This is a genomic window from Butyrivibrio hungatei NK4A153 (assembly GCF_000424465.1).
Lineage (GTDB): Bacteria > Bacillota > Clostridia > Lachnospirales > Lachnospiraceae > Butyrivibrio > Butyrivibrio hungatei_A.
This window is the reverse complement of the sequence record NZ_AUJY01000020.1, coordinates 1-48628: the sequence shown is the minus strand read 5'-3', so window position 1 is coordinate 48628 and position 48628 is coordinate 1. Positions and strand designations below refer to the sequence as shown.

Genomic DNA, 48628 nt, shown 5'->3' with positions numbered 1-48628 from the left:
TCACGATGGACACCCTTGCCTTCGGCTATATCCTTCCCACTACCGGGTGGATTCGGGACTTTAACCCGTTAGAAACGTGCGCCGCTAGGCGCACTCCAAACGAAAACTCCCCGCCGGCATATACCAACGGGGAGTTTCCTCGATTATTTTTTATTTTGAAAGAGAGGTGTGTATGCAATTTATTCTTGTGTCTGCTGTTCAACTGCAGGCTCTTCTTCCTTCTTCTTTGCGAGATATGCCTTAACTGCACGATACTCAAGGAATCCGATACATGCGATAAGAAGAACGTCTACTCCGTAGAGAATCTTAACCCATGTAGGAAGTCCTGTATTAACTGCTTTATCATAAGCACGGCTGTTTACAACAGTGTACAAAATGTTCTTTGATGCAGTTCTCATAGCGTTAAGCGATGTTGCACTTGTCTGATCTGTAACGGTCGACTCAGGAGTTGAGTATGTTGCAAGCATCAGATCGCAGCCGTTTCTGATCATACGATCGGCATCCTGATATCCGTATCCACCGAAATAATCTGTTTCAGCAAATCCACGGAATCCCCACTCACCACGAAGAACTGTGTTAAGGAGTGCAGAGCAAGCCTCGGCAGGTTCAATACCGATGTTGTTGAAAGCTACCATTGTTGCACCGGGATTACCGTTCTTAAATGCGATCTCGAAAGACTTAAGGTAAATCTCACGGAGAGACTGCTCATTAAGCCATGTGCAGAGAAGTCCCGTACGGTTCGTCTCCTGATCGTTCGTAGCAAAGTGCTTAACGTATGAGTATACGCCCCACTCACGTGCGCCCTGTACTGCATTTGCGCACATCCAGCCTGCAAGCACTCCGTCCTCTGAGTAATACTCAAAGTTACGTCCTGCAAAAGCAGATCTGTGTGTATTTGTAGCAGGTGCATACCAACCTGATACATCCATATCGTTAGCCATACGTCCGATAGAAGCACCGAATCTGTGAGCTATATCTTTATTCCATGTGCAAGCGATCATTACCGCTGCAGGGAATCCGATAGATCCCTGATGCGTAAAGTTGTTGTTGATAGATGCAGGGCCGTCACAGTCATAAGTCATAACTTTTCCGATAGACTCAACTGCCGATGTCTCATATCCACCAAGCTCGATAAGTGTGTTCATCTCTGCAACACTCATCTCATCAAGGAGTGACTCCCACATAGGATCGTCATAATCAAGTCCTCTGAGCTGTTCAAGCTTGATGCCATTCTTTGCACCTGTTGCAGGCATAGCGTCTGCTTCGTTATTGTAATCAGCTTCATTATAATTTGTGTTGTTTACATAATCTTTTTTGTACTCTTCTGCAAGCTCAAATGACTTGGGCGCTGCAGTTGCTTCTGCATAGTTCTTAAATCCGTCTGCACGAGAAAGGTATGTTACACCGCCTTCTGCAAATCCAAACTGATTTGTTGCAGCAACCTGATCTGTTGAACGTTTGTTGTTCTGATCGTATACAACTTCTGCACCGATATTTACAGTCTTTGCTGCAATCTTGTTATGTGAATCGCTGTTGATTGAAATCTCATACTCTCCCGACTCAAGTACATAGCATCCGTGTCCGTATGTGTCATATGAAGCCATATCTTCCACAGGGAAAGAAATGGATACAGTTGCGGAAGCACCGGGCTCAAGAGTCTCAGTCTTTTCAAAAGCAACAAGGTTAGCTGCGGCCTTTTCGATTCCGCCGTTTGTATAAGGAGGATTGAAGTATACTTCAACAACATCCTTACCTGCTACATTTCCTGTATTTGTTACGGTAACATCGAATGAAATATTTGTACCGTCGTTGTTTATTTCACCCATCTCCTGAGTGAATGTTGTGTAAGAAAGTCCGTATCCAAACGGATAAACTACATTTGCATCATAATCAAATTCAAAGTTTCCGGCTGCTGCTTCAGCGGCTGCAGTCTCATAATATTTGTATCCTACGTAGATACCCTCTACATAATTTACGAATGTAGGGAAGGCTTTTCCTCCCTCAGCGAACATGTTATCAACTCCAAATTCGCTCATGTTTGTGTAATCGAAATCACCAAAGTTATTTGATGTAGGTGTATTCATAAGGTCTGCAAGGAAAATATCCGCAGTTTTTCCGGAAGGATTGATCTTACCTGCGATGATCTCCCCAAGACCATCGAAACCTGTCTGACCTGTTCCGGGGCAGTAAAGCACTGACTTAATCTGTGAATAATCTTTTACAAAGCCAAGTTCCATGGCATTTGCAGAATTTACAACAAGTATAACCTTATCAAAAGTTGATGTTACCTTATCAAGAAGAGTCTTTTCTCTGTTTGACAATTCAAGATAAGACTTTGAAGCATCAAGATCGTCCTTCTGATCTGAGAAACGAACACCAAGTGCACCAAAAGGTCCCTCTGTTGAGAATGTGTCCGGTCCGTCATAAGAAGTAGGAAGATCTGCACCTTCACCGCCTGAGCGAGCGATGAACAAGATAGCTGTATCTGAATAATTCTTTGCATCTGTTATAAGATTCTCATAATCTGAAACCATAGGCTCGGGAATTGTCCAGTCCTGTCCGATCATTCCAACTATAGGTCTTGCATCTCTCCAGCCCTTGTAGAAATCAACAAGGTCCTGATTGTACTCAATTCCTGCATCGGTAAGTCCTGTAAGGAAATCTACGGTGGGATAAGCATCTGAAAGAGCTCCCGACCCTGTACCACCGTAAATAGGATTTGTGGATGACCATCCAAATACGTTTACCTTACTACCTTCTGCAAGAGGAAGTGCCTGCGCATCGTTCTTAAGCATAACGATGCCTTCTTCTGCTATCTCTGTGCAGAGCGCCTTAGCCTCATCGATAGCTTCATCTGAAATAGTTCCTCCACCCATTGCCATATTCACCATGGAATACATGGGAACAAGCAAAATGTTGGAAATCACGATGACAACTGTAAGGAAGAATGCGAGCCATGCCTGCTTACGCACAAATTTGCGTACCGGCTCTTTCTTCTTTATAACTGTCAATGTTGCGATGATTGCTGCCAATAATACCACACCGAGAATCACGAGCTGAGGTATCATTGTTTTAAGGACGGCAATGACGTCCGCGGGGTTGATGTTTAACATTTCTCTCTTCTCCTCCTTTTACTTTAGATGAAAGAAAATATCTAAAGGACCTTTGTCCTTAGGATCGATGAAAAAATTATGCTTCCTTCGGAGTTTCCGGGAATATGATCTTATTTACAAAGAAAAATACGATCATTGAAACTCCTCCGTTAAGTACTGTGGTTCCTATGTTGTAAAGCCAGGGAGCAACAAACTTGCCCGCCACGGCTACCCAGATGCAGTTAATAGAATTTACAATGCATGTGATCAAAATAAACGCCATGACATACCATGCAATCTGCTTTCCGGGCTTATCGTGATTACGGAATACAAACACTTTCTGGATAGGAAAATTGATACATTCTCCTATGACCATCGCGATCATATATGCCGTAAAATAAGCCAATCCTCCATGCGCCTGATCGTAACCCAAGATGTTCCAGCTAAAAGTTTCACCTGCAACAGTAAGCGGTATACCCGGCCATCCAAAGGATTTATCTCCCATAAAAGCAAATGCCGCGGGGAGAAATGTCAGCAAAAGATACTTAAATACAGTGATCAGATTGCTGACGATCACGAATAATCCGCCTTCACGCACCCATTTGGCTACCTTCGGATTTTTTTCTTCAAATCGCTTCCAAAGATTCATTCCCATATCTCCTATTACATATTTTTAAGTTTCTTTTCGTATCTCTTGTTTGCACTTGAATTGCGGAAGAATCCGACGATCACGCCTCCAAGGCCTCTGAAGAAATGACCGTTTGCGATAGTTACAATGCTCTCAACCATATCTCGTGAGACCATTCCTCCGGACATCTTGCAGATAGCTCTGAACGGCATGTTGTAAACAAACAATGTATTCAGATCCGGAACGCCCTTTTCATAAGACTTTTCCAATTTCTTTTCCAAGATCTTATAAATAAGTCTGCACAAAAGACTCTTTGCTGTATCCATCTGGCAGAGCGCATCGTTTATTTCGAGCGGTCCGACCTTCTCTTCAGGAAGTGCCCTTCCATATATCTTTTCAAATTCATCATAATGAACGTTTCGTACCTGTCCGTTCCTGTATCTTGAAAGTGTCTTGATATCATATGGAAGTTCCTCTATGGTGCCTTCCCTTGAAATACTTCCTTCAAGAGCGATGTCTTTAACATTTCCGCCTACATATATCTGATAATCTCCGCCTTCTACTTCCCATTTTCCTGAAACTGTCGAGAAGTAACGGAATGTCTTATCGTCAAAAGAAATCGTAACTTCCTTTGATTCACCGGCTTTTACCCAAACTTTGGCAAAACCTTTAAGCTCTTTTCTGGGACGTATAAGTCCGCTATGCTTTTTTCCAATGTATAACTGTGCAATCTCGGCCCCGTCACGTTTTCCTGTATTGGTTACCGTAAATGATACGCCGTCTTCCGTAACCTTCAGATCACTGTACTTAAATGTTGTATAAGATAATCCGAAGCCAAACGGGAACTGCACTTCAACTTCAGCGGTATCATAGTAGCGATAACCGATAAAAGGACCTTCTCTGTACTGAAGATTTCTCGTATCATCCGCTGAGAAATTTACTATCGAACAATCTGTATAAGAAAACGGATATGACTCAGACAGCTTACCTGTCGGAACAGTTTTACCCGTTATAATATCAAGTAATGCGCTTGCGCCCGCCTGTCCTGTAAGGTATCCGTGAAGAAGTGCCTTCAGATTATCAAGCCAAGGCATCTTCACTGCAGATCCTGCGCTCATGACTCCGACGATATTCTTATTAAGAGCTGTCAGCTTCTTAAGCTCTTTTACCTGATATTCGGGAATATCCATCGTCATTCTGTCAGCGCCTTCACTCTCCGCAATCTCATCAAGTCCGAAGAAGAAAAGTACTACATCTGCATCTCTTGGATCTTCCACAACCTCAAGATTATAATTTCCGATAACTTCGGAAACCTTCTCAACCTTGGTCGAATTAACCTGAGAACTTCCCGATCCCTGATATCTGGGCTTATCAACAAATGGCCCTCTAAGTGCAACTTTTGTTCCTGCTTCAAGCGGAAGAATGTCTTCGTCATTTTTCAAAAGAACTGCTGAATTTGCTGCCGCTTTCCTTGCAAGTTCATGGTGTGCTTTAACATCAAATTTTTTGGTATGGTCGTTATCCTTTACATGTAAAGCTGCTTCGATAACGGGAAGAACTGCTGTGTCTATCTCTTCTTCAGTGATGAGTCCTTCCTTAACTGCCTTTATCAGCTCTCTTGCCGAATCAAGTCCCGGATTAGGCATCTCCACATTTGATCTGCACTTAACGCCTTCAACATGGTCGTTACTTGCGCCCCAATCCGTTACCACAAGTCCGTCGAAGCCCCATTCCTCTCTGAGAATTTCTACCAAAAGATGTTTATTCTCATTGGCATACTCACCGTTTACCTCGTTGTATGCCGACATGATTGCTTTGGCTCCGCCCTCTTTTACCGCTATCTCGAATGCAGTCAGATATATTTCACGTAAGGTTCTCTCATCCACCACCGCATTCATTGCCATTCGGCGATATTCTCTTGAGTTAACCGCAAAGTGCTTTGGGCAGGAATAAATATTTTTACTCTGTATTCCTCGCACATACGCAGCTGCCATCTTGCCTGCAAGTATCGGATCTTCTGAAAAGTATTCAAAGTTTCGTCCGCAAAGCGGTGAGCGCTTCATGTTAAGCCCCGGTCCTAAGAGAACGTCTACCTTCTGTGCTACGGCCTCTTCGCCGAGTGCCTGTCCGATTTCTTCACCAAGTTTTTCATCCCAGCTGTTTGCTACAGTTGCTGCTGTCGGAAAGCAAGTTGCAGGAAGTGATGCGTTTAATCCCAAGTGATCTCCTGCGCCTTCCTGTCTTCTAAGACCGTGAGGTCCATCCGCGAATGTAATGGACTGTATATCAAGGCGGGGAATATCTCTTGATTCCCACTCGTTCTTTCCGCCTAATAATGCTGCTTTCTCTAATAAAGAGAGCTTTGAAATAATATCTCTTGCGTTCAAAAAAGCTTACCTCCTTGTCTGTAATTTTGTTATAGCATGTATTTTTATTAATGGAGTTTGTGCAAGGATAACTTGTCATTTATTCGTGATAACTTGCAAAATGAAAAAGAAGAACAAACTGGAAGACCACGCAAAAAACCTTGTGAATTCCGCAGTTCACAAGGTTTTCCACTATTCTTTATATGAAAGAATGACTTTAACCTTAAACCATCCGTCCTCATACGAACAGTTCATGTTTCCGCCGTATTTTTCTGCCACCTGTGCTATGGATTTAAGTCCATAGCCGTGTTTAACGTTGTCTGCCTTGGTGGTCTTCGGCAGATTCGTATCCCGAAAGATCCTGCGACGCTGATTGTTTTTAAGGCGCACAAAAGATCCGTCGGAGCAATTCTCGCATTCAATAATAATAAACTGGTTGCGACTTCGCACAGACAAAGTGATAAGTCTTTTCTCCTTATCCGTAAGAACCTGCGTCGCCTCAATTGCATTGTCGATAATATTTCCAAAAAGAGAACAGATATCTTTTACATGGATCCCCGAAAGAACATCTCCGTCAACCATGGCATTTAAGGTAATATCCTTCTTCTGGCACTGAAGACTCTTTGTCGTAAGAATCACATCCAAAACACGGTTTCCGGTATTCATAAACGATTCCTGTATCGCTATTGCCTGCTCCATATCATCCAAAACTTCCGCACGCTTCTTGGGATCGTCCTCGTTTTTAAGCGCAAGGACGTAATGCTTCATGTCATGTATCTCTTTTCGTAGCGCCTCGGAATTATCTATGGCAAGTTTGTACTGCTCGTACTGTTTCTGAAAAAGCTGATTGATAGCATCGTTCTCGCTCTTTGCCGCCATCTCATTTCTTCGTCCCATCTCGGTCATAAGCATCAGCATGCCTCCGAAATCAACAAGCGTACGGACATAAAGCATGTTCTCTGTTGCGGAGAACGGAGTCTTTTTTGTGACAAAGCTTATGTTAGACATTATGAAAGCGCCGATACCCGTTGCGATAACACTCACAAGCTCGCGCTCACTTATATTTAGATTTCTGCTTTCGGGGAAATTATCGCGTTCAATGCGGTAGTAGATATTATAGGTCAGTGCAAAGACAACGAACATGATTGCAAACGACAGAATGAACCCTTCATGTCCGTTAAGATAAACAGCCCACACGTAGAGCTGCTTGTACAGGCTGGCCGAAAACTCCGCAAGTACAAACGCATGCGTAGTAATAACGCCACAGTCCCTTGGCTTGATATCAAGCACCATGTACAGAGTCAGATACATCAAAGCCACGGCACCGATCATACTGGGAATCCAGAATCCTATGGGCAAAAGACCTGCCACAAACTGAAATCCAACCTGCATTGCAAATGAAATTACGCATTGCAACACATACAACTTGCCATGACTGTCTCTTTTATAAATATTGAAATATATAAAAACCGCCAGCCATTCAGCTATAGCGGTAAAAAGTCGCGGGGTATCCTGTAAATTCTTCGGGTCTAAGAATGATGAAAAGTCCATAGATTCTTGTCTCCTCTTTTTTACAAAATATCTTCCGTAAGCGCCATCATGAATTCCTTCTTTCGTGCACGGCTTATAGGAAGAACTATTCCATTGGTCAAAAGAACTTCTTCCTTCCTGACGCCTTCCACATAAGACAGGTTCACGATATAAGCATTGTGACATTTACTAAATCCGTGACCGCCGAGCATTTCTTCAAACTTTTTTAGCGGCCCGGCAGTTACATAATCCTCATCAGCACAGTGAATACAGACATTGTTACGCTGACTCTCGATGTAATAAATATTGTCGCAATCAAGCTTAAGCTGTCGCTCGTCCATAGATACCCTGATATAGAGCTTTTGTTTTTTGGTCATAACACGAGAAATAGCCTTGTCGAACAGCTGCTCGAATTGCAGATACGGCACCGGTTTCAGCACATATCCAAGCGCATCGACAGCATATCCCTGCACGGCATATCTCACCGTTGACGTGATAAAAATAATTACCACGTCAGCGTCTACCTTTCGGATCTTCTCAGCCGCAACCATACCGTCAAGATGTTTCATCTGAATGTCGAGCAGGATAATATCGAACTGCGCCCGATATTCATCCACCAAATCGATGCCATCCGTAAAATGAGTTATGGCAAACTGCTGATTAGTTTTATTCCCATAGGTCTGTATGTATTTTCTGAGAAGGTCGGCCTGATCCGACTCATCTTCTACGATACATATATTTATCATATTTTAAGTATAACAAAAAAATGTACATTTATGCCATATATCCACGATTGGCACACACCATCGCAAGATCCTCGTTCATAAGGTGTCTTCCGTATGTAAGACCTGTGTATACCTTCTGGGTATTTCCCATCATAGGGCAGCTTGTATCGTATTTCTCAATTTCCTTATATGCTTCTTTTAAGCACTTAAAGTTCTGAACCACTCTCCAGATCTTATGGCTGCTGTAATTAACTCCCGCTACCATAAGCTCTTTTTTGGAAAAGATATAAATAACATGCAGATTCTTTGCAAGCTCGTATCTAAGGTCAAGAGATCTGATAAGTTCATCGATGCAGTTCTGCGCATATCCAAGATACTTATTCGCTTCATCTTTTTTCCCGATACCGATCTCATCTATCGCATCGTTAAGATATTCGATCACCATCTCATACAAAATTGTAATGAGCTGAGTCTTGTTTGCCTGTGATATCTTAAGGGTAAATTCCTGCTTTTTTTCCTGTGTCATATTCCACCTCGATTACTCTACAACCGTTAACTGATTACTGAAGAAGCTGAAGGATCTGCGCCGGTCTTTCATTTGCCTGCGCCATCATTGATGTTCCTGCCTGAGAAAGAACCTGCTGTGTGGAATATATTGTCATCTCCTCTGCCATATCAACATCCATGATTCTTGAGTAAGCCGCAGTCATATTCTCGACAGTAATATCAAGACCGCTTACTGTGTGCTCAAGTCTGTTCTGATAAGCACCGAGTCTGCTTCTCATGGCATTAACGCTTTCAATCGCATCCTTCAAACTGTCGATTGCCTGCTTAGCACCTGTAAGATTAGACATATCAAGGTTATTGAGTCTGAGCGCCGTAAGTGATACCTGCGGAATTCTGATATCAAGTGTCTGGCCCTCATTTGCTCCAACCTGCATGGTCATTGCGCCCTTACCCGTGATCTCAAGATTAAGTTCTCCCTTGTAGGATTCATCCATCTTAATGCTGATGCTCTTTCCCGTGCTGTCTGACAATGTAAGAACATCTTCCTCAATGCTTGCGATCATATGGTTTGTCATGTAAGGTACTTCTTTGGGTTCTCCGTTTCCGTCTGCCTCTACCTTATATATCTTTATTTTGCTGAGATCTTCCTCTTCACTGAAGATAGCTTTTTTATCAACACCTGTTCTGCCCGTAAGTCTGGCAAAATCAATATCAAGATCTTTTATCACATAATTACCGGCATCAAAGTTATCTGAATAACTTGCGACCTTGATGTTCGGATTTGTCCTGCCGCTCTCGTCCGTAGCATATCCTTTAAGGTCAAAAGAACCGTCAAGAATGCTCTGTCCGTTGAACTGAGTGGTATTGGCCATTCTGTCGATTTCCTGCTTGAGCTGTGTAACTTCCTCCTGAATTGTCTTTCTGTCATTTTCAGTGAGTGTTCCGTTACTTGCCTGGATTGCAAGCTGGCTCATTCTCTGAAGAACCGCATGGATCTCAGAGAGTGTTCCGTCTGCAACCTGTACGATTGAGATTCCGTCGTTTGCACTGTTATTTGCAACTCCCAATCCTTCTATCTGTGAATTCATTCTTCTGGACATTGCAAGACCTGAAGGGTTATCCTTGGCATTTGCAATCTTAAGACCACTTGAAAGTCTCTCAAGTGACTCAGAAAGAAGCTTGTCATTTTTCTGTAAAGCATTGTTTGCGATCATTGCGGACATGTTGTAGTTTACTTTCATGTTAACCTCTTTTCTGCACGTATAGAGCTTAAAGAGCCTCTATAAATGCTTTCGCCATTTTCAAAAGTGTGCCTGTATCTGCTGTCAAATTACTTTCGCCGTCCATGGCTTCTGCATTAACCGTGCCTACTTTAGTAGGTTGTGCCTGTGCGTTATAGAGGATTGCTATCCTGTTTCGGTCTACACCTGCATCCTCTATCTTCTCCGCTAATTTATCGCACATCTTAGTTTTTACGCTTTCAAGATATTCAGTCTCTTCGGGACTTCCTGCATACGTTGTTGTAAGCATTCCCGTTATACCGCCTTCCTCCCGGTAAAGATTTGCCGAGATAAGTCCGTAGTCGGTAGTCTGAACACTCGCTTCCATCCTTGAAATTCTGCTGTTGTCACTCTTTAGAGTGATGTGCATTGATACTTTAGTTCCATCTATTTCCACCGGCACCTCAAAGCTTCCTCGCTCTGAAGTATGTGCCATCACGGAAATCTGTTTTTGCATTAGAGTAATTGCCTTAACGTCAATGTACTCCGTTTCCGGATCTACCAGTACATCCGAAAGTTTGTCGGAAATATTTTCAAGGCTCTTTGTATAAGTCTCTTCATAGTTGTCACTATCAAGAGCCTCTGTGAGAGTTTCCATATCTTTCGATATATCTCTCTTTACAAGCTCCGCTGCCCTGTTCCATAAATTTCCGTTTCTTCGATCCCGCCTTATGCCAATCATCGCTTCAAAATTGTTGAAATTCATCTCAACTTCAAGTGTCTCCATCTCTGCGATTGCTAAAGGCGCTGCCTTCGAACCCGCTATACCGCGAATTTCCTGCACCTGGTCTTTAATATATGCTTTCTCAAGCTCAGGATCGATTTCTTCATTCTCAAGCGCTCTTGCAAAATCCTCTAACTTCGTGTTAGGCATGGGTTTTGCAGCCTTTAATTTTTCGGGCTCGAGATTCTCATATACTATATCGGCTTGTGACCTGTAAAATCTGAAGGCCGAATTTATCTGTTCGTCAATTTTTATTACATTTCCTTCTTTTAGGTCTACTCCGCCGAAGTTATCACTCACGGAATAATCTATTCCGCTCCTTGCTGTTCTTCCGCTCCTTGTCTCAGTCAAAAGATTTCCCAAAGTCATATCTTTTCCTGTCTTTAATACAGAACCGATTGCCTTGTAATCATTTGCCTTAAGCGTATGGAAAAGTCTGTATATTCCTATAAAGGAAGCCTTCTCTTCTTTTGTGATATCTTTTTTCTGCTCAAGCTTGCAGATAAACTTTGAGAACTTCTCGCGTGATCTGTCAGAATCTCTTTTTCCGTCGCCGCTTCCGTTAAACATTCCCTGATCGAGGCTGTCAGAAAGCTGCTCCAGCGTCATATTGAGAGGATTGTTTCCTTCTCTTATGAGATTCAATACGGCTCCGGGCTTAAGTCTTTCAAGCGTTGCGACAAACTTGCGATCCCAGGCTCTCACGTTTTCAAAATTCTCTTCCGTGATCTCCATGCTGTTATAGCCAAGAATCCTTACCGCTCTGCGGTTTTCCTCATTTGCTTCTTCGCCAAAATCACGAAGTATATCGTCAACATTTCTAAATGCCTTCTTTATGCTGTCTCCAAGATCTGCTCTCGGCGCGGTCATCATTGCTTCGTATCCTTCACCCGCTGCCTTGAACTTTCTTGTAAGGCTCGCTGAAACATCACTTATCTGCGAAAGAGTTGCTGTCTGCAATCTTCCGGCCATAAGTCCCGAAATGTCCGCCGGTCCCTTACTTATGATCTGAACTTTTTCAAGAGTAAGATCATACACTCTCGCCGGGTTTGACGCCTTAACACCTGTGATGTCGTCAATGATCTCGCCCGTCTGCGCACCCTCAATATCTTTAAGAATGTTTGAAAGCTCTTCTATAAGATTCTGCATAGGCGCAGTATCTATCTCAAAGCCTCTGTCCAAGAGGCTTTTGTTTGCTTCGACGCTCATGCGAAGTCTTACTTCCTCAAGCTGAAGTCTTGCTGCAACAATCTTAGGATCGTTATCGGATAAAAGAGCCGTCGGATTCTCAGGATTTACTCCTGCATCCTCTCTGCTTGCCATAACGAGATTCTTAATAGTAAAGTCTTTTTCTTCTTCAACAACGTTCTTTACCGCGTCATATGTAATATTCTTTGTATCTTCATAGATTCTTACAGCCTTCTCGATATTACTCTCTGAATCTGCAAGATTTCCCTGAACCGCATTTTTACCGTCAAGTATTGCTGATGCTGCCGCTTTAACGGCTGCCTGCTCCGTTATCGGAAATTCAACCTTTGCGATTTCCGCAAGTGTATTAAGATTCTCTGCAGTAAGCGGTATTCCCTGCTCAACCATCCACTTTGCATCATCTCGTATCCTTAAGTCGCTCATATCATAGCCTGCTTCATCGAGCACTTTATCTATCTGCGGAGCAAGGCTGTCCCAATTTATGCTGTCTGCTTTCTGCGCATAGTAGCCGCCTGCCTCCTGAGCATAGAATCCTCTTCCCGAAAGATTCTGTCCGTTTGTACTGTGAGCTGCAAGGTAAAAATTGCTTATGGTGGGCTTCATGTTATTTAAGACCATGTACTTGACCGCACCGTCAGAAGGCTCCTTTATCTGAGCAGCCTCCTCATAAGCGCCTTTTGCGGCTCTTACATTTTCAGTTGTCATAGGAATATCGTTCTGAGAAAACTCCTTTTGGATTGTCTCCGCAAGTGTCCTGCTTCCCGTTATCTTTGTAAGCTTTTCAACGCTCATGTCGTCATTGTAGCCTGTAACGCTGACTCCGGCCTCCAAAAGTACACCCTTGATCTTATCAAGGATGTTCACTGTCTCCGAACTATTTAGATTTTTAACATCAAAACCATCCTGAAGAGCCTTTGCATAGTCCTCCTCAGACATAGTATTTGACAAAAGTGCCATATAATTATGCTGCGTCAAAACATCCGTGTTCTTTGCCATCTCGCTGATGTCCTCAGCTCCTCTGGCACGACTTGCATATACATCATTACTGAATAAGCTTGTATCAAGGTTCACGGCAATCGCGCTCAATGAGCTTTGCTTTACCGCACTCTTGTTGATCCTGTCCTCAGCATCCATGCCGACGTACATAGAATCCTCAGTTGTCTTTTTCCCTGCCACAGTCTGAAAATTAATGTTCATATACGCCTCATTTTTATTAAAAAATGTTTTTTACGCAAAAAGGTGACGGGCTTACATTCCGTCACCTTCTATTTCGGCTCAAAATTTTTATTTCTTAATATTAAAGAATTTATAATTTTTCTTTTTTTGATTCTTTAGTTTTCGTGCTTTTCCTTGCCTTAGCCGCTCCCTTAAAACGAAATACCTCGGCTCCGTAAGCAGGAAGATCGAAGGTTATGCTGTAATCCTTGTAATCACACAAACCTTTCTTTGCTGTGATCTCATCGGGGATATTGCTTCCATTTCCTCCAAATTGCACTTCTGCGCTGTCAAGAATATGCCTATACTTACCTGAAAAAGGAACACCCACTTGGAAACCTTTTCTCTCAACAGGAGTCATGTTTATAACAAACAGCAAATTATCCTTACCGTCTATGGCGCGTCTGTAGAAGCTGTAAGTGCTGCGCTCCTTATCATCTGCGTTTATCCACTCAAATCCGCCCCAGTCATTGTCTACTTCGTACATAGCGGGATATTTTCTGTATATCTTCAAGAGCTGAGAAACATAGTCCTTCATTCCTCTGTTGAGGTCATTTGCCAAAAGGAACCAGTCAAGCTCGCGCTTCTCGCTCCACTCTCTTTCCTGGGCAAAGTCCTGTCCCATGAAAAGAAGTTTTTTGCCCGCATGCCCAAACATAAATGTATATCCGGCTCGAAGGTTTGCGTATTTATCAACCTTATAGCCCGGCATCTTCTCAAGCATCGAGCACTTAAGGTGCACCACCTCGTCATGTGAAAGAGGCAGGATATAATTCTCGGAATTGTTGTAGCTCATGGCAAAGGTCATCATATTGTGCGCGCCCTGCCTGAAATAAGGATCGAGCTTCATATACTCGCAAAAATCATGCATCCATCCCATATTCCACTTAAAAGCAAAGCCAAGTCCATCCTCTTCGGGTGGCGCAGTGACCTTAGGCCAAGCAGTAGATTCTTCCGCTATAGTAAGAAACTCCGGATAAGTTCCCCTGACAACACTGTTTAGATGTTTAAAAAACTCTATCGCTTCGAGATTCTCTTTTTCGCCATATTTATTAGGAACCCACTGTCCGTCTTTTTTGCCATAATCCAGATAGAGCATGGAAGCAACCGCATCCACTCGTATTCCGTCAATATGGAACTTCCTTATCCAGAAAAGAGCATTCGCTATAAGGAAATTTTTCACCTCGGGTTTCCCCAGATTAAATATCTTGGTTCCCCAGTCGGGATGCTCGCCCTTTCTCGGGTCGGGATCTTCGTAGATACACTTTCCGTCAAAACATGAAAGTCCGAATTCATCCGTCGCAAAATGCGCAGGAACCCAGTCAAGTATTACACCTATGTTGTTCTTGTGAAGCTTGTTGACAAGATACATAAAGTCCGAAGGCTCACCGTATCTTGATGTCGGGGCATAGTAGCCCGTAACCTGATAGCCCCATGACCCGTCAAAAGGATGCTCCGCTATTCCAATGAGCTCAATGTGGGTATAAGGCATTTCTTTGAGATACTCGACAATTCTGTCTGCGAACTGTCTGTAAGTATAAAAACCATCTTCCGTCCCATCCGGATGTTTCATCCATGAACCGATGTGGCACTCATAGATCGCAAGAGGCTGTCGGTTGGGGTCCTTGCCCTTGATCTTTTCATACCAACCGGAATCCGACCACTTAAAGCCGGATAAATCCGTAGTCCTGGATGCATTTCCGGGACGGAGTTCAGAATAATTTGCATAAGGATCGGCTTTATACAGCTTTTTTCCTTCCGGTGTTGTTATGAGGAACTTGTACAATTCGCCCACTCCAACTCCCGGAATGAAACCTGTCCATATATTACCGACTTTTGTACGCTTTAGAGGGTGCGTATCTTCCGCCCAGTTATTGAACGCGCCAATAACATGAACTTCTGCTGCATTTGGTGCCCACACAGCAAAAAAGTATCCTTTCTTTCCGTTTTCTTCTGCCGGATGCGCTCCGAGTTTTTCATAAATCTCATAGTGCGTCCCCTGTCCGAATAAGTATTCGTCTGCTTCAGATATAAATACTTCTTTGCCCATGCATCCCCCTCGTAAATGTATTTAAGCTGTTAATGCATAAAATCTTTTTCTCTGAGGATTATCATATCATTATCATCATATCGCTTGCGTACTATGATATCAACGAAGTGAGATACAGATCTCTTCTCCGCATAATATATAGCATCATCCACGATATCCCTGACTTCTGAGACCGTAACATCGTGGTCCAGTGTCTGTCTTTCGGATATCTTGGTATGAAGTGCGAGAATACCGAGATTGTCGATAGCATACTCGTTCTCAAGCGCATACTGCTTAGCGTATGCAACAAGCGACTCATCATCAAGAGCCTCAATATCAACTCTTACGCTGAAACTCTCTTTAAAATCAGGGTTATTATCAAGGAAGCTGTTCATATCTTCCTTGGTATCTTCCATTACTATTATTATACCCTTTTTCTGTTCCTTGAGAATCTTTATAAGTTCAGCTGCTGTTTCAGGCAAAATATCTGCAGCTCTCTGAACTATAAGCGCGCCGTTTGCAAGCTTATCAAAGATTGCCGATGGTCTCTTCTTATTAAGCGTATTCGCTGTTATCTTGGCAACTTTTCCATTGAAGTCAGAATTGGATGCCTGCACTGCGCGGATAAGTCCCTTGGCAAGGTTGATAGTTCCTGCGCCCTCTTCACCTGTAACAATTACATTTCCGCTAAACGCATCCATGCTCATGTTATCAATTGCCTTGATGATCTGTCTTCTTGATTTCTTATGATGAATATAAGGTCCGAACAACTCTTTCTCTTCGGGAGTCATCTTCCTTAATCTCTCTTCAATATCTCTGTTTCCGGCGCCATGTTTCTTAAGTTTCTTCTTTGCACCCTGCGCGCCGTCCTGATTCTCATTTCTCTGAGCATCGGCTCTTTCAGGCCTCTCGGGTCTTTGTCCCTGAGGTTTTCTGTCAGCATTTCTGTTTCTCTGTCTGTCTTCACCTCTTGCTTCCGCTCTGTTTCTTTCTCTGTCCTGAGGTCTTCTTGGCTCTTCCTCTTCATGCCCGTTTTCTTCAGAAGCTTTCTCCTCAGGTGATTCAGGCTTTATTTCATTCCTTGTAGAATTGAAGTCTTCACGTGCAAATCTGTTCTTTTTCTTTTCAGGATCTTTAGCCGGTTCCTCTTCGTCCTTATTTTCAATAGGACCGTCTGTGCCCTGCTCTGCTTTATTTATAACTTCATCGACAGCCTCGTCGATAATATCGGCATTATCTCTTGACCAGTCGCCTCTTCCGGATGCTCTGTTCTGCTTTTCTTTCTTAATGGCATCAGAAATTGCCTTCTCAATTTTCTCCTGAAGTCCGGCCTTTGCTATCTCATCGTAATCTGCGAAAAGATCTCCTGTCTGATCCGAAACCTTTTTCTTTACGCTTTCAAGCTGTCTCTCCTGCTGATCCTTCTTGAACTGTTCCCAGTTCTGAATGTACTCGGAGATACTGATCTGACCCGTGATCTGCTTCTCTACTACGGGATCGGGCTCAACAGCCAGCTTGATCTGACCGTCATGATCCTGAGAAAGCATATTATCAAGTCCGTTACCATTCGAAGCTGAATCTGCGTTATCCGCATTTGCACTTGCATTTGCATTTGCGCTCACATTGCTCATGCTGTAGCTTCCGTTCGGATGAATAACCGCACCGGGTACTTCGTCCTCCAACGGCCTGTTCTCATAGGTAGCACTGAAAGAAGGCTGTTCATCGGGAACATCTTCAAGATCAAAAAAACCTGAAGTCTCTTCCTGTGCTATTTCTGCTATATCTGAACTCTGTTCCTGTACGGGATTTTCTTTGCTAACTTCGGGAGCCGGATTAAAAACGGGCTCTTGCTCAGGCACATGGATCTCATGTGTATCAAAAAATACTTCTTCTATACCGCCGGATGCAGGCTCTCCGATAGTTCCGCCAACACGCGAAAAAGAGCCGTCATTTTCATCATCATCAAAAATTTCCGGTTCTGAAGATTCTGCCATTTCCTCTGCAAATGTTGTATTTCCAAATCCCTGCTGCGCACTGTATGAATTTGCAGGCGCTTCCTCAGGCTGCGGCTGTGCTGCTTCTTGCTGCTGCGCAAAGCTCTCCTGATACTGTGGAGCCTCTGCCTGCTGCTGTGCAAAACTTTCCTGATACTGTGAAGCTTCCTGCTGCTGAACAAATCCCTGCTGATATTGTGCAGCTTCCTGCTGGGCGAATCCCTGTTGATACTGTGCGGCTTCTGCCTGCTGGGCAAAGCTTGCCGGATACTGTGCTGCACCTGTCTGCTGGTCGTAACCGGTCTGATATGGTGCATATCCCTGCTGCGGCTGTGCATAACCGGGCTGACCGAATCCTGCCGGATACTGCGCTGCCTCTGCCTGCTGGGCGAATCCCTGTTGATACTGTGCAAGCTCCTGCTGTTGCGCAAAGCTTGCCTGTGGCTGTACAGGCGTCTGTGTCTGCTCATTTCCTATATATGGCTTCAACTCCTCTGCAAGTGCTGCCTGCAGATTCATTGTATTGTATGCGCTTACATCAACGGACGGAGCTTTAATCTCAACGTCATTTGAGACAGGTGGCATTTCTCTTGTGTCCTGTGCGTATACCTGTGATCCGGGCATATTCTGTGCCATCTGGCTCTGCGCGGGATCCTCTTTATTGTATGTTATGGATCTGTCTATATATCCACCATGTTTCTGCTTATATCTGATATATCTGTCCTGCTGTTCCGGCGACAACGGTTCGTGAAGCGCCTTAAGTTCAAGGGCCTTCATGACATAGTTACCGTCTCCGAGCCACAAGAACATCTCGTCACATGTTTCAATGCACTCAGTAGTAAGACCTATCCTATGATAAAGATAAGCCAACTCATATACCCATTTTTCCCTATAATCATGTTTTTTGAATTCTTCGAGAACAGCGATTCTCTCTTCAAGACTTACTTCCTGAGCTTCGTAGAGTTTATACTGTAAGATATATCGCCCTGTATCTCTGGGCGCTATTCTGACAAATTCCTTATAATATTCAACTGCTTGAACAAATTCTCCCATCTTTATGGCAAGTTCACATAGGGAGTATACAATCGCTCTACCCGTGGGGTGTCTGTCGTATGCCATGAGCAGGATATCTCTGCTCTCTTCAAAGCGTCTGTTTATCTTATATAGATCACTTATCGTGCAAAGCATTGCGACACTTTTCACTCGTTTCCAGTCAATTGTGTCGGCGATCTTCACAGCTTCGGCAAATCTGCCTTCCCCAATTAAAGCCTTGATCTCATCGGCTCGAATTTTGTATTCAACTTTATCCAAAATATCACCTCTTTGGTGCCCCAACTATATCCAGTGTTAGTTTATCATAAGCACCTTATCTTTGTAAAATGTCTGAAAGTCGCGCAAATTGCGTAAGCGAAAGTACTTCTCCCCTTGCTTTTTCGTCAATATTTATCTCAGTTAACGCATCTTGAACCTGCTGTCTTGTAACCTTAAGAGAAGGGTTGTTGGAAAGAGAGTTTGAAAGTGTCTTCCTCCTCTGGTTAAATGCTGTTCTGATTATCTCGAACATGTACTTTGCATCGCCGACTTCCACCGCCGGCTTCTCATATCTTTTAAGATGCACAACTGCCGACCCGACATTCGGCTGCGGGATAAAGCTTCCGGGCGGAACGTTCATTACTGCCGTTGCCTTTGCATAATATCCTACAGCAAGAGAAAGTGAACCATAGTCCTTATTTCCGGGTCCCATGACCATTCTGTCCGCAACTTCCTTCTGCACCATGACAGTAATGCTGTCAATCGGTGCGCCGCTCTCAAAGAGCTTCATTATAATCGGAGTAGTGATGTAGTAGGGAAGATTGGCAACAACCTTTATCTCTCTTCCTTCGTTGTATTCTTTTACTATGCTCTCTATATCAACCTTAAGGATGTCTTCATTGATTATTGTCACGTTGTCATACTCAGACAATGTATCATCCAAAACAGGAATAAGTGTCTTGTCTATTTCAACGGACACAACGCGTTTTGCAGCCTCAGCCAGATACTGGGTAAGGCTTCCTATGCCGGGACCTATCTCAAGGACACAATCTTCTTTTGTAACACCCGAAGCCTCAACAATACCGTCAAGTACTCCGCTGTCTATAAGAAAGTTCTGCCCGAATTTTTTCTTGGCGCTCATATTGTATTTGCTCAGCACTTCCTTTGTGCGTGCTGCATTTCCAAGATATGCCATTTATACCTCCGTCATTAGGCCGTACATACGCTTTGCATTTTCTTCCGTAATACGTATTACGTCTTCTTCGCTGATTCCTTTTATGTTTGCTATCTCTTTTACCACGTAAGGCAGGTTTAAAGAGCTGTTGCGTTCCCCTCTGTGGGGTTCGGGTGAAAGATACGGGCAATCCGTCTCAAGAAGTATCTTTTCCATAGGAATTTCTTCAACAACTTCTCTAAGCTTTCGGCCGTTCTTAAATGTCACCACTCCGCCGACCCCTATATAAAAGCCCATATCCACGCATTCTTTTGCAATTTCTTTTGAATATGAAAAACAGTGCACCACTCCGCCTATATCTTCCGCATGCTCGCTATGCATTATATCCATTGTATCCTTTGCGGCATCCCTTGAATGGATAACAACGGGGAGTTTTACTTCCTTTGCAAGCTCAAGCTGTCTCACAAACCATTTCTTCTGAATCTCGGGCGCAGGATCGGGCCAATGATAATCAAGGCCTATCTCACCGATTGCAACGCATCTTTCATCCGCGCTCCAAGCTCTCAGGCGATCCATGGCTTTATCATTAAGTTCTTCAACTTCACTTGGATGCACTCCGACTGCCGCATATATAAAATCATGTTTATGCGCCAGCTCAAGTGCCCTTTCACTTGATGCCATATCCGCACCTATATTTACGACTCCGCCAATCCCTTCTTCTCTCAAAGAAGCTATGAGCGTATCTCTGTCTTCATCATACTGTCTGTCATCGTAATGAGCATGCGTATCAAATATCATTTACACACCTTCCGCTTTTCCAAAATCGCAATTTTGAATTTTTTCATAACATCTAATTTACCACAAATATATCCTCACAGATATGCGAAATTGAAAAAAAATCAAATTTTTTTATTTTTTTTGAAAAAAACACTTGCAATTCTTTTTTAAGCGTAGTAACATATCACTTGTCGTTGAGATACGGCAAAGCCGCTAAATAACGAATGCGCTGCTAGCTCAGTTGGTAGAGCACCTGACTCTTAATCAGGTTGTCCAGGGTTCGAGACCCTGGCAGCGCACGCCGAGTACTGTTTTTGTAGGTATATCCTATGAGGATGGTACTTTTTTTTCTGCATTTTTTGAAAAGAAAAAGAAATGCCGCAGAGAAATAATCCGATTAAAGATTTTTCTTTGCGGCATATTTTTTATTCTTCAACTTTATCAACTGCTTTTTCCGGATGTTCCAACATCTCCTGCATGGTATGCCATCCCAGAACGGCACATTTAACTCTTGCAGGCATATGTCTCACATCCTGAAGCGAAGCAGCTTCATCAAGGGACTCTATGCTCTCCTCGTCCGTAATATCGCCCTTTATCATGCCCATAAAAGTCTCGGCAAGCTTAATGGCATCTTCTTTGCTCTTTCCGATTATCTGATCAACCATCATATCTACAGAAGCCTGTGAGATTGCACATCCGCTTCCGATATATTTTCCATCTGTAATAACGCCGTTTTCAACCTTAAGCTGCAATGTGATATCATCACCACAGCTTGGGTTTATTCCACGCATTACAAGATCCGGATTCTCTAATTTACCTTTGTGTACAGGGCGCAGATTATGCTCATTAACTATCTCGCGATATAACTGCTTAAGCTCCATATCCCATGACCTCCCTAACCTTTGCAAGTTTCTCCAAGAATATTTTAACCTCTTCTTCTGTATTATAGAAGTACAAACTTGCACGTGCGGTAGATCCTTCTCCGATAAACTGCATAAGCGGCTGTGCACAGTGATGTCCTGCTCTGATACATACATGATCGTCGTTAAGCACCGATGAAATATCATGCGGGTGTACACCGTCGATTGTAAATGTAACTATTCCGCAATGTTTCTTGGGATCTTTTGATCCATATATCTTGATATACGGAAGTTTTGACATGCCTTCCATAAGAAGTGCCGTAAGTTTCTGTTCCTGCGCCTCTATGGCCTCAAAACCGACGTTTTGAAGGTATCTGATTGCTTCGGCAAGTCCAACCGCTCCGGATGCATTTACAGTACCTGCCTCAAACTTATGAGGAAGCTCCGCATAAGTAGCATCTGTCCTTGTAACATACTCTATCATTTCCCCGCCTGTAAGGAAGGGAGACATATTTTCCAAAAGCTCTTTTCTTCCGTACAGAACACCGATTCCCATAGGTCCGAGCATCTTGTGTCCGGAAAATGCAAAGAAATCCGCACCAAGATCCTGTACATTGATCTTCATATGAGGTGTCGACTGAGCGCCGTCTACTACTACGATTGCTCCCTTAGACTTTGCATATGCCACAATTTCTTTTACAGGATTGGTAACACCCATGACATTGGAAACATGCCCGATAGCCACAACCTTTGTCCTGTCTGTTATCTTGCTCTCATACTCTTCCTTGGAGATAACGCCCTCTTCATCAGGCTCAAGATATACAAGTTTTGCATTTTTCTTCCTGCATACCATCTGCCAAGGCAATATATTGCTGTGATGTTCCATCACTGAGATAACAACTTCATCACCTTCCGAAACGTTATCAAGCCCATAGCTGTATGCCACGAGGTTAAGTGATTCGGAAGTATTTCTTGTAAAAATAATCTCTTCCGGAGAGTTCGCTCCTATGAAATCAGCAACAACACGTCTTGAATCCTCGTACATATCTGTTGCTGCAATACTCCAGTCATATAAGCCTCTGAGCGGATTGGCATTTGCCGTGCGATAAAAGTTTGATATTGCATCCAGAACCTGATTAGGTCTCTGTGAAGTAGCCGCATTATCAAAATATACATAGTCACCTGAATTTAATATATCGAAGTCTTTTCGATAATCTCCGATGTTAGCCATTTTCTTTTCCTACCTGTTAAATAATATTCTGAATGTAGAATATAACTCTCTGTTCCAGTTCCTTATCGGGAATCGTTCTTGCAACGCTGTCAAGTCTTGCCCTGATCATCATGCGTTTTGCATTTTCTTCATCGATTCCTCTTGTCTGCATATAGAACAACAAGTCCTCGCCAAGCTGTCCTATTGTTGCGCCGTGTCTTCCGTCAACATCTTCTTCCTGACAAAGTATCACGGGCATGCTGCGGTTTACAACATCAGGGCTCAGCATAAGTGTATCTTCCTGCTCATCACCTGCCGATCCCGAGCTTCCGTTTTTAAAATCAATTGTTCCTCTGAATACCTTTGTTGCGGAATCCATCAGAACTCCTTTTGCGTGCATGACTGAGTTTGTATTTTTTCCTCTCTGGTCTGCGATGTAATTCACATCAAGGAAATTATTGTATCTAACGAGATATCCCATGTTAGATATTAGCTCAGCATCTTTTTCAACAAGGTTCACAAGACAACCTGTCCAGGTCTTCTCTGCTCCAAGTTCCAACGTTGTAACGCCGATCGATCCGCCCTTAAAACAGGCACCGCCGATATCATCGAAATGAATGAACTTATCGCCAAGCATCTGAATCTTATATATATTTATCTTTGCACCCTCTTCAGCAAGAAGTCTTGTGCTGATCCCATGGAATCCGCCGAACTCTTTCTCCGACTCATACACAAGAATAACGCTTATCTCAGAATCTTTCTTGGCATGAATGACCTGTGATGATATACATCCTTCGCCGTCTTTCATCTTATACTCTATGATAACGGGTTCGGAAACTTTAACATTTTCCTCAACCGTATAAATATCACACTTAGCGCCTGCAGAGATCATGAGCTCGTCTACATCGATTCCCATTCCCGTTCTGATCGCCTGACCGTCGTTTCTTCCCGTCGTATCGGCGTTAGGACCTGCAAATTCGCCTGTGGTATACATTATCCTGTCTTTATTCTTGATAAATATCTCGCCCGCTTTTGCAAAATCAACTCCGCGCTTTACATCTACGCCCTGAGGCATCTTGCTTGCATCCGGAGTTTCAAAGCTATCTATTTTTATATCTGATTCGGAAACTGTGCTGTCATTGACCTTAAGAAAACCATATGTCAAAACAGGCAGCACATTAACCTTCATGTTCAAATCTTTGTTCATGTGAAGTCCCTTCTCAATGTCCGCTCATCTCAAGCTTAATAAGGTTATTCATCTCAACGGCATACTCAAGCGGAAGTTCCTTTGAAACAGGATTGGCAAATCCGCTTACGATCATCGCCTTAGCCTCTTCCTCACTTATTCCTCTGGACATAAGGTAGAAAATAGCATCATCGCTGATTCTTCCAATCTTAGCCTCGTGTCCTACATCAGCATCATCGGTTCTGATGTCCATTCCCGGAATTGTATCTGCTCTGGAAATGCTGTCTACCATAAGTGAATCACAAGAAACTGACGCTTTTGCCTTTTTAGCTGAACTCTGAATTACAACACTGCTTCTGTATGTTCCTATTCCGCCGTCCTTGGAAATGGACTTGGAATTGATAACCGAAGTTGTTCCCACTCCCTGATGCACCACCTTGGCACCTGTATCAAGATTCTGGCCTTTTCCGGCAAAAGTAATTCCGGTAAATTCCATCTTGGAGTGATCGCCCTTAAGAATTGTCATAGGATAAAGATATCCCGTATGAGATCCAAACGATCCCGATACCCACTCCATGATCCCGTTCTCTTCGATAAGAGCTCTCTTGGTATTGAGGTTATACATATTCTTGGACCAGTTCTCGATTGTGGAATAGCGAAGTCTCGCATTCTTTGCCACAAAGAGCTCAACAGCTCCCGCATGAAGATTGGCCACATTATACTTTGGTGCCGAGCATCCTTCTATGAAGTGAAGATCTGCACCTTCATCAACAATTATGAGAGTATGCTCAAACTGTCCTGCTCCTGCCGCATTAAGTCTGAAATAAGACTGAAGCGGAATATCTACCTTAACTCCCTTTGGCACATATACAAATGAACCTCCGGACCATACCGCTCCGTGAAGCGCTGCAAATTTGTGATCCGTAGGCGGTATAAGAGTCATAAAGTGACTCTTGATCATATCCGCGTATTCTGTTTTCATTGCGCTCTCAAGATCTGTATAAATAACACCCTGAGCTGCAACCTCATCTTTCACATTGTGATATACAAGTTCTGAATCGTACTGGGCTCCGACACCTGCGAGAGATTCTCTCTCTGCTTGAGGAATACCAAGTCTTTCAAAAGTGTTCTTGATATCTTCCGGAACATCTTCCCAGTTATTCTTCATCTCAGACTTATGTCTTACATAAGATGTGATCCTGTCCATATCAAGACCTTCTATACTGGGTCCCCACTTTGGCATTTCCATCTCGTTGTATATCTTTAAGCACTTAAGTCTGAAATCCCTCATCCATTCAGGATCGTTCTTTTCTGCAGAAACCTTTAATACGGTTTCCTCATCAAGACCTTCCTCCATCCTGTAGAAGTCTTTTTCTGTCTCTATATCCTTAAATTCATATGCGCTGCGGTCTATCTCAACCACTTTCTGTTTGTTATCGCTCATATCAATCCTCTGTTATCCGGCCAATTATTACGCTTCTGAGATAAACTTCTCAAATCCGTTAGCATTGATTTCATCAACCAAAGATCCGTCACCTGTGCATACAAGATTACCCTTAACAAGCACATGTGTATAATCAACATGTAGTGACTCAAGAATCTTGGTGCTGTGTGTGATTATAAGAAGTGCTCCGTCCTTTTTCTTCTGATACTCCTGAATGCCCTTAGATACTGTTCTTACAGCATCAACGTCAAGACCTGAGTCTGTCTCATCAAGAATAGCAAGTTTGGGATTTAACATAAGTAGCTGAAGAATCTCTGCCTTTTTCTTCTCACCGCCTGAGAAACCAACGTTAAGGTCTCTGTCAGCATAAGCCTCATCCATAGAAAGAACTTCCATAGCAGCCTTAAGTGATTTCTGGAAAGCCATAAGCTTTACAGGTGCACCTGTCTGGGCATGAAAAGAATTTCTTATAAAACTGCTGAGTGAGATTCCGGGAATCTCATAAGGATTCTGGAATGACAGGAACATTCCTGCCTTTGCTCTCTTGTCTGCAGAAATATCGGTAATATCCTGTCCGTCAAAAATAATATTTCCCTCTGTCACACAATAATGAGGATTTCCCATAAGAGAATATCCAAGTGTGGACTTTCCTGCTCCGTTTGGGCCCATGAGAACATGAGTCTCTCCGGGCTTTATATCTAAATTGATCTTGTGCAGAATCGGCAACTCGTTATCTATTGATACAGATAAGTTTTTTACCTGTAATAAAGACGCATCTGACATGATAAATTTCCTTTCCGTGTTTTCCTACCAAGTTGGTAGGAAATATGATAACACCGCAAATTTGTATTGTCAATTTAAAAACAATGTAAAGTTTATCATAAAACCCCTTGACATACCATACAAAAGTAATTAAAATACAATCTTGTCAGTACCGTGCGGGTGTAGTTCAATGGTAGAACACTAGCCTTCCAAGCTAGATACGTGGGTTCGATTCCCATCACCCGCTTTACTGATTTTTTTTTACCCTTTTTTCTTTCTTATACAGCAAGGAGTTAATTCATGGAACTTATCATCGATGTTGTCATGGACGCGCTTATCGATTCTCTTAAGATACTCCCCTTTCTTTTTATAACCTACCTTTTAATGGAATATCTGGAGCACAAGACTCAGGAATATACGTCTGCGATTGTCCAAAAAACAGAATACTTCGGACCTTTGTGGGGCGGACTGATCGGCGTTTTTCCGCAGTGCGGATTTTCAGCCGCAGCTTCCAATCTCTACGCAGGCAGAGTTATAACGCTCGGAACCCTTATTGCGATTTATCTTTCAACTTCGGATGAGATGATCCCGCTTTTTATATCAGAACAGGTTCCTGCCGGAATTATGATAAAGATACTGGTCATCAAAGCTGTCATCGGAATCATCGCAGGCTTTGTCATTGATGCAGTTGTTCACTGGCATCATCTTACTCACAATAAAAGGCTCGACGATCCGATTCAGATAAATGCCCTGTGTGAAAAAGAGCACTGTCACTGCGAAGAGGACGACCACAGCGGTTTTATCGGAATTGTAAAATCCGCATTTGTTCATACGATACACATTTTTGCTTTTGTTCTTGTTCTTACTTTGATATTGGGATTTGCAATCGAGCTTATCGGAGAAGATAAGTTATCTGAACTTCTTAAGACAAGTCCGGTGCTCAGCCACCTTCTTGCGGGAATTATAGGTCTTATCCCCAATTGTGCGGCATCAGTCATCATTACAACCTTGTATCTTGATAAGATGATCACTCTAGGAACAATGATGTCAGGCCTCTTAGTCGGAGCCGGAATCGGACTTTTGGTATTATTCAGAGTTAATGATGATAAAAAAGAAAATATCAGAATCGCAATTCTTCTGTTCCTTATCGGAACTGTCACAGGCGCTTTGCTTGATGTACTTGGAATCGCATTATAAAAGAATAAAAAAATACCCCGCTGCGTATGCACCGGGGCTTTTTTATGTACTGACTAAAGCAATTGATTAAACTAGTGTTACCTGTTGTTTAATAAATCTAATTGAATTAGCTATTATTATTTTGCTGATGAAGCCTCTGCTGAAGCGTCTGAAGATGCCTCAGATGAAGCGTCTGATGAAGCGTCTGAAGATGCATCAGATGAAGCGTCTGTAGCTTCTTCTGTTGTCTCTTCTGTAGCTGCCTCTTCTACTGAGAAAGCTTCTACAGATGCCTCTACAGATGTAGCCTCTGTAGCTGCCTCTTCTGCTGCCTCACCGCAACCAGCAAGAACTGCTGCTGAAAGTGTTAAAACTGAAAGTAATGTAACGATATTCTTCTTCATAATATATTCTCCTCTTTTCTGCATACTTTGCAATTACGAATTATTGCAAACAATTGCTTCAGTACAGTTATAGATTATATATTGTGAATAGAATAATGTCACCGACAAATCGACGCATAATATCTTAAGATTTCCTTAATATTTTGTGCAATTCTCACAAATTTTATTGATTTTGAATGTCCGCTACCCCTCCGCCGGCCGACTTATCATAGCTTAGTGTTATGAATATTCCATCTCTTGATGCCTGGTTAAAGTCTCCGCAGACAAACGTAAATGAGTTGCCTCCGTCATCTTTTATAACAATTTCCCACTGCGTACTGTCTATTTTGATATCAAGATCGACGCCCACAAGTGTATATCCGGAAGCAAGCGTAACTCCCTCATCAAGCAGATTTGCAGAGTACGCATCACTTGTAAGGTCATGAAGTGCCATCTCTGTTATCATAAATTCCGTGTTATTTATAATAGTTGCATTTATCATTGCTTCTTTTAGAGCTGCTTCTCTCTTTGCATTATCTTCAGCAAGTTTTGCATCAAGCGTTGCCTGAATACCCTGATATTCAGTAGTAAGTTCCGTCATCTTCGGTCCATAGTATTCAAGCATACTGTCACTCATTTTGCTAAAATCCTTATTCTCAATAACCGTTTCTTTTTGCGCAAGCTCATCAAGAGTTCCTCTAAGACTTGAGTCTGTTATATCAAGGTACGTATTCTCCGCATGATTTTTTGCCTCAACAAGTGCCGCTTTTAATGCCTCGGCCTCACTTAATTTCTCAGCCGAAGGTTTACACGCAACAAGCAGGAGCGCCATAATAAGCGTTCCTGCTCCGCTAATTAACTTGCCACTTTTCATATCTTGTCCCCCGATTCGTTTTCTGCGTACTCGGGCTCATTGTAATAGTAATCCATGATAAGTGCAACTACATGACAATAACTTACTTTTCCTGACAACACTCCGTTCACTTTAAGATTAGTATCTATGAAGGTTTCAGCCGCTTTTTTTACTGTAGCAGTCTTAACTACAGCCTTCTTCTCAACTTCGACCCACGCTTCCTTTGTAAGGAACTGGTTGTCATATTTTACCCTGTCAGAAATCTTCACGTGTGAATTGTATTCCTGTTTGCTGACAGCGTTATAAAAATCATTATTTATATAATTAAGAACTCCCAAATATCCGCTGTATCTAAATACAACGTCATCAGATTTTACACAGGCAAGAAATCCAAAGAAATTTGCTTCATCTTCATATATGTACCCGTGAGTATGTGCAAGTTCATGGCACATCGTAAATGGCTTATTCATTATAGACATCGTATCATTATAGTTTGCTTCCATTGAGAACGGAAAATAATACCCTTGCATGTACTGCTGGCTCATAAATCCCGAGAAATGAAGGGGCTTTGGTGTCACATAATATCCGCCGAGTCTCGGAAATTCTCCTTCAAGATTCTTCATTGCAAGGATGGCCTGCTCCTGCATGTTCCCGCTATATATAACGTTACCTCTCTCATCATGCGGAACCTGTTCTGCAAGTTCATTACATCTTCGAACCACGAAATCTCGCATCTCCGCAAGCTGAGCAAGATCATAATCCTTGGTAAATCCCGTCTCTGTCACTTTAAGCTTTGATGTGTGATACAGAACAAAGCAGTTAAGCGACATTATCGTACATACTATCGCCATCATAACGGGCGACACTCTGTGGAGGATCCCTGAAATTCTATTGAATACTTTTTCTGCGGAAAAGAATCTTTGACTCTTGTTTATCGCAACCTTTGAATATATCCAAAACACGGTGTGTACACCTATAAACAGAATTGCAAAAGCCGTAAACAAAACGATAAATACCAACATGATCTCGCCTACAGAAAAAGCAACCTTACTTGTAAGTGCTCCATATACCGATGTTATCTTCGGATATATGTTCGTGACGTAGAAGTCAGAAAAGGCCGCACTTTTCCATGCGGCCAAATTAAAGATAATACAAAATGCCATTATTAAGGTTATTTTTAAGGAGAATACTTTTTTTTCGTGCATTTTTCTGACTCCCTGTTTCCTAAAATTCATTTATGAATATTCTACATTAAAAATATGGACTGAAAATGACCAAACTATTGAAAAATCGTTCATATTTTATACATATATTTGTTTTTAAATTTCTTTAATCCTTCTCCCAATATGGTAAAATTATCTTGAAAAGGAAATCCCTTTGCGGAGGTTCACATATGCGACTGCTTCTTGCTGATGACGAAAAAGAATTATCCAACGCTCTCGTAGCTATATTAAAACACAGCAGCTACACGGTAGATGCTGTCTACAACGGGACGGATGCCTTAGACTACGCACTTACGGGAAACTACGACGGAATAATCCTGGACATTATGATGCCCGGACTTGATGGAACGGAGGTCCTTAAAAAGCTGCGAACCGTAGGAATATCTACTCCCGTTCTTTTTTTGACCGCAAAATCCGAAGTTGATGACCGTATAAAAGGCCTGGATCTTGGCGCCGATGACTACCTGACCAAACCCTTCGACATGGGGGAACTTCTTGCCAGAGTTCGCGCAATGCTTCGAAGGAAATCGGATTTTTCACCGGTCAACCTGACTTGCGGAAATTTGACCCTTGATAGAAACGTATATGAACTGTCCACTCCGAATCACAAGCGGATAAGACTTGCCGGACGCGAATTCCAGATGATGGAAATGCTCATGGATAATCCGGGAAGAATAGTCTCCGTTGATACCTTCATGTCACATATCTGGTCTGACGGTGAAGCCGACGTCAATGTGGTATGGGTTAACATCTCAAACCTTCGAAAAAAGATTCTTTCTCTTCATGCAAACTGCGAAATAAAGGCTTGCAGAGGTGTCGGATATTCAATAAATGAGAAAAAACCAGGTAAACCGGAGCTGTAAGATGGTAAATAAATTAAGAAAAAAATTTGTTATAACCGCAATTTTATCGCTGCTCCTGATTCTTGTTACGATGATCGGCATCATAAATGCCATCAACATGCATCAGGTCGTTTCTGATGCAGACAACATGCTGGCAATCCTCTCATCAAATAACGGATACTTTCCGGCAAAGATTCTTTATAACAAAGCACCGAAAGTCACTTTTTCCAAAAATAATACCGGTTCTTTCGATTGGGACGTGATCAACTCCAATCATTCGACTGAGTCGCCCTTTCAGACACGATATTTCTGGGTAAAAATGGACTCTTATGCCAATACGATCAGGATAAATACCGTGCACATTGCATCCGTCTCTCACGATATCGCAGAGGAATATGCAAAAGACCTGTACTTTTCAAACTCAAGAAAGCTCGGATTTTATCATTCCTACAGATATCTGATATCAGATGCCGAAGACGGCACGAAACTTCTGCTGTTTCTGGATCTTAGTACCGCGATAATAAACGCCAAGCACTTAATGATCCAATCGCTGGCAATCGGCGTACTTGCGCTTATTGCCATGTTTATTCTGGTATTTCTTTTTTCCGGACAGGCTGTTGCACCTGCCGTTGAATCCTTGGAGAAGCAAAAGAGATTTATCACGGATGCAGGCCACGAGCTCAAAACCCCTCTTGCCGTGATATCTGCAAACATCGATGTTCTTGAGCTTGAGCAGGGCAAAAACGAATGGACAACGAGCATACGAAATCAGCTAAAGCGCATGAACAGCCTTGTAAAGAACATGCTGACTCTTTCGAGAATGGACGAAGAGCGCATGCACGTTGTATTTACAGACTTCGACCTTAGCGAAACGCTCAAGGATGCTGCAGTTTCTTTTGAACCGATTGCTGAAGCACAGGAAAAAAACTACAAAATCGATATTCCGGACGGAATACATATTGTAGGTAACAAGAGCTCAATGAACCAGCTCGCCTGCCTGCTTATAGACAACGCTTTTAAATATTCGTCTTCATACGGAAGCATCCACGTGCTGTTGTCTGTGAATAAGCACATTGTCTTTGAAGTTTCCAATACCTGTGATACAATTCCTTACGGTAATCTGGACAGGCTCTTTGATCGTTTCTACAGAGCCGACTTATCAAGAAGCAGGGAAACGGGCGGATACGGCATAGGTCTTTCCGTTGCAAGGGCTATCGCCACTTCCCACAGCGGAACGATCGAAGCGCTTCGAGACGGCGACAAAATAATAAGATTTGTCGTAACGCTTCCGAAACAACAGACCAAAAATACACAAAAGAATAAATAAGGTGCTATGAATACTACACTTAAGATAATACATGAAGATAATGACATTATTGTTTGCCACAAGCCTGCCGGAATGGCGACAGAAGGCGCTACGGTCGGCAAGATGGACCTTGTGAGCAGCATTCGTAATTATCTTGCACGCAAAAACAGAGCGGCCGGCAATACCGGCAAGCCTCCATATGTCGGAACCCTCTACAGACTCGATCAGCCCGTAGAGGGTGTCGTTGTTGTTGCAAAAAATAAAGCGGCAGCCACTTTTATCGCCAAGCAGATAAAAGAACACACCACCGACAAATACTACTATGCCCTTTGCTACGGAAACGTGGCAGACGGCGCCGGACATCTTGAAGATCTTCTTGTAAGAAAACAGAACGATGGCCTGGCGCTCGTAGTGAGTAGAAAGGAGGCAAACTCACTAAAGAACCAGACCATCATCCTGGGTAAGGGCCAAGAACAGCGTATTTTTTCCGGAGAGATAAAGAAAGCTGTTCTCGACTATGAGGTTATGCAAAGAGATGAAAACTCATCGCTTTTGAAAATAAAGCTTCAGACCGGGCGTTTCCACCAGATCAGGGTACAACTTGCTCACATGGGACACCCCATCCTCGGCGATAGGAAATACGGAACAAAAGAGTCCCTTGAGTATTCCGAAAAAGTAGGAAAGACCAACGTGTGTCTTGCCTGCTACCGATTTGGTTTTGTGCATCCTTCGAGCAAGAAAAAAGTGTTTTTCGAGATTACAATTCCTCAGTCTTTGAAGCTATAGACCTTGAACAGATAATCTCCAGATTTCCGTTTCTTTCACGCATTTCGTCGAGCATGCTCTTTGTTGAAGCTTTTGCTCTCAATACTACTTTGTAGCTAAGTCTGTAAAGGCTTCCCATTGCTGTGGTCCTTACTTCCATCAGTTCAGCCTTGTTAGTGTATCTTTCAAATATGTCATCAAATATTCCTTCAAAATCAAGTCCCTCGGGAACTGTGATCTTAAGATATTTTTCACCGTTAGCACCATTAAACATATTAATGTTTGAAAAGATCAGGTTTGCAAGTGTGATAAAAACTACGAAAATCACTGCTATACCGATATATCCCATCCCGGTTGCCAAACCTGCCGCCATTGAAAGGAATATGCTAGTTATCTCTTTTCCCGAACCCGGTGCGGATCTGAAGCGGACAAGTGAGAATGCTCCCGCTACCGCAACTCCCGCTCCGATGTTTCCGTTTACCAACATGATGATAACCTGTACTATCGCCGGTATCAGCGCCAACGCCACTACAAAGCTACCGGTGTAATCATTTTTTATGGTGTACATAAAAGCAATATATACGCCAATTGCCAAAGAACATAGAATAGAGATAATAAATGTCAAACCTGTAATCGTGCCGTTAGGCATTATTGTGCCGAAAACTATGTCTGTCGTTGTCATGCTGTCAATACTCCCTTCAACTTGTCATTATGTCTTTGTCATACTGCTCTACGCAGTGCAACAATCTTAGATTTGTCTTCTTTCTTAGGTATGATACCTTTGTTGGCCATTTCAGTTGTCTGGCCATACATATACTCAAGATATCCTCTTCCGTACTTGGAAAAAGATGTCTTTCTGATATTAAGCTCGTCAAGGATATTAGCCAGTTCAGGAGACATAGCTCCGGCGATCTTAAGCTCCATAAGGTGTTGTCCCGGAAGCAAGATATCATGTCCGGCATTGCCCTCCTTGAGACTAAGCTTATCGGTTCTCCATCTGATATTTGTATCAAATGTGATCCTAAGTTCAGGGTCATTTATCCCCACCATCGCGATACGGTCATACGAAATAACCATCGCAGGTGCAAGCCCCTTGTAATACTTAAGGAAATAGTCTATCTCATTGGAAATCTGAGACTTTTCCTTTGGCTCCTTATGATTCATAAGGTAGTCAACCGCTTCTGAATATGGCATTGAAATTCTTCTTTTGTATACAACTCCCTTAAACTTTTTCTTGATCTCGATAAAAGATGTTGTGTCATCTTTGGCCGTTCCATAACTTCTAAGACGAAGTTTCTCCTTATAAACGGGCTTCTCCAAAGATCTTTCGATCAGTTTAAAGTCAGGTGTATCAAAATAAATGTTCTGGATGGAAGTCTTACCATAGCTGTCCACTTTGGCCATATTCTCAAGCTTTTTCATGAGCTTTGTATATTGCTCATCATCAAGCAGATATTTAACTTCAATTCTTTGAAACACATCTTTGAACCCTGCCATTCCTTCTCCTTTCCGAATGAATTTTTCACCTCCCTAAAAATTTTATTAGCCGAACCTAAAAATAACTTAAAAAAAGAAATAAATGGTTCGCAATCATGTTAATAACCATGTTATAATAAAAGGGAAACATCGGCTGTCTTTTACGGAAAAAGCGAGGTGCCTATGTACAAAAAGGGTGATAAAGTCATTTTACTTGATTACAGCGGAAAGCCCGTTGTTCCCAACATTGTTGCAGTCATAGAAGATGTTTACGGCGATGACAGAGTCAGACTCTTATTGCCTGATAACGGTTGCTGTTTGGAATTTGTCGACAGATTTAAAAAGATCGACGACAAGAAGTACGACCGGATCCTTCACACAGTTAAAGAAAATGAGAAAAATCTTCCGGTAGATCTGCAGTTAGACATTAGAAAATTTGCTGCAAAACATCCCCGCCGCAGAAAAGATGAGATACTGAATATGTTCGACCAGGATAAGCGATATATCTCTATTCTTCAAGCCTATTCAGGCCGTGTAATGATGTATGGAGAAGAGAATATAAATGAACATTTCCTCTATGAATATAATGACGCCGTCAGAGGCATCATTAAGACAAGAACTTTTTTCCATGAACTTGATGAATCAATCCCCATTCCCGACCTGTGATTCGCCGCTGTTTGCTATATACAGCCCCAGTCCCAGACAAATGAACGCATAAGGGGTTGATAATACCTGGGAAAAAGATACCATTCCGTTAAGATAATATGAAACTATAGGGAGCGCGCAGATAATAGCTGCGGGCCCCTTTTCTTTATCGCATTTCTTAAGGCTTGCAAGTACGTAAAAAGCAATAAACAGCATTCCTACAAGTCCCGCTAGTCCACCTTCAATAAGCTCAGTAAGGAAAATACTGTGCGCGTTGGTAAGTCTGTTTTCACCAAACTCATTTATAAGAAGCTCCGCGCGCACAGGCTTTGAATAAGCATATGCGCTAAAGCAGTCTCTTCCCACACCTACAACTTTCCTAAATGAAGGGAGCTCTTTGTACATATCAAGCGTAATGCGCCATATTGTGCCGCGTCCGTTACCCGCAAGATCATCAAATCTTACAATCACATACGCAAGTCCCAATGTTGCTATAATGCAGACGAAAGTCTTGTATATCTTTCTGTATTTTTCGCCACGAAGACTGCTTTCTTCGCTCTCTTTGGAAAGCGATACTATCATGTATAGCAAAAGTCCCACGGTCATGAAGAATATTCCGCCGTTCATATCGCAGATTTTGATTAAGATATTGTCCGAATATGTATATTTTCCGGGAAAAATTCCCAATAAGATCTTTACCTCAAACATGGCAAGGCCAAGGACAAAGAGCTGTATCATAAGCGCCTGCAGTCTCTCTTTTTCATAGAGGCAATACCAGATAAGAAGGCCGTATGTACCGATCAGGGTCAAAAGAGTACTGTCGCTTCCCTGAACAAACAGAGCCATTAAGACAACCACGCTGTAGAAACTCCAAAAGTAGAACTGCTTTCCAAAAAGCTCACGTGTCACGGCAAAGCCAATTCCAAGAGGCACAAATATAGAAAGATATCCCGCATACCAATTGATGTTTCCGACGCACGCCAAAAATGACGGATCTGTACCCGAAACGCTGAGGATATTCACGCCAAAGCGCTCCGCTATAACAAGAATAGCGATAACAAAGGGGGTAAGGAATATCGCAGCAAGAAGATATCCGTTGATAACGATTCCTTCCGAATAGACAAAGCAGAAGAACATCATCAGGATAAACGTGATAAATCCCGTTCGCCATCCTTCAAGTCCCCAGAAACTTACTTTGTGATCAATGGAAACAGCGAGATTGATAAGATTAAGGCAGAGAAATACTTTAAACAGGTTTCGTATCTCCGATTTCTCCACACCTTTTTCGATAAACTCAGAAATGTACGCAAAAATAATAAGCCCCGCAATGGCAGCGCTTATTATCATGTATATATTCCACTTTTCCTCTCCGAGCATATAATACCCGTCCTTCATATAGATAGGAAGGATCGTAGAAAGCATTATCAGATAAAATGTCAAAAGAATCTTTCTATACTGCATAGCACATAATCAAACCTTAAATCTGTAACCAACTCCCCAGATTGTCTCTATATACTGAGGATTTGATGTGTCGTATTCAATCTTCTCACGGATTTTTTTGATATGAACGGTTACCGTTGCGATATCACCGATAGAATCCATGTTCCAGATTTTTCTAAAAAGTTCTTCCTTGGTAAATACGTGGTTGGGGTTCTCAGCAAGGAATGTGAGAAGATCGAACTCTTTTGTGGTAAAGCTCTTTTCCTCATCATCCACATATACTCTTCTTGCAGTCTTGTCGATCTTAAGACCTCTGATCTCAACAAAGTCATTGCTCTCATGTCCCGATCCGACAAGTCTTGAGTATCTTGCCATATGTGCCTTAACACGCGCAACAAGTTCCGAAGGACTGAAAGGCTTTGTGATGTAATCATCTGCTCCAAGTCCCAGTCCTCTTATTTTATCGATGTCATCCTTCTTGGCGGAAACCATGAGGATAGGCACATCTTTCTTTTCCCTTATGTGCTTACAAACTTCGAATCCGTCCATACCCGGAAGCATAAGATCCAGGATAACAAGATCAAACTCCTCAGCAAGTGCCGTGCGAAGTCCCGCATCTCCGGTGTTCTCGATAGCTACCTCAAAGTCGCTAAGTTCCAAATAGTCTTTCTCAAGGTCAGCGATTGCCTCTTCATCCTCAACAATAAGTATTCTGCTCATACACTCTTCTGCCTTTCTTTAAGTATTATGGTCAACTGTAACTGTTTCGGAACCGCCTGCAAATTCAATGTACTTTCTGAGCACGAAATGCATACACGTTCCCTCTCCCTCATGGCTTGTTGCCCATATATATCCGCCATGATCTTCTATGATCTTCTTTACGATAGAAAGACCTATTCCGCTTCCTCCCTGCTTGGAATTTCTGGAAGCATCCGTTCTGTAGAATCTGTCGAAGATATTCGGAATGTCTTTCTGTGCTATACCCTTTCCGTTATCTTCAAGTTCAACGCGGATTGAATCGACTTCGTCCAATATCCTTATGTCGATCTGTCCCGTTCCGTCATCCCTGTCGAGATACTTAACACTGTTGCTCACTATGTTGTTCACAACTCTCTTAAGCTGCTCGGGATCTGCAACTATCTGCGTATCGGGCCCCGTTAAGTTCGAATAATTAAGCTTTATCGACTTGCTCTCAAGGTCTGCACCGATTTCTTCAATACAATCTCCGAAATACTCCGCAACACCCAGCTTTACAAAGTTATACGGAATTCTGTTGTTGTCGATACTGGAGTAAAGAGTCAGCTCATTGATAAGATTATTCATATCATTTGCCTTGTTATAAATAATCTTAACGTACTTGTGCTGCATCTCGGGATTGGCTGCAACGCCTTCCATAAGTCCCTGTGAATATCCTTTTATGGCAGTTATGGGAGTCTTAAGATCGTGAGAAATATTGCTGATAAGCTCCCTGTTCTGCCGTTCTCGTTCTATCTTCTCTTCCGCAGATTCCTTAAGCCTAAGGCGCATGTCCTCGTAGTTTCTGTAGATAGCGCCTATCTCGCCCTTTTCTTTGACATCCGTCGGAAGTATATAATCAAAGTTACCGTCCTTGATGTGCTGCATTGCAATATTAAGCTCATCAATTGGTTTGAAAAAGCTTCTTCCTATCCATGTCGTAAGCAAGATACTCGTAAGTAAAAGTATAATTACTATCGACACGGTCATGTATATAATAAGTGATTTGGGGAATTCTGCTTTTATTCCTGAAATGATATAAAGACTTCCGGGTTCCCCTGTTGAAAAAATAAAATTATACTGTCTTACAAATAATTTGGACTCCGGTAATACATATATGCTGTTAACACTGCTTCCATAACTGAGCTCATCTATTACGCTCTCAGCGGCTTCTGCATTTTCATCAGCAACATAAAAATTAGCATCTCCTCTTTTCACGATTATATATGAATACAAAGAGGCTACTTTCTCATTAATATTCTGAAGTACTTCCGGGTTTTCCAAAATAAAAGGGTGAACAAGTCTCTCCTCTTCTATATCATTTATTAATCTATCCGTTCCCATTGCAAATGCTTCGATTGGGTTTGAAACCATATTGTAATCGACAGACCCTGAATGTTCCTGGGCAGCCTGTTGTTTACGCACAATATACCTTCCACCCATTAAGAACATTCCAAATGCAAGGAAAAGAGGAAATATAACAATCACCACTGAAGTGATAATGAGTTTCGTACGGAATCGCATAATAACCCCCTACTCATTTTTAGTATACCATATTTTGTAAACAAGTGTGCATAAAGGAGGTAATTATAACTCTTAGTCTCGCTTATATATATCCCTTGTATATACCTTATTCATTACATCATCCAGACATGAATCATATCTGTTCGCAATTATCGCTTTGCTCATCTTTTTAAATTTATCAAGATTATTGACTACTTCATTTCCAAAAAAAGTCTCGCCATCTTTAAGTGAAGGCTCATAAATTATTATCTTCACATTTTTTGCCTTGATTCTCTTCATTACGCCCTGAATTGAACTGTGGCGGAAGTTATCGGAACCGGTTTTCATTGTAAGCCTGAATACCCCTACAATAATCTCTTTTTCTTTCTCCTTGTTCCACTCATCATTTGCACTGTATGCACCCGCCAAATCAAGTATCCTGTCAGCAATAAAATCCTTCCTTGTCCTATTACTCTCAACAATTGCTTCGATCATATTCTGCGGAACATCACCATAATTGGCAAGAAGCTGCTTTGTATCCTTCGGCAAACAATAACCGCCGTATCCAAAAGAAGGATTATTATAAAAATCTCCAACTCTCGGATCGGAGCACACGCCATGTATTATCGCTCCCGTATCAAGCCCCTTAAGTTCAGCATATGTATCAAGCTCATTAAAATATGACACCCTAAGAGCCAGATAAGTATTGGTAAATAATTTAACCGCTTCTGCCTCCGTATATTGCATTATAATAATCTCTACATCCTTACTTTCGGCACCATCCTTCAAAAGATTCGCAAATTCATGTGCCTTATCAACAAGCACCGAATCCTCTTTGTCTGTACCAACTATTATCCTGCTCGGATACAGATTGTCATAAAGAGCCTTAGACTCTCTAAGAAACTCAGGACTAAACAATATATTTGAAATATGTTTTCGTCTCTTTATTCTCAAAGTAAAACCGACAGGAACAGTAGACTTTATTACAATAACCGCATCGGGATTGATTTCCATCACTTCCCCTATTATCGACTCTACCGCAGAAGTATCAAAATAATCCCGCTTACTGTCATAATTGGTCGGCGCTGCGATAACCACATAATCAGCATCCTTATATGCATCTATTGCATTCGTTGTTGCGGTAAGATCAAGATTTCCCTTTGCAAGAAACTTTTCTATATACTCATCCCGAACCGGCGATATCCCTTCATTTATAGCTTTTACCTTCCCGGGAAGGACGTCCGTTATAATCACATGATTACTCTGTGAAAGAAGCGTTGCTATACTCATGCCCACATATCCTGCTCCGGCAACAGCAATATTTTTCTTCTCAGACATGAAACTTCCTCCTTGCAATGATTTCATCATTATAATCAGACAATCATTTTCTTACGGCAAGTAATTGCCAGTCCAAAAAAAACCAAAAACTCAGGCAAAGACGAACCCGAAAACGGATAAATGATTCCTTGGAAAATAAATAATAGCGCAAGTAAGATATACCCTTTATCCACCTCTGTACAAACCGGGCTTTTCCAATTGTTTATAAGCTCATTAACAGCAACTGCACCAAGTGCCAGAACGACTATAAGCCCAAATGCTCCATAAATCATCAATATATTCCACAACTCACCTGTTGCACTATTTGCAGAATTTATAATACTTGTAAAAAAGCCCGATATAGCCTTTCCGCCTGCGAGACTCGAAATACTTCCTACCCTTGTCCCATATGTAAATGCTATACATATCGCTATCAGAACCAAAAGGATTGACCTTCTGTACCATTTAGAGAATCTTACAAGTACCGTATGATCCTCATCGTATTCCTTCGGAATCTTGTCCCAGTAGCTTGTAACGGCAAGTCCCGCCACAGCAATCAATATATCAATATATATGCTATACTCAAGATCAAACGTCTTATTAATTCCCTTTGCCTCAAAATATGACAAAAGCGGTGCATTTGAAGCACAAAACGCATATACAAAAAGAATTATCATATTCCGCTTAATGAAACTCTGAATCGGGCGCCTGATAAACTGTAGAAATAATATAAACATCAACATTGTCATAAATGCCAGCATATCGCCATATAAAAACAAAAGAATAAATCCCAATACAGAATAAACAAGATATACTTTCTGTTTCTGCGCATCATCCTCAGAAACATACAAAAATGCACTTACCGCGCATATAAGCAATAACGCAGTGATATTTCCGGCACTATTATCCAGCAGAGCTTCAGCTCCGATTATCGTAGCCGCACCTGTGAAAACATACCTGTATATACTCAAAAAAATCAATGTATATGAAGCCAGTAAAATCTGCAGATAATACTTTCCGACAGGCTTAATATAATACATACAAAAAGGCACTAAAAACATAAGCATGTAGTAATATGTACGCGAAACTTCTCCCCCGTCCATTATGGGCTGTATGATAAAACAAATAAGAACAAGCGCAAAAGCCCCGATAATAATAAACCTTTTCTCGCCCTGTAAGCGATCCTTTAGACTTCCCTTTATAATAAACTTCCTGCCACACCACAGCGACATTATCGCTACCACAACTCCAAAAAGGATATCCTTCACAGATACCCCCATAAATTTGATAACATCAGCTTCATACATATATAACGGAAACAAGAATAACAGCACGCGAGCCATATAATCGACCAAATAATCCGAACCATCTATAGGCTCCGGATTTATCGCGATGCTCACCTTTTTTCTAAACTCTTTGTCTGATAACTTTTCTTTGACTTTTCTTAATTTTTCTGTCAGCGTCTTATCCATTCGCATTTGTCTCGCTTGCCTTTTCCTTAGATGCTTCTGCATTACGTCTTATTCCACTGAAAACAACATAAGATGTTACCGAAACAATCAAGAGAATAATGATCATCCTCCAAATTCTGGCATTCCTTACAGCCTTCATCTGAGCTACATACGACTCCGTCCACGCTTTGTCAATCTGAGCCTGTTCCTGTAATTCCTGCGCAGTTTCACTGTTTTGTAGTTCTACAAGGTTACTACTGTTATCCTTCTTAATATATAATTCGTCACCTTTATATACTATATGCACCCATCCTGATTCTTCTCCAACTACCAATACCGTGCTACCGGCACTTACCGTAACCTTCTTACCCGTAGTACTCTTTGAATCATATGCATCAGTATTTGCAGAAACAGACTGCATTTCGCCTGTCAGCTGTTCAGAAGCACATACCTCATATCCTGTAAAATAAAACATACTTACCAATATCATAAACGCCGTTACAATTCGTATATTTCTATAAATAATCTTTCGCATACTCATTTTATCCTCTTTAGAACCTCTCTCTCTTCTGTAAATAACGGTGCTTCCATTCGTGGTTCACGACCGTACTCAATACTCTTAACATGGAACTGAACATCCTGAAGGATACGCCTATTCGATGCTATAGTATCTGCCAGTATTCCGATTACAAAAATAAGAAATCCTATGATTATCAACGTGCACCCAAGTATCAGAGACTGGATATGTCCTCCGCTTCGTCCTACCGAAACATAATACAAAAACCTTACTCCAATTCCTGTTCCAATGAAAATAAAAGGCAGACTTATAAGCGTAAAAGCCTTAAGCGGCTTATACATAACATATGCCCGTAAAATTGTGAGTATAGATTTCTTGACATATCCCCACATACTCTTAAAAAGCCTTGAAGGACGCAGTTCCGCATTAGTCCTTATCGGAACACTCATCATAGGGATATTCTCTCTTCCCGCCTGCACAATAGTCTCAAGTGTATATGTATAATCATTTACTACATTGAGCTTCATGGCAGCTTCTCTGGAAAATGCCCTGAATCCGCTCGGCGCATCGGGAACATTTGTATTGGAAGCCCGCCTTACAGACCAGCTTCCCAAATGCTGAAGTTTCTTCTTGATATACGAAAAATGCTCGGTCTCATCAATAGGTCTTGCGCCTATTACCATATCCGCATCTCCGTTTAAGATAGGACGCACGATTTTCTCAATATCCGCGCCCTTATACTGATCGTCAGCGTCTGTATTAACAATAATATCGGCACCGCATCGAAGACATCCGTCAAGTCCGGCAATAAATCCCTTGGCAAGTCCCTGATTTTGTTTGAAGTTAACAATATGGTCAACTCCCCATCTCTTGGCGACTTCCACAGTATTATCCCGGCTTCCGTCATTGATGATGAGATACTCTATCTCATCAATCCCGTCAATATGCGTAGGAAGGTCATTTAATGCGACTTCCAACGTCTCTGCTTCGTTATAACATGGTATCTGGATTATTAGCTTCATCAGTTCACCTCTCTGAAATGTTGTAGTACAAATCAAAATGTCCTGACTCCCAATATTTTTCGTAGATACTTGAAAGCTTATCCTTTAACCCACTCTCAAAATCTACCAAAACCATACTATCCTTAGAAATATCACTTATATCAAAGCTATCATCAACATATACAACATGTATATGCTCATCTCGCAGTCTCATCTGGACGGTATCTATATACTCAAGCCCGCCCTCATATAACAGTATTATATCACCATTATGCCCGTTATTGCGTAAATTTGTTATTTCATCAGCAACCTGGATATCTCCATAAATATACGACTGGCATATATATATCAGATGATTGCAGGCATGATATGAAAGTCCTATCAGAAGCAAATACGCAATACAGATGTTAATAGCATTTCCCTTCTTTTTGTAAAAATATATTCCTATAATGATCACGCCAATAATAATAAGCGTAAAAACTATACTCATTATTATTACGCGGATAGGATGAAAATCATCTCTATTGAGAAAATAGCTCATCCCTATCATCATCATTACATGCGGATCATTCATCCCAACTTCATTAGCTGAAACTATAACAATAGACGCAATGCCACTTGCCATAATGATACCGGCCGCGATAACAAGTTTTCTGATATAGTTATCTCTCGTTAATAACTCATATACTCCTATCATTGCCATTATCGGCACTACAAACTCAAAGTATCTTCCGTGCAAAAAAAGGTCAAATCTATTATTAATACGATCCGCACTGTTCATCAGAAAAATGCACATTACCATGAACTGCATGAATGATGCTGTAAGAATAAAAAAAGCTTTTAAATCTTTTTTTATAGTCTTTCTGATTAGCGCATATATTCCTATATATGCAGTTCCAAAAGTTGCGCATCCAAGGTAAAGGATTTTTCCAATCATGCTTGCGAAAAATCTGCCAATTCCTGCAAAACTAAATATTTCTTGTACTCTGGTAACCTGCCCTGAATAATCATTAATATATGTTTTGTCAGCTGTCCCACTTGAATATAACTTATTTATGACATTATCCTTGATACTAAAACAAATGATAAAGCCAATAAGCAGTACAATCGCTGCAAAAACCGTAGCTGGCAACACTCTATTATCTGACCTCTTAATCCCTATAAATGCGACGACCATCATTGTTATTCCAGCCGCAGCAAGTATCCCTACAGCTCTCATATGAACCGAGTAGATGTAGATTGAAGCGAGTGCGATTATAATACCCCTTATAATTGAAGGCTTCTCAATATACAAAATCATAAAGTACACAACAACTGTATAACAGAAGAAAAGAAGCCCCTCTGTCATAGTCATCTGTGTATAAAATACCCACGGCGAATACAGTACCGTCATTCCGGCCAAAATAATCTGCAAAAGCTTAGTTGTATCCGCAAAAAGTTTTTTTGCTATTCTACACAGAATAAAAAAGGAAGTAATCTGCAGTAAAAGATTAACTACCACAGCCGCCCTATATGCAATTATAGAATCTGAGAATAACTTCAAAATAGGAATAAGGATCAGAGAATATCCAAATGAATAAAAAGAACTGATAGAACACACTTCGCTGAAATCATATCCAAGGAATCCTGCAGCACTTGCCCAATAGCCAAATTCGTCAGGAAAAAGAGAAAACCCAAATATTCCCTGAATACCATACATACATAGACAAACAAGAGCCAGAACAATAACCGCCACCATTAGGATACTATCATGCCTATTCTCTTCTTTACCCATACGTCCCCCAACTTACCGGTAAATAAATAGCGGGAAATGGCTCATAAGAGTCATTTCCCGGCCAAATGTTTTATTCCTTGTTATTTTACGAGCAGTCCATATCCTGCAAGTCCACCTGTAATTTCGAATGTAGCTCTGCCATTCTCAACTGTTACAGGGATAATCTGAATAGCTCCACCGGGAGCAACTCTTACGATAAAATAGGTCTTGTTAGGATCAAAATTCTTGATTCCGATTGTCACAGGAACAGTTACGCCATCAGGAAGAGATGTGAACTTACCGCCTGTAAGCTTACCAAGGTCAACATTGATACCGCCTACAACCGTTCCTCCAACAGTAGCAGCCGCAGCGTCAAAACTTGCATAAACGGCAGGGCTGGATTTACGCTCAACTGTATATGCCCTTACGAAAGGTGTCTCATTGCCTGCAAGACTAGCTTTTGACTTAATCGCACCAACGCCCTCTCTGATTGCAATTCCGGCAATCGGAGAAGCGGGAGCAACGAAGAACGCACCCGGAAGCTCATTCTTAACTACAGCTCCGCCAACAGCAACCTGACTGGTTGTAGCAACCTGAGCGGTTGAAGTCTCTTCATTACTCGAAGAATCCTTACTGCTCGATGAATCCTTTGATGAAGAAGCCTTAGAAGCTTCTGTTGCACTTACCGTTGTAGCTTTCGATGAGCTGCCGGCACTCGTTGAACCTGACGGTGCACTTGCCGAATCAGTAGCTCCTACAGTAAGTGGCATAATAAGCATTGTTGCCGTCATAGTTACTGCTAGAATCTTTCTTACCAACTTAGTATTCATAACACTATGTCTCCCTTCATAAATCATTCTTTTTTGAATGTTTCTACGAAATTATGCAAACCAATACTTCAAGCTAAAAACAATTATAACACAAAAACCCACTATCAATAAAACGTATATAAATATTTTTATAAAAAAAATATAAAATAATAGCACACACTGTGTAGTTTGAACTATAAGCAACCATTCCGATTTGATTATTCTATTTATGGTGACCTCCCTTTGTATGTGGTAATCCCTAAATCCACATTGCTACAAATGTGAGGTCACTTCATATTATCTATAGACACCAAAAATGTTGTCTACTGGTTTAATTAGGCAACACAAGTATGACACTAAAAATATATTCTGTAATTCAGATTCATTATACGGTATTTATGGGAGATTATTGAATCCACCAGAAAATTTAGTGTCACGCGGCAAATTAACTTTCCATCCGCCCGCAATTCCAACGCATATTAAAATCGTTTTTTTTGTTTCTTATCTATCACTATCGTGCTGTTTTTTACGGCACGCTTTTTTCTTGTATCTGTAGTCTTAATACTGTATAGTTTTTCCTGTTGTTTATTGACTAAATAAAAAGAGGAAGAACCCATCCGACCAAAGATCCGTTCTCCCTCATAACCAAACTTAAGCGCTGTAAACAGGTCCTGTGCAGGATCTAAGTCCTAATTAATGGTTGCCTGTGCATAAACAGTCATCTTAAGAATCGCCTTGTTATGATACGAGAGAATCAATTAAAATGCAACCTTATCCGACAAAAAAATTCAACAAAAACTCTGTTTGATTCTTTTATGACATCGTTCAAGCCAAAGAAAACAAAGTGTCCTTCATGCGGGCGTACCGGCGATTGCAATAGCTTTGCCAAGTATAATCGTTATGTTGTGGACTTTATAAAGGGCAAGCCCGTCTCATCTACGATTGAGATTGTACGTGTAAAGTGTTCCTGTGGCTGTACGCATGCCATTCTTCCAGATCCTATAATCCCATATGATTCTTATAGTCTTTTCTTCATCCTCCGTGTTCTCACAGAATACGCCATGAAGCGTTATACCGTTTCAAATCTCTGTGATCGCTTTGGGATTTCTCCATCAACACTCTATCGCTGGAAAGATCTCTATAAAAAACATCGGCTTGAATGGCAAGGGCTTTTAAAAACTTTAGAGCAGACCTTCTTTGCTTCATTGGTGGAGCTCGCCTTTCTTGCTCCATACTCCTCCCATGCATTGTCTTTTTTGCAGAAAACAGGCATGTCTTTTTTGCAATCACACAAAAATCCAACGCACTTGCCGCGGAGCAAATCTCCTCCGGATTTCAATTGCCCGTAATCACACGACACGGGAATGGTAATCCCCTCTTGCCTCATCTATGATGCAACCATAGGAGGTAAAGAATTATGAACGATACAAAAAAACTATCAACTGCAACTGAGATTGCTCAATTCCGTTTCGCTCTGATTGCCCCGGTGATCCAGGGTCTGTTTCCTGACGCCTCAAGAACAGCTTATTACAAAAGAGTAACGGAAAAGCCGCTCACTTTTCCGGATGGCACCGTAAAAGAAATCAAATATAAAACCCTCGAAAAGTGGGTATCAAACTACCAGCGTTATGGCTACGATGCTCTGTTGCCATCTGAACGTTGCGATAAAGGATGCACCCGTGTACTCACAGACACTGCAATAGAAGAGATTTTTCGTCTCAAACAAGACTTCCCCCGGCTAAACGCTACTCAGATTCATGCGCAGCTCATACAGAACGGATTCATTCCTGCAACTGTAAACGTCTGCTCTGTACAACGCTTTATCAAGAACAATGATCTAAAATCTGCCCGCAACCCAAATATTCGAGACCGCAAAGCTTTTGAGGAAGACTCATTCGGGAAGATGTGGCAAACAGATACCTGCTACTTCCCTTACATAACAGAGGACGGAAAATCACATCGTGTCTATGCCATATGTATCATTGACGATCATTCAAGACTTATAGTCGGCGGAAAACTCTTTTACAATGACTCTGCCGCAAACTTCCAGTCTGTATTCAAGAATGCTGTCGCAACATACGGAATTCCTGCTAAGCTTTACACCGATAACGGCGGCCCTTATTCGAACGACCAGCTTTCTCTAATCTGTGGCTCTATCGGTACCGTTCTCCTTCATACAAAAGTTCGCGACGGTGCAAGCAAAGCCAAAATAGAAAGATTTTGGAGAACCACCAAAGAGCGTTGGCTCTATGGACTCGATATGGATTCCATTTCATCCCTTGAGGAGTTCAATACACTTTTTGCTGAATATATTCGCAGCTACAATACAACACTCCATACAGGCATAAACTGTACTCCTTTTGAAAGGTATCAGGCTTCAGTAAAAAATGTTCAGTCCCCCAAGTCCCGCGAATGGCTTGATGAATGCTTCTTAAACCGTATCATTCGTAAGGTGCGAAAAGATGCAACTGTTTCCTTCGGAAAAGTATCCTATGACGTCCCAATGCAGTTCATTGACATGAAAGTCGAGATACGTTTTCGTCCGGGAGAAATGGATTCTGCGTTCATCCTTTTCGAAAAAGAGCATTATCCGATACGTCCTACGAACAAAGTTGAGAACTGTCATACAAAACGCAACAATGGTCCCACCATTGATTATTCGAAGTTAGGAGATTCCAATGTATAATGACTATTATTCACTTGCATTCAACCCTTTTGACAAACAACAGATTTCTGAAAAAGACTGTTTTCGTTCAAAGGATTTCGATGAAATGACGTCAAGACTCAATGTCTTAAAAGATGTCCGTGGAATCGGGCTTTTTACCGCAAGCCCAGGGATGGGAAAATCTTACTGCCTGCGTTGTTTTGCAAAAAGCCTCAATCCAAATCTTCACCATATGGAATACATCTGTCTTTCAACAATCAGCGTTGCCGACTTTTATAAACAGCTCTGTATAATCCTGGGTGTTAGTGAAAAAGGTGGCAAAACCGCCATGTTTAAAGCCATCCAAGAACAGATCTACTATCTGTACCACGAAAAACGGCAACCGCTCCTTCTTGCCATAGATGAAGCGCAGTATCTTTCAAACGGAATCTTTAATGACATCAAGATGCTGATGAATTACGGCTACGATTCCGTCAACTGCTTCACACTCATCCTTTGTGGAGAATCTCATTTAAATGACATACTCCGCAAGCAGATCCACGAAGCTCTCCGTCAAAGGATAACTATACACTATAATTATCAAGGGCTTACAGATGATGAAGTAATGAGTTATGTCGTTCACAAGTTGAACTGCGCCGGAAGCTCTAAAGCAATAATCGACGAATCGGCACTCCGCGCCGTGGCAAGCCATACACATGGAAATCCAAGGCTGATCGATAATCTTATGAGCGATGCTCTTGTAATCGGTTCCCAGCAGGATAAAAAAAGTATTGATACTGATATAATCCTTGCTGCTGTAAACAATCAGAATCTCGGATAAGGTATTAAATTTTCAATGAGCAAGGCTGTGGTTTCCGCAGCCTTATTTCAATAAAGGATTTTTCCTATGCTGAAATAAACCCGCGAATAGCGTGCCGCTACACCGTCAGAATCATGCTGTTAGCGAAAAGACTGCGCCGTTCAAGCGGAGAAATCGCAGAAATCAATTTGCAATAACCCCCGCTCTCAATTCGCCGTTTGACAA

At 41.8% G+C, this 48628-nt stretch carries 39 protein-coding genes and 2 tRNA genes; 10 read left to right on the top strand and 31 right to left on the bottom strand.

The features are described from left to right. Positions 1-179 precede the first annotated feature (179 nt). The 12 genes from G628_RS0109010 to G628_RS0108955 form a co-directional block, all read right to left on the bottom strand. A complete protein-coding gene (locus G628_RS0109010) occupies positions 180-3113 on the bottom strand; it encodes a glycoside hydrolase family 3 protein (protein ID WP_027208975.1) in 2934 nt (977 codons plus the stop codon). A gap of 76 nt (positions 3114-3189) precedes the next feature. Continuing rightward, positions 3190-3741: a GtrA family protein gene (locus G628_RS0109005; RefSeq protein WP_026656227.1), complete on the bottom strand. Its 552-nt coding sequence runs from the start codon at positions 3739-3741 to the stop codon at positions 3190-3192. A gap of 14 nt (positions 3742-3755) precedes the next feature. Next, the gene (locus G628_RS0109000; RefSeq protein WP_026656228.1) at positions 3756-6107 is read right to left on the bottom strand and encodes a glycoside hydrolase family 3 C-terminal domain-containing protein; all 2352 of its coding nucleotides are present in this window, start codon (positions 6105-6107) and stop codon (positions 3756-3758) included. 171 nt (positions 6108-6278) lie between these two features. Next, positions 6279-7637, bottom strand: coding sequence for an ATP-binding protein (locus G628_RS0108995; protein ID WP_027208974.1), 1359 nt, complete (start codon positions 7635-7637; stop codon positions 6279-6281). 20 nt (positions 7638-7657) lie between these two features. Next, entirely contained in the window at positions 7658-8362 is a 705-nt protein-coding gene (locus tag G628_RS0108990) for a LytR/AlgR family response regulator transcription factor (RefSeq protein ID WP_026656230.1), read from the bottom strand. A 28-nt stretch (positions 8363-8390) separates the two neighbouring features. After that, positions 8391-8867 carry a flagellar protein FliS gene (locus tag G628_RS0108985; protein WP_027208973.1) on the bottom strand — a complete coding sequence of 159 codons (477 nt, stop codon included), beginning with the start codon at positions 8865-8867 and terminating at the stop codon, positions 8391-8393. A gap of 34 nt (positions 8868-8901) precedes the next feature. Further along, the gene (locus G628_RS0108980; RefSeq protein ID WP_026656233.1) at positions 8902-10089 is read right to left on the bottom strand and encodes a flagellin; all 1188 of its coding nucleotides are present in this window, start codon (positions 10087-10089) and stop codon (positions 8902-8904) included. A 28-nt stretch (positions 10090-10117) separates the two neighbouring features. After that, on the bottom strand, positions 10118-13258 hold the full coding sequence (locus tag G628_RS0108975; protein ID WP_027208972.1) for a DUF6240 domain-containing protein: 3141 nt from the start codon (positions 13256-13258) through the stop codon (positions 10118-10120). Between the two features lie 109 nt (positions 13259-13367). Then, positions 13368-15326 carry a 1,4-alpha-glucan branching protein GlgB gene (gene glgB / locus G628_RS16930; RefSeq protein ID WP_051199120.1) on the bottom strand — a complete coding sequence of 653 codons (1959 nt, stop codon included), beginning with the start codon at positions 15324-15326 and terminating at the stop codon, positions 13368-13370. A gap of 29 nt (positions 15327-15355) precedes the next feature. After that, a complete protein-coding gene (locus G628_RS0108965) occupies positions 15356-18610 on the bottom strand; it encodes a hypothetical protein (protein ID WP_027208971.1) in 3255 nt (1084 codons plus the stop codon). A gap of 55 nt (positions 18611-18665) precedes the next feature. Continuing rightward, positions 18666-19526 carry a 16S rRNA (adenine(1518)-N(6)/adenine(1519)-N(6))-dimethyltransferase RsmA gene (gene rsmA, locus G628_RS0108960; protein WP_026667334.1) on the bottom strand — a complete coding sequence of 287 codons (861 nt, stop codon included), beginning with the start codon at positions 19524-19526 and terminating at the stop codon, positions 18666-18668. Further along, positions 19527-20303, bottom strand: coding sequence for a TatD family hydrolase (locus G628_RS0108955; RefSeq protein WP_026656237.1), 777 nt, complete (start codon positions 20301-20303; stop codon positions 19527-19529). Between the two features lie 205 nt (positions 20304-20508). Between G628_RS0108955 and G628_RS0108950 the strand changes: the two genes are divergently transcribed. Next, positions 20509-20581, top strand: a tRNA-Lys gene (locus G628_RS0108950). A gap of 126 nt (positions 20582-20707) precedes the next feature. Here the strand turns inward: G628_RS0108950 and sufU are convergent. From sufU to sufC, 5 genes are read right to left on the bottom strand one after another with little or no spacing between them, the layout of a single operon-like run. Continuing rightward, positions 20708-21163: a Fe-S cluster assembly sulfur transfer protein SufU gene (sufU, locus tag G628_RS0108945; protein WP_026656238.1), complete on the bottom strand. Its 456-nt coding sequence runs from the start codon at positions 21161-21163 to the stop codon at positions 20708-20710. Beyond that, complete coding sequence (locus G628_RS0108940) at positions 21153-22373, bottom strand: aminotransferase class V-fold PLP-dependent enzyme (RefSeq protein WP_034462112.1); 1221 nt, start codon at positions 22371-22373, stop codon at positions 21153-21155. The genes sufU and G628_RS0108940 overlap by 11 nt, the downstream gene beginning before the upstream one ends. A gap of 16 nt (positions 22374-22389) precedes the next feature. Further along, positions 22390-23559: a SufB/SufD family protein gene (locus G628_RS0108935; RefSeq protein ID WP_027208970.1), complete on the bottom strand. Its 1170-nt coding sequence runs from the start codon at positions 23557-23559 to the stop codon at positions 22390-22392. Positions 23560-23572: 13 nt separating this feature from the next. Next, positions 23573-24982 carry a Fe-S cluster assembly protein SufB gene (gene sufB / locus G628_RS0108930; protein WP_026656242.1) on the bottom strand — a complete coding sequence of 470 codons (1410 nt, stop codon included), beginning with the start codon at positions 24980-24982 and terminating at the stop codon, positions 23573-23575. A 27-nt stretch (positions 24983-25009) separates the two neighbouring features. After that, positions 25010-25765: a Fe-S cluster assembly ATPase SufC gene (sufC, locus tag G628_RS0108925; protein WP_026656243.1), complete on the bottom strand. Its 756-nt coding sequence runs from the start codon at positions 25763-25765 to the stop codon at positions 25010-25012. A 155-nt stretch (positions 25766-25920) separates the two neighbouring features. Here sufC and G628_RS0108920 point away from each other — a divergent pair. Next, positions 25921-25991, top strand: a tRNA-Gly gene (locus G628_RS0108920). 53 nt (positions 25992-26044) lie between these two features. Beyond that, a complete protein-coding gene (locus G628_RS0108915; protein ID WP_034500749.1) occupies positions 26045-26941 on the top strand; it encodes a putative manganese transporter in 897 nt (298 codons plus the stop codon). A gap of 116 nt (positions 26942-27057) precedes the next feature. On the opposite strand, the gene G628_RS16925 is transcribed toward G628_RS0108915, so the two are convergent. The 3 genes from G628_RS16925 to G628_RS16920 form a co-directional block, all read right to left on the bottom strand. After that, a complete protein-coding gene (locus G628_RS16925; RefSeq protein ID WP_051199119.1) occupies positions 27058-27324 on the bottom strand; it encodes a hypothetical protein in 267 nt (88 codons plus the stop codon). Between the two features lie 163 nt (positions 27325-27487). After that, positions 27488-28177: a hypothetical protein gene (locus tag G628_RS0108905; RefSeq protein WP_026656252.1), complete on the bottom strand. Its 690-nt coding sequence runs from the start codon at positions 28175-28177 to the stop codon at positions 27488-27490. Further along, on the bottom strand, positions 28174-29319 hold the full coding sequence (locus G628_RS16920; RefSeq protein WP_196803738.1) for a DUF3810 domain-containing protein: 1146 nt from the start codon (positions 29317-29319) through the stop codon (positions 28174-28176). The genes G628_RS0108905 and G628_RS16920 overlap by 4 nt, the downstream gene beginning before the upstream one ends. 230 nt (positions 29320-29549) lie before the next feature. Here G628_RS16920 and G628_RS0108895 point away from each other — a divergent pair, with 230 nt between their 5' ends. The 3 genes from G628_RS0108895 to G628_RS0108885 are packed head-to-tail and all read left to right on the top strand — an operon-like array spanning position 29550 to position 32313. After that, complete coding sequence (locus G628_RS0108895; protein WP_026656253.1) at positions 29550-30242, top strand: response regulator transcription factor; 693 nt, start codon at positions 29550-29552, stop codon at positions 30240-30242. Position 30243: 1 nt separating this feature from the next. Beyond that, entirely contained in the window at positions 30244-31548 is a 1305-nt protein-coding gene (locus tag G628_RS16915) for a sensor histidine kinase (RefSeq protein WP_051199117.1), read from the top strand. A 6-nt stretch (positions 31549-31554) separates the two neighbouring features. Further along, complete coding sequence (locus G628_RS0108885) at positions 31555-32313, top strand: RluA family pseudouridine synthase (RefSeq protein WP_027208968.1); 759 nt, start codon at positions 31555-31557, stop codon at positions 32311-32313. Here G628_RS0108885 and G628_RS0108880 read toward each other — a convergent pair. Next, positions 32285-32974 (bottom strand): DUF4956 domain-containing protein, encoded by a 690-nt coding sequence (locus G628_RS0108880; protein WP_034462115.1) that lies wholly within the window; start codon positions 32972-32974, stop codon positions 32285-32287. The two genes, G628_RS0108885 and G628_RS0108880, sit on opposite strands and share 29 nt — an antisense overlap. Positions 32975-33012: 38 nt before the next feature. After that, entirely contained in the window at positions 33013-33789 is a 777-nt protein-coding gene (locus G628_RS0108875; protein WP_026667327.1) for a polyphosphate polymerase domain-containing protein, read from the bottom strand. Between the two features lie 162 nt (positions 33790-33951). On the opposite strand from G628_RS0108875, the gene G628_RS0108870 reads away from it, so the two are divergent. Continuing rightward, entirely contained in the window at positions 33952-34434 is a 483-nt protein-coding gene (locus tag G628_RS0108870) for a hypothetical protein (RefSeq protein WP_026656258.1), read from the top strand. Here G628_RS0108870 and G628_RS0108865 read toward each other — a convergent pair. The 9 genes from G628_RS0108865 to G628_RS0108825 all read right to left on the bottom strand — a co-directional run bounded on the left by G628_RS0108865 (position 34411) and on the right by G628_RS0108825 (position 44960). Further along, the gene (locus G628_RS0108865; RefSeq protein ID WP_027208967.1) at positions 34411-35874 is read right to left on the bottom strand and encodes an O-antigen ligase family protein; all 1464 of its coding nucleotides are present in this window, start codon (positions 35872-35874) and stop codon (positions 34411-34413) included. The two genes, G628_RS0108870 and G628_RS0108865, sit on opposite strands and share 24 nt — an antisense overlap. Positions 35875-35883: 9 nt before the next feature. Further along, complete coding sequence (locus tag G628_RS0108860; RefSeq protein WP_026656260.1) at positions 35884-36573, bottom strand: response regulator transcription factor; 690 nt, start codon at positions 36571-36573, stop codon at positions 35884-35886. 18 nt (positions 36574-36591) lie between these two features. Next, on the bottom strand, positions 36592-38013 hold the full coding sequence (locus tag G628_RS16910) for a HAMP domain-containing sensor histidine kinase (RefSeq protein WP_330365459.1): 1422 nt from the start codon (positions 38011-38013) through the stop codon (positions 36592-36594). Positions 38014-38184: 171 nt separating this feature from the next. Further along, a complete protein-coding gene (locus G628_RS0108850; protein WP_027208966.1) occupies positions 38185-39429 on the bottom strand; it encodes a nucleotide sugar dehydrogenase in 1245 nt (414 codons plus the stop codon). Positions 39430-39464: 35 nt separating this feature from the next. Continuing rightward, complete coding sequence (locus G628_RS0108845; RefSeq protein WP_027208965.1) at positions 39465-40880, bottom strand: hypothetical protein; 1416 nt, start codon at positions 40878-40880, stop codon at positions 39465-39467. Next, positions 40873-41400: a hypothetical protein gene (locus G628_RS0108840; RefSeq protein ID WP_027208964.1), complete on the bottom strand. Its 528-nt coding sequence runs from the start codon at positions 41398-41400 to the stop codon at positions 40873-40875. The genes G628_RS0108845 and G628_RS0108840 overlap by 8 nt, the downstream gene beginning before the upstream one ends. After that, positions 41397-42398, bottom strand: a complete 1002-nt coding sequence (locus G628_RS16905; RefSeq protein WP_051199116.1) for a glycosyltransferase family 2 protein — start codon at positions 42396-42398, stop codon at positions 41397-41399. The genes G628_RS0108840 and G628_RS16905 overlap by 4 nt, the downstream gene beginning before the upstream one ends. Positions 42399-42402: 4 nt before the next feature. Beyond that, positions 42403-44151, bottom strand: a complete 1749-nt coding sequence (locus tag G628_RS0108830; protein ID WP_027208963.1) for a hypothetical protein — start codon at positions 44149-44151, stop codon at positions 42403-42405. 80 nt (positions 44152-44231) lie between these two features. Then, positions 44232-44960 carry a hypothetical protein gene (locus G628_RS0108825; RefSeq protein ID WP_027208962.1) on the bottom strand — a complete coding sequence of 243 codons (729 nt, stop codon included), beginning with the start codon at positions 44958-44960 and terminating at the stop codon, positions 44232-44234. Positions 44961-45754: 794 nt separating this feature from the next. On the opposite strand from G628_RS0108825, the gene G628_RS18505 reads away from it, so the two are divergent. The 3 genes from G628_RS18505 to G628_RS0108810 all read left to right on the top strand — a co-directional run bounded on the left by G628_RS18505 (position 45755) and on the right by G628_RS0108810 (position 48424). Next, positions 45755-46288, top strand: coding sequence for a DUF6431 domain-containing protein (locus G628_RS18505; protein WP_196803722.1), 534 nt, complete (start codon positions 45755-45757; stop codon positions 46286-46288). 68 nt (positions 46289-46356) lie between these two features. Continuing rightward, positions 46357-47625, top strand: coding sequence for a DDE-type integrase/transposase/recombinase (locus tag G628_RS0108815; protein WP_242827193.1), 1269 nt, complete (start codon positions 46357-46359; stop codon positions 47623-47625). Then, entirely contained in the window at positions 47618-48424 is an 807-nt protein-coding gene (locus G628_RS0108810; RefSeq protein WP_027208793.1) for an ExeA family protein, read from the top strand. Before G628_RS0108815 ends, G628_RS0108810 begins: the two co-directional genes overlap by 8 nt. The last annotated feature ends 204 nt before the right edge of the window (positions 48425-48628 follow it).

What these genes read in the sequence shown, in the direction of transcription:
- G628_RS18505 (WP_196803722.1), top strand. Translation starts at nt 45,755, where the DNA reads ATGACATCGTTCAAGCCAAAGAAAACAAAGTGTCCTTCATGCGGGCGT.
- G628_RS0108810 (WP_027208793.1), top strand. Translation starts at nt 47,618, where the DNA reads ATGTATAATGACTATTATTCACTTGCATTCAACCCTTTTGACAAACAA.
- G628_RS0108995 (WP_027208974.1), bottom strand. Translation starts at nt 7,637, where the DNA reads ATGGACTTTTCATCATTCTTAGACCCGAAGAATTTACAGGATACCCCG.
- G628_RS16920 (WP_196803738.1), bottom strand. Translation starts at nt 29,319, where the DNA reads ATGGCATTTTGTATTATCTTTAATTTGGCCGCATGGAAAAGTGCGGCC.
- glgB (WP_051199120.1), bottom strand. Translation starts at nt 15,326, where the DNA reads ATGGGCAAAGAAGTATTTATATCTGAAGCAGACGAATACTTATTCGGA.
- G628_RS0108990 (WP_026656230.1), bottom strand. Translation starts at nt 8,362, where the DNA reads ATGATAAATATATGTATCGTAGAAGATGAGTCGGATCAGGCCGACCTT.
- G628_RS0108880 (WP_034462115.1), bottom strand. Translation starts at nt 32,974, where the DNA reads ATGACAACGACAGACATAGTTTTCGGCACAATAATGCCTAACGGCACG.
- G628_RS0108985 (WP_027208973.1), bottom strand. Translation starts at nt 8,867, where the DNA reads ATGACACAGGAAAAAAAGCAGGAATTTACCCTTAAGATATCACAGGCA.
- G628_RS0108885 (WP_027208968.1), top strand. Translation starts at nt 31,555, where the DNA reads ATGAATACTACACTTAAGATAATACATGAAGATAATGACATTATTGTT.
- G628_RS0108860 (WP_026656260.1), bottom strand. Translation starts at nt 36,573, where the DNA reads ATGAGCAGAATACTTATTGTTGAGGATGAAGAGGCAATCGCTGACCTT.
- G628_RS0108935 (WP_027208970.1), bottom strand. Translation starts at nt 23,559, where the DNA reads ATGAACAAAGATTTGAACATGAAGGTTAATGTGCTGCCTGTTTTGACA.
- G628_RS0108980 (WP_026656233.1), bottom strand. Translation starts at nt 10,089, where the DNA reads ATGAAAGTAAACTACAACATGTCCGCAATGATCGCAAACAATGCTTTA.
- G628_RS16915 (WP_051199117.1), top strand. Translation starts at nt 30,244, where the DNA reads ATGGTAAATAAATTAAGAAAAAAATTTGTTATAACCGCAATTTTATCG.
- sufC (WP_026656243.1), bottom strand. Translation starts at nt 25,765, where the DNA reads ATGTCAGATGCGTCTTTATTACAGGTAAAAAACTTATCTGTATCAATA.
- sufB (WP_026656242.1), bottom strand. Translation starts at nt 24,982, where the DNA reads ATGAGCGATAACAAACAGAAAGTGGTTGAGATAGACCGCAGCGCATAT.
- G628_RS0109010 (WP_027208975.1), bottom strand. Translation starts at nt 3,113, where the DNA reads ATGTTAAACATCAACCCCGCGGACGTCATTGCCGTCCTTAAAACAATG.
- G628_RS0108830 (WP_027208963.1), bottom strand. Translation starts at nt 44,151, where the DNA reads ATGGGTAAAGAAGAGAATAGGCATGATAGTATCCTAATGGTGGCGGTT.
- G628_RS0108825 (WP_027208962.1), bottom strand. Translation starts at nt 44,960, where the DNA reads ATGAATACTAAGTTGGTAAGAAAGATTCTAGCAGTAACTATGACGGCA.
- G628_RS0108955 (WP_026656237.1), bottom strand. Translation starts at nt 20,303, where the DNA reads ATGATATTTGATACGCATGCTCATTACGATGACAGACAGTATGATGAA.
- G628_RS0108940 (WP_034462112.1), bottom strand. Translation starts at nt 22,373, where the DNA reads ATGGCTAACATCGGAGATTATCGAAAAGACTTCGATATATTAAATTCA.
- G628_RS0108815 (WP_242827193.1), top strand. Translation starts at nt 46,357, where the DNA reads ATGAACGATACAAAAAAACTATCAACTGCAACTGAGATTGCTCAATTC.
- sufU (WP_026656238.1), bottom strand. Translation starts at nt 21,163, where the DNA reads ATGGAGCTTAAGCAGTTATATCGCGAGATAGTTAATGAGCATAATCTG.
- G628_RS0108850 (WP_027208966.1), bottom strand. Translation starts at nt 39,429, where the DNA reads ATGTCTGAGAAGAAAAATATTGCTGTTGCCGGAGCAGGATATGTGGGC.
- G628_RS0108875 (WP_026667327.1), bottom strand. Translation starts at nt 33,789, where the DNA reads ATGGCAGGGTTCAAAGATGTGTTTCAAAGAATTGAAGTTAAATATCTG.
- G628_RS0108915 (WP_034500749.1), top strand. Translation starts at nt 26,045, where the DNA reads ATGGAACTTATCATCGATGTTGTCATGGACGCGCTTATCGATTCTCTT.
- G628_RS16905 (WP_051199116.1), bottom strand. Translation starts at nt 42,398, where the DNA reads ATGAAGCTAATAATCCAGATACCATGTTATAACGAAGCAGAGACGTTG.
- G628_RS0108840 (WP_027208964.1), bottom strand. Translation starts at nt 41,400, where the DNA reads ATGAGTATGCGAAAGATTATTTATAGAAATATACGAATTGTAACGGCG.
- G628_RS0109005 (WP_026656227.1), bottom strand. Translation starts at nt 3,741, where the DNA reads ATGAATCTTTGGAAGCGATTTGAAGAAAAAAATCCGAAGGTAGCCAAA.
- G628_RS0108870 (WP_026656258.1), top strand. Translation starts at nt 33,952, where the DNA reads ATGTACAAAAAGGGTGATAAAGTCATTTTACTTGATTACAGCGGAAAG.
- G628_RS0108895 (WP_026656253.1), top strand. Translation starts at nt 29,550, where the DNA reads ATGCGACTGCTTCTTGCTGATGACGAAAAAGAATTATCCAACGCTCTC.
- G628_RS0108905 (WP_026656252.1), bottom strand. Translation starts at nt 28,177, where the DNA reads ATGAAAAGTGGCAAGTTAATTAGCGGAGCAGGAACGCTTATTATGGCG.
- G628_RS0108865 (WP_027208967.1), bottom strand. Translation starts at nt 35,874, where the DNA reads ATGCAGTATAGAAAGATTCTTTTGACATTTTATCTGATAATGCTTTCT.
- rsmA (WP_026667334.1), bottom strand. Translation starts at nt 19,526, where the DNA reads ATGGCATATCTTGGAAATGCAGCACGCACAAAGGAAGTGCTGAGCAAA.
- G628_RS0108845 (WP_027208965.1), bottom strand. Translation starts at nt 40,880, where the DNA reads ATGGATAAGACGCTGACAGAAAAATTAAGAAAAGTCAAAGAAAAGTTA.
- G628_RS0108975 (WP_027208972.1), bottom strand. Translation starts at nt 13,258, where the DNA reads ATGAACATTAATTTTCAGACTGTGGCAGGGAAAAAGACAACTGAGGAT.
- G628_RS16925 (WP_051199119.1), bottom strand. Translation starts at nt 27,324, where the DNA reads ATGAAGAAGAATATCGTTACATTACTTTCAGTTTTAACACTTTCAGCA.